This window comes from Ktedonospora formicarum (assembly GCF_016587355.1).
Lineage (GTDB): Bacteria > Chloroflexota > Ktedonobacteria > Ktedonobacterales > Ktedonobacteraceae > Ktedonobacter > Ktedonobacter formicarum.
The window spans coordinates 1,266,428-1,323,901 of sequence record NZ_BNJF01000001.1 but is presented as its reverse complement, the minus strand read 5'-3'; the positions used below and the strand labels follow the sequence as shown (position 1 = coordinate 1,323,901).

The window sequence follows — 57,474 nt, the reverse complement described above, 5'->3', positions numbered from 1 at the left end:
GTCGCGAGAGCTAGGCGCCAGAATGATAATGATAGAGCATTGGTTGTGCTATATCCATAGAGCAGTTGGTTCGCGATACCGACTGTGCCCCAGGAGATGGAGGCACAGATGATAAAAAAGAAATCACGGCGGGTTGTATGCTTGGAGGACATAAATTATCCTTTCCTCAAAAGACAAATTTGGTGAAGTTCTCAACATTGTCATGAGGGCAGGAAAATGGCATAAATGTCCGGCACAGGCACCAATAAGATATCTGTGTTAGAGTGATGTTGCTACCGTTCTACCTGCCCTAGTGGGAGGTGACGGGAGGAGGAGAACAAAGGAGATGTGAATAGGGAAACACGGGATGGATCACAGTGTGTTTTTCCTTACTGCTGAAATATGAGAAATTTCTCTCCCCAATTGTATCAAAAACTGTCAATGATAAGATGGCGAGTTGTACTACGCGTCAGCAGACACTTTCAGATTAAGGGAAGGCATAAAGCTTTTTATCTACTGAAGAGTAGCGTCCACAGATGGGGTACGAAGAGGCAGACCCCTACCAGCACAGCCAGAATGGCACTGACCAGGACCGCGCCTGCTGCAACATCCTTCGCGACCTTGGCAAGTGGGTGATATTGGGGCGAGGCTAGATCAACACACAATTCAAATACCGTATTGAACATCTCGGCGGTGAAAACACAGATCATTGTCACAAAGAGTAGAGCGAACTCAAGCGGAGAGAGTCCCAGAAGCAGTCCAGCCAGGACCGCAATGAGACCAATGGCGATATGGACGCGCATATTTCTCTGCGTGCGTATGACATGACTGATGCCGCTGAAGGCGTATCTAAATCCGACGAGAAACGCGCCCCACGCGTTTTTCTCAGGCGTGGGGCGATATGGTGGTGGTGTAGAAGGCTGCATATGTATTAACTCTTACGCTGCGTCAGGGTGTTGAGGACGCGTTGCTGAATACTAACCATTGCCTGGTAGCCTGCTTCGGTATGGTCGTCATAGCCAACCAGATGCAGGACACCATGTGAGAGTAGGTAGAGGCATTCATGTAGTGTGCTATGCCCTGCTTCGCGCGCCTGCCGCTCCAGTGTGGGCCAGGACATGACGATATCGCCCAGGTTGGTCACATTACCAGGGGGGGTGATGAAGTCTGGCGTGCTCGCCTGGGTCTCACCCTCCACTGGACGTGGTGGCCATAGTTGATCCTCGGGAGCATTTACCAGTGGCTCATTGAGCAATGGGAACGAAAGCACATCAGTTGGCTTGTCGATCTCGCGATACTGTTTGTTCATGTCACGGATACCATTATCGTCTGTGACAAGAAGGGTGAGCATAATTTCCTCTGTGATGCCCACCTCGCGCAATGTGCGTTCGGCAACCTCGTCAAGATTGACATGTTCAAGGGCCTGCTCAATCTCCGCGCTGAGCTGAGCATCTTCAATTGTTACATAAAGCTCAATGAGAGGATGTTCGTGCATAATCTCTTTCCTAAAAATAGTTGACCTTTGTTCTGTTGCTGCTGTTTCGGTGAGCTGGGCAGAAAGCGACCTCCATCTCCACGAAGTTATGTATGGCGGAAATGGAGGTCAGGGTTCGAGCACGGTCTATGCCACGGGACATTAAACAAGCTTCCGCTGAAGCTTGCGACGGCGCGCGGCCTCTTTTCGCTTGCGCTTCATGCTGGGCTTCTCGAAATGTGCCCTGCGGCGAGCCTCTGCGAGAACACCTTCCTGCTGGATTTTGCGATTGAAGCGCTTGAGTGCGGTCTCGAACGAATCAGTGCTGCTGATCCTGACTTCCGTCACCAGGAATCCCCCCTCTCATGGTCTGTTTCGGAGGGGAAGAGCGCCAGCAGTTGGCAAATCCGTCTTTTATCTTCACCCTCGCGGACCTGCGGTCAAAATTATACTACCTTAGACCCTTTACATGCAAGATGTTATCGCACGATTCCGGGATCGTTCACAATGAGATGGTCGCACACGATTCCGGGATCGTTCACATTGCTTATCACTCGCTGTCCGGTTTGTTGTCAGTTGTTTTGAGCAGTGTCGCCTTTTTCTGCATAGTCGTCTTGCGTCCAAATGCGAACAGAAAGACAATTAGCCCAAATACAAGGACGCTAAAGAGGCTGATGGTACGATCCAGTAGGATCGTCGCCGTCGAGCGATTGACGGTATCTAGCCCATGGTAGAAGAGACCCAGGATGGGGATCATGCCGATTTCAACGACCCCCAATCCGCCGCCAGTCGCGGGGACCGCAGTTAATAGAGCCTCAGCTAGCCCGGCGACTATCGCTGCCGCGAGAAGGTATGTCAGATTGCCACTTAGGAGATTGAGAGAGAGGGCTACAAAGAAAAAGCGTAATCCTTCGCAGACCCAGACCCCTACTGTCAGCCCTCCCAGAGCTGGAAGGCGTCGAAATGAACCAAGTGTCCCCTCCTGAAAGTGATAGTAATGCCCACGCCAGCGTGTAGGGACGAGGCGCGCAATTGGCTCTCGCGCCAAGCGAAGTACTATGAGAGCCGCAATCCCCAACACAACCGCTGCCAGCACAATTTCTAGGCTGAGCTGAAGTTGGGGTGGAAGATGCTCTTGCAGGCTAATGAGGAGCGCAGGAATAAAGAGTAGCAGTAGCACTGTCAGGTCAAGCAGGCGTTCCGCCAATACCGTACCATAGCTGCGTGTTCCTGAGACTGGCACTTCTTGTCCTAGCAGATAGGCGCGATAGAGATCGCCAAGCTTTGCTGGTACGACGACATTGGCGAAGAAGGAGATGAAGAGGATCTCGGCCAGTTTCCAGAAGCCTGGAAGCTTAATACCTTTCTTGGGCGTATAGCCTACATTCTCAAGTAGCAGACGCCAGCGCCAGACACGTATGCCCATAGCGAGATAGTAGATACCAAAGGCTAGTAGAAAGAGAAAAAGGTTTGCACGCCGTATAGCCTCCCAGATGGCTTGGGGATTAATGTTGGCTTTTTGGGCGAAGAAGATGAGCGCCACAAGTACAACCACTAAAGGGACAAGTGTGCGCCAGTTCAACAGACGTTTAGAGAGGGAAAGTTGGTCTCGTGTAATCTCGGGCGCTGTGGTCTCAGCTACGGGCAAAACTGTCTGGGCGTCGTCGGTCGTCTCTACTTCTTTAGAAGAGGTTCCCCTGGCGGAATGCTCTGGATGAGTTGACACGGCTACCTCCGTTTTCCTACTGTTTGAGCGTTATATCAGGCAAACGAGTCAGGAGAATGATAAGTAACGCAAAGAGGTTTGTCATATTATGGACATATAGATCATCGAAGAGATTGTGCAAACAGATTGCGAGTAACGACGCGATCAGCCCAATTGCCAGTGCTCGATCATTGCTGAGTAAGCTTGCCAGATATAGTGTACGCCTCTGTTCAAAACTTTCTGCCCCCGTGCGTACCTGGGTTGGATAGACCTCTTTTTTCGCTATTCGAATTCGCTTATTCAGTATATGTAGCACGCGCTTTCCGGTCAAAAAGATGCTGAATAAGAAGGTAAACAGGCCCGCAAAACCAAAGATACCGGCCTCGGCTGCGATATTGATATAGTAGTTATGTGCGTGTCCAAGCGGGTTGGCGAAGATAGTAATAAAATAGCGTGGATATGCATTTGGATAATTGCCGATGCCAACGCCAAGGAGGGGATGATCTAGAAACATGTTGATGCCAGCGATCCAGTGCGCTAGGCGTTCAGCAGTTGAGAAGTCTTCGTCATGGGGATTGACAAAGGATATACCTGCCAGCCCCAGTTTATGTAGGATGGGAGTGACGTAGTGTTCGGGGATAAGGTTCGCGCAATAGGCTGCGAAGAGGAGCAGCAGTACGATTACGCCCAGGCGAACGAGTACATTCAGGCGAGGAAAGCCCACGATACATAGGAAGACCAGCGCGAGAGCCAAGGCGATATTCGCGCCGCGTGACTGCGAGAGGACGAAGGCAGCGCCCAGCAAGATGGTTGCCCCTCCTGCCAGGATGCGAGTTGCCCAATTGCGACCTAGAAGTGTAAGTGAGATAGTAATCAGCAGGGCCATATCAATAAAGCCCGCGTAGGGATTGGGCTGGTTGAACGTGCCGTAGATACGCAGACCACTGCCACGCACAAAAGATTGCGGTCCTAGATCAAACATATACTGCGCGTAGCCCATAAATGCCTGAGAGATACCTGCCAGGATACACATTATTACCAGGGTCCATACCTGCTGCCGTGTCCGTAAATATTGTGAGCCGAGGCAGAGGAGGATTGCCACCTCAAGCCATTTGGCAATCTCCTTAAGGCTTGTTTTGAAGCTGAGGGCCGTTGGTATTGAGACTAGCATCGCCAACAAGAGCGCTAGCAAGCCAATACTCAAGATGCGCGGTAGATTATAGCCTGTTCGGTCAAAAGGACCTGCCTGGGGGCGGTTAGAACCCATTCTGGGGCGAATGACATGGCTGCAAAGCCAGCTTGCAAAGAGCAAGAGTACCAGAATATCAGCGCTGGTCAGGCTAATGCCAGCAACAGTGAGTGCATCAAGGGACCCCCATGCGACCGCGAAAGGTGTCAGGTATAGAGCCATACGCGGGCGCAGGAAAGTCCAGATATAGACGATGGCATAGAGAAGAACACGAATGCTGACCGCCGGAGGAAAATAGAAGAGGCACGCCAGGGCAAGCAGCGCTCCTAGCACGCCAAAGGTATTGGCTAGTGTCAGATGTTCCTGTACCTTGTCCAGTATGCGCCAAGACTTTGGTGCGCCAGGCACAAGACTCACTCTCTCTCTGGAGATTGACATACGAATATGATCCGCTCTTTCTCTATGCGCTACGGTGACGATGGATATCCATCAGAGCTGTGATTAGGAAACGGTGGAGAGATTTGGAAGCTGAGTGCGGAACCAGGCAATAGTCTGGCGTAGTCCCTCTTCCATTCCAATCTTTGGCTCCCACCCAAGCACTGCTTTCGCCTTGCTGATATTGGGCTGGCGGCGCTCGGGATCATCCACTCGATCAGGTTCAAAGATCAGTGTTGAGCTGGATTGACAGAGCTTGATGATGGTATGTGCATATTCGAGAACGGTATGCTCATCGGGATTTCCCAGGTTGAAGACCTCGCCCCGTGTGTTCTCGCGGAACATCGCGCGCATCAGACCATCGACGAGATCGCTAACATAGCAAATGCTGCGTGTCTTCTGTCCATCCCCATAGACGACTAGTGTCTCGTTTTTCAATGCGCCGGTAATGAAGTTAGGAATCATGCGCCCATCTTTAATCTGGCTATTGGGGCCATAGGTATTGAAGATGCGTACGATTCGTGCGTTTAGCCCATACTGGCGTACATACTCCATTGTCAGCGTCTCGCCCAGGCGCTTGCTTTCATCGTAGCAAGCTCGCGGTCCAATGGGGTTCACATTACCCCAATAGCTTTCGACCTGGGGATGTACCAGGGGATCGCCGTAGATCTCCGATGTTGAGGAGACCAGGAAGAGTGCGTTCTGCTTGCGCGCAGCTTCGAGCATATTGTGAGTGCCCTGTGTGTTAGCCAGGATCGTCTCAATGGGATGTTCCATATAGCCAATTGGACTGGCAGGGCTTGCCATGTGGAAGATGGCATCGGCTTCATAATGGAATGGTTGGGTCACATCATGTTGAATAACATGGAAGTTTGGATGCGCGCGTAGAGCTACAATGTTGCGTGTGGAACCTGTAATATAGTTATCGACACATAGTACAGTGTGCCCTTCGTCAAGCAAACGCCTACATAAGTGGGAGCCTACAAAGCCCGCGCCACCAGTAACTACGACTTTCAAAGAAGTAAACCTCCAGAGTAGGGATAAAAACTCATAATAATTGCTTTCCAGTTCGTATCTCTATTGTACCTGAAAGGGTAGACGAACTGAGCAATATATGGGTAACAGCACCCATTGATCGGTAATGCTGTACTATATGCTGAATGCCACAGAGAGATTTCGGATGTTCGTCATGAATCCGAGCATCCTATGCGTGCAGCCATATGTCTCGCCCCTATCTTAGCGGTTTTGGCGCCTAGACTCAAGCTCTTACGCAAAAACTAGCCATTCAGTTCAAGCGGAACCCGGCGGCGTTTCCATACCTGATACAGGGCTTCATCTCCCCAACTGAGAAAGCCGCTTGTCGTGAAGCCGTGTACAATCGTAACCGCCAGCAATGATTGTTGTCCAGGCAGTAGTAAATAGACTAGGCTGAAAACAACTCCAGCCAGCCCCACTCCGCCAATGCTACGCCAGTTCCATTTGCCCAGGCGGTGATACAGGGTATAGATTGCCGTACTCACCAGCCAACCCCATCCGATCCAGCCTGTCCACTGTGTGACCGCTGCTAGGATGAAGCCGCGAAAGAAGAGTTCTTCAACTGGCCCGTTGATGAAGAGGTAAAAGAATGTCTGAAAGCTCTGATCGCTCAGTGTCGGTCTGCGGAATGCGCGCCCTACGACGAACATGCGATATCCAATGGCGAAAGTTGCCATAAACCCTCCCACCAGCAGCCCTACAATAATATGCAAGGGCGCATTGGTGAGGGTCAGGCCCAAAAATGAGAGAGGGAGGTGGAGAAGAGTGATATAGAGAAAGGGAACAAGAGCCATCGGGATCACGCGCATAAGCATATCAGGCCACATCCAACGCCAACTCATACGCACGGTTGAACGAACTAATTGTTTTGACTTGAGGGTTGACACGTGTGAACCTCTTCTGGGCAGAAAGACTTCTTTGCTCGGCTGTACAGCTTCCATGTAAATGATCCTTACTCCTTAGCACATGTGTTAAGTGATTGTTAACAAGTGTTAAGTTAGTGTAATCAAAACATGCAAATCTGTCCAGCGAAAAGGCTGAGAGGGGTATGAACTCCTACTTTATTCAAAGCGTTGTAGTTGTTCGCGTCCTTCTTGTACCTCTTCGCGTGAGAAGTTGCCAGCCGCCAAGTCCGCATCGCTTTTCAAGTCTAGCCGCCTGTAGAACTCGCGCCCTTGTTGCAGCAGTGTAGCGTCTCTCGGGGTGGATTCCAGAAGTTCGAAGAGTGTATCCTCGGCTGTAGCATAGAATCCGCGATGCTCCTGGTAGGCGAAGAGTAGTTGGCGAGTGGGGCGTGGCAGATCAAAGGCGTCGAGATTGCGGATCAGGGCATTCATTTCTTCACGTATATCTTCGGCATCTTCGATAGGAGCATGCAGGTGTAGATGAAGTAGCAAATGGAGTGCTTTTACATAGCGGTAATAGCTCTCATGGGTGTTGCCTTTAGCCTCGTAAATCTCTCCCTCTGCCTTGAGCAGCAGCGCTGTTCCAAGTGTAGCCTCGATGTTTGGCCTACCAAGTGGTGAGAGTGCCTCGACGACTGTCTGCTCGTCAAGTGTGTTGAGGAAACTGGAGGTCAGGCCCGTAGTGCGAAATAGTTCCTCGTCAATGAAAATCAATGCTTCTTCATGTTTATCATATGCGCGTAGGCGCAAGACAATCGCCAGCGTTCGCCCGAATTTCTCGGCTAATCTCAGAATATAGTCTTTATTGACCATTGCCCACTCTCCATCCAGGCCAACACCTGGAGCATGGTATTTCTGTAAGGATAAGGGGAGGTATCGCAGGTCTGACCCGTGACACCTCCCCTACTTTTTGTTTCAGCACTTATGCCAGCTTGGCGATTGCTTCCTGTAAGCGCTTCAGGCTGACTTCACGCCCAAGGACTGAGAGCATATGGAACAGGGGTGGTGTGGCATTGCTTGCGCTTACTGCTACACGAACGGCTCCAAAGAGTTGCCCCGGTTTTAGCTCTAGCTTCTGAGCTAATTCACGCATTGGAGGCTCCAATGTCTCATGAGTCCACTCCTCGATGCTGGCGAGCAGATCATGTGCCTGCTGGAGCGCGTTGTGTGTTCCCTCAGCGTCCATCTTCTTCTGAATGAGCATACTCGCGTCATACTCTAGATCCTTCAGATAGAAGAAGGAGACCGCGCGCGCGGCATCACCCAGAGTCTTCAGGCGCTCCTGCTCCAGTTCGAGCACGCGCTTTGTATATTCGCGATCCAGCGGGCGCTGAATGCTATCAGGCAGTCCGCCCTCCGCCTCTGGACGCTCCATATAAGGAAGTGTGCGCTCTGCCAACTCTTCCAGTGAGAGCTTGCGGATATAGACGCCGTTCATCCAGAGCATCTTCTCGGGATCATAGATGCCCGACGAGACGCTAACACGATCCAGCGTGAAGACACGAATCAGCTCTTCGGCTGTGAAGAACTCAGTCTTATCATCGTAGGCCCAACCGAGTAAAGCCATGAAGTTAAAGACTGCCTCAGGCAGATAGCCTTCGCGTTTGAAGTCACCCCATGCGGGCGCATTGCGCCGCTTGCTCAATTTGCGTTTGTCCTTGCCCAGCACGTTTGGTACATGATAGAACAAAGGCATCTCCCAGCCCAGATTTTTATAGAGCTGGACGTGATACGGTGCTGTGGAGATCCAGTTCTCGTCACGTAGGACGTGTGTAATCTCCATCAAATGATCATCGACTAAATGCGCCAGGTGATATGGGGCCAGGCCATTCGATTTGAGAATGATCATATCGTCAAGGTCGGTGTTCTTGAAGACCATCTCGCCGTGAAGTTGATCTGGCACAATTGTCTCACCCTCAGTTGGCATAGCCAGACGCACTGTGTAGGAGAGCCCTGCCGCGTCGTTAGTTGCGCGCTCCTCGGCGCTTAGATAGCGGCAATGGCGATCGTAGCGTGGTGGCAACTTCTGTGCCGCGCGCTCCTGGCGCATGGCATCGATGCGCTCGGGTGTACAGTAGCACTTGTAGGCATGTCCCTGCTCAATTAACTGGCTGGCATAGTGCTGGTAGAGAGCCTTGCGCTGCAGCTGGAAGTAGGGACCGTAGGGACCACCTACAACTGGACCTTCATCGTAGTCCATGCCGAGCCAGTGGAACCCTTGGATGATGTCTTCAACCGAACCTTCTACCGTGCGCGCTGTATCGGTATCTTCGATGCGCAAGATAAATTGCCCGCCGCCGTGGCGCGCGAATAGCCAGCTAAAGAGAGCTGTGCGAAAGCCGCCGATGTGCTGAAAGCCGGTGGGACTGGGAGCGAAGCGTAGGCGTGGCGGGCGATGTGCTGGCACCTGTGCCTGCTCCTGGGTCCGGTTGTCGATCTGTGTCATGAGAAACTGTCTCCTATTCAACTGTCAACGTTACCGCGTTATTGTAGCATAGACTACCATCTGCTGTGTAGCATGTATCTCGATCTTGTGACCTGTTTGTTGGGGACTCCACATCTTGCCCATTCCTTGTATGTACTGCTATCATACTGTCGAGCCTGACAGGAGGTTTCCGATCCTGCAAGAGAGCAGGATGATAGCTATTAGTCTCGAGGCCTTCTCTTGTCTTGCTTCGTTGTATAGATATATCTATCGGCAATTATTGTCTCAAGAGAGGAATAAAACTCGATGTCCTCATCCCTGGTGTCTCTGACAACCCTCCTTCCAGATACGGTTGCTGTCTCGATTGAAGATGTTCTGCACATTGCGGGCCACTCACTCCCTGCTCTCGCGCAAGAGTATGGCACGCCGCTCTATATCTTTGACCGCGCCACCATTGTCAATGCCTGCCAGCGCTATTTCCAGACTTTTGAGCGCCACTATCAGGCTTCATCAGTACGCATTCTCTATGCCTCTAAGGCATACCTCTCACCTCTGCTTGCACGTTTGCTCTCTGAGCAGGGAATGGGACTGGATGTTGTCTCTGGTGGCGAATTGACCGTTGCTCAGCGCGCTGGCTTTCCGATGGAACGTGTCTCCTTTCATGGAAACAACAAATCCGCCGGTGAACTCAAGCTAGCCTTGCAACTGGGTGTAGGGCGCATTATTCTGGATAACTGGAACGAAATTGAGCGCCTGACACGGATTGCCACCGAGCTAGGAGTCACTCCGAGCGTACTGCTTCGGGTTGCGCCTGCTGTGGAGACGGATACACATCGCTACTTGCAGACCGGGCATGCTTCATCTAAGTTTGGTTTTCCTCTGCATAATGGCGAGGCGCGTATGGCAATCTTGCGTATCCTGGGTGAGGGTAAATTACGTCTTGCAGGATTGCACGCGCATACAGGCACCATGCTCCGCGAGACGCGTCCCTATGAAGAGAGTTTGCAGCGTTTGATGGCTCTTGCGACTGAAATATATGCTGATACGCAATGGTGGCCGGAGGAGGTTTGCCCTGGTGGTGGTTGGGCCATCGACACGCCAGATCAGATCGATATTCCTAGCCTGGATTTGCTTGCCCGGGCACTTCAGGCGCGTATGCAGGAAGCGATGGCATCCGTGACTCAAATTGCCCTCCCGACACCAACATTGGTTCTGGAGCCTGGTCGCTCAATTATCGCCCGCGCTGGAGTCGCGGTTTACAGCGTTGGTGCGTTGAAGGCTACCCCGGCTGGAGTGAACTATCTTTTCGTCGATGGCGGTATGGCGGACAACATTCGGCCCGCACTCTATGACGCGCTCTATACTGCCTTGCCTGTCGAAAGGGTAACCACGCAAGGAGCGGTGGATTACTGCGTCTCTGGACGTTATTGTGAGTCGGGTGATATGCTAATCAATAATGTACGTCTGCCCGATATGCGCGAAGGGGAACTTTTACTTCTCCCATTAACTGGCGCGTACTGCCTCCCGATGGCCAGTAACTACAACCTTGTACCACGACCAGCCGTAATTTTGGTGGATGAGCAAGGGGTGCAGGTAATGGAGAGGCGTGAGACATATGATGATATTCTGTCGCGTTATCAGGGCCTCTAAGTAAGCATACAATGTTGTTTGGGAGTTGCGTAGCATTAATGAGGAGGACATGAATGAAGTATTGGCGACGGTTATCAGGTCAACAACGTCCTAGTGTTGACGAGCACGACATGCCAACTGAACCTGTTCCTTACCCTAATCCTGCGCAAGAGCCCGGATACGCACAGGACTTATATGATCCAAGCCCATATGATGAGCGTACCACAGCGGCCCCTCCTCCCATCTCACCACCTCAAGGGGGAGGCGCCAGATTGTACCGCCTCCCCAGTGGCCTGTCTGGGGCCAGCCTTCTTATGCGCCGCCAGATCCTCGACCACAGCCAAAGCGCTATAAAGAGCCTGAACCTACGTTTGGGGGAGATAGAAGAGGGGGCGTACCAACTTTCATCAGACTCTTACCAGGGTTGATCGCGATCTTTTTTGTCATCGTTCAATTATCGCTGTTTGCCCGCCTGGTGATGAAATTTGTCTTACATACACCCGACGATCAGCAGTGGGTGACTGCATTGTACTCTTTTAGTACAGTGTTTCTTGTTCCCATGCAGTGGCTAGCACTTCAGATCCATCTGCCCTTTACTTTGGACCCTGAATTCTATGTGTTGCCTGCCATTTTGCTCTATGGCCTTCTTGCACGGATTCTGGTGGGGATGGCGCGTTTTATTGTGCGCTCGTTTTGAGTGCTTGTCTGAGAGATGTTATGATTCCAGGCAGTCTGAGCAGCATACAGAAAGCCAGGGATATAACTCTCTAGTCTTTGCCAAACTCGTCCAGTACATCCAGGCTATTAATGAAGTCGCGATAGGCATCAAGATTGCCATCATCTTCAGAAGCCTGTGCATCTTTGTCAGTGGAGGGCTGAGGCTCCTCGCCTGATTCAAGCGTCACGCCTCCCCGTTCGAGCACACTTTCCTCAACAAAAATGGGCGTCTTTGTGCGCACCGCCAGGGCTATCGCGTCGCTTGGGCGTGAATCGATTTCCACATGTCTTCCCGCGACATCAAGAACCAGGCGCGCATAAAAGATCTCATCGACGAGGTCGGAAATCACAATACTCTCCATGTGAGCGCCAAGTTCGCTGATGACATTTTTGAGCAGGTCATGTGTCAGTGGGCGTTGTGAAGTGGCTCCTTGAAGTTCGACGGCGATAGCATATGCCTCAGCGTAGGCTATCCATATAAAGAGATAGCGCTCTTGCTGTGAAGCTTTCAAGATGACCACTCGCTGCTGCGTAGCCAGGTTGATTCGCACGCTCTCAACTGTCATCTCTACCATAGTATTTTTGACTCTCTCTTTCGTGGCGAAGTCCGTCGAATATCTTACGCCTCTATTGTACACCTATCCTGATCCCAGACGCAAATCAAAAAGCGCTTCGTGTATAGCTTCATGAGGCTTTAGACCACCTAGCAATGGTCTCTAAGGCAGTATAGCAGAACCCATATCTAGCGCCAAACTCCACATCAAGTAATTGGCCTGCTTACGCCATTGATCCGGCTTGTAAGATGTTCAATCAAGTAAGCAATCTATCTGAAAGCAAGCGGCTGAGTAAGAAAATATATTCGAAAATTCCGTTCAAAAAAACTTGTATTGACCATAGTGTTATGGTATCATGTGTTTGAATAGCCGTTCTAGTGCTCGGTGGCATGGAAGATTATGCGTTCATGTGTTCAGAAAGGCAGGGCCGGGTTCTATGTCAATAGAACAAACCAGTGAAATACAGCGAAGAATGTATGAGTTCATCGTCAGTTATATGAAGCAGGAGGGGATGCCTCCTACGAATCGTGAGATTGGTCGCGAGCTCAATGTTGCCAGTACAGGACACGTTGATTACCATTTGACGATGCTCGAAAAGAAGAACCTGATAGTTCGTCAGCCGAAGAAAAGTCGAGGCATCAAGCTGGTAAAGCAAGAAGTGGCAGGTATTCCCTTGGTAGGAACGATTGCCGCTGGTCAGCCTCTTGATATCTATGCGACCCCTTCTGAGCACCTCGATATGGGGCGTGATCTTGTTGAGCGAGAGAACTGCTATGCCCTTCTTGTGAAGGGACAATCGATGATCGAAGAGCACATTTGTGATGGTGACTATGTCGTTATTAAGCCCCAGCAGACTTGCAAGAATGGCGATATCGTGGTTGCAGTTCACAGATTTGAAGGTGAAAGCGGGAGCGCGACTCTCAAACGCTTCTTCCAAGAGAAAGAGCATGATCGCGTACGCCTGCAACCCGCCAATTCTGAACTAGACCCCATCCTGATTCCGAAGAGTATCTGGGATCGCGAATGGGAAATTCAAGGAAAAGTGGTCGCGATCTTCCGCCAATGCGATTCTGCCGCCTAACAAAGAGACGCCTTTCTTCGCGTCGATGTCTTTAGCTGCCTTGCCTCCACTCTCGATCGGAGAAAATGTTGATCGAGAGTGGTACTTTGTTGTATATGATAGGGTGTGACTGAAAAGTGGCTGTATCTGCCCCTATTCTGCCTTATCGTTCTACAAAGCCTTCCCCTCCTCTTGTACTCTTCTCGTAAATTTGCTATACTTTAGCAGTATATTCTCCTGGAGTGGGTCGCCATTCATAGTAGTGCTGAAGTGTGTAGGGTGTCGCTAGCTCGGAAAGGATTTCAATATTATGAAGGCGGTTGCCGTCGCGTTAGTTTTGATCGCAGGTGCCGCGGTTGTTCTCTGGTTTGGTAATACGTTGAATTCCTGGGTATTGGGTGGGCTCATTGGTGGTCTAGCTGCACTTCTCCTAAGCATTCCCATCTCTCTAACTCTCTTTTCCTACCTCTCGCGTCGCCAGGAGGAGAAAGAGCGTGTGCTTGCCGAGATCTACGAAGAAGATGAGTTCTTTGAAGATGATGGATATGATCCTCCGCGCCTTCAGGCTCGCGTGGCCCACCGTACATACGAGATTGAAAGCTATACCGTTCCAGCAACTCCTACACTGCACGAAGGTGAGGATTTTCAGCGTGCGCGCCCTTCGCGTCAACTATCATCCCCAACCGTTCAGCGTCTTCCTGCTCCGAAGACACCGCGTACCACCACGACATCCCTTCAGCGCGCTGCTTCTCAGGAGATGATTTCGCGTCGTGGTGATCCACCGACGCGAGGTTCCGAGGAACATACACAAACCAATCACACGACGCGCCGTCTCAATTATCCTGGTTTCCCTGGCTATGAACCAGGCTCCGCGCAGAGTCGTCAGCGCTCAGCTGCCTTGCGTGCGGCTCGCATTGAAGCATTTCAGCAGTTTGATGATGAAGAGGATGAGGGGCTTGATTTCTCACCCACGCAGCCCTCACGCCGCCTTGCGTCACCACGTCCCAGTCAGTCCCTTTCTGCCAGGCATGAGCGTAGCCTTGAATCTTCGCGCCGGCTCTCGCAACAAATGGCGAGCCAGCGCCCAGCGCGTCCCAATCATCACGTTGTGGACTCGCATCCATCCCAAGGTGGCAATGAGCGAGCCTTGCCAGCGGCAGGTGAATCCTCCGCTACTACGCGTCGCCCCTCTTCCCAGTTGCGTAAGCGTCGAACAGACTTCCTAGAACAGGTAGGAGAGCAGGAACGTACAACTGAGCAATCTATTCAGCATCCCTACCCCGAGAGTGGTACGCTTACGAGCGAATCCTCAGAGGAGAATTTGAACCGCCCCCTCGTTCGTCGCGCTCCTTATATGTATAAAGATGATCCCTTACGTAAAGAATTGACGCGTCAGCTTGAACGTCCCACGACACGGCGTTCATCACTTCATGATCCGGACAATGGTGACGAGGAAGAAGATGAGTTTTAGCCATTCTGGTATGGGCTGCTAGCCGTAGGTACCAGATATTATGGTCTCCTGATCCAAAGTATGCTAGTATTGGTCAAAATATCCTTAGCTTTGTGTCCTTAGCTTTGTGAAGGAGGCCTTTTCCTTGTTAGGCAGTATCACCGATGTATTGATGACACTGATTACTAATCTCTATGTATCGACTGGCTTGTTAGGTATCGCGCTGGCTATGGCGATAGAGAGTTGTTGTATTCCTCTTCCTAGCGAGATTGTTATGCCGATAGCGGGCATTATGATTGCGCAGGGGAAATTGCTCCCTGGTATGAACCCGTTCGTCTCTATCTTTCTCGTAGGGCTCGCCGGAGCAATTGGTTGCTTGCTTGGATCTATGCTTGCTTATGCTATTGGCTATAAGGGTGGGCGACCCCTTATGCTCAAGTATGGGCGCTATGTCTTGATCTCGCAGCATGATGCGGATAAGGCTGATGCTTTCTTTAAGCGTTGGGGAAGCCCAACGGCGTTCTTCTCGCGTCTTCTTCCCGTTGTGCGTACCTACATTTCCTTGCCCGCTGGTATCGCTAAGATGCCCTTTGTTCGTTTCTGTATTTACTCATTTTTAGGTTCCTTGCCCTGGTGCCTTATACTTGCGTACCTTGGGTATATCCTTGGGGACCATATCGAAGAGCTAAGCCCCATCTTCCATAGCCTGGATGTCGTTATCCTGGTCGTCTTGATTGTTCTGATTGTTCTCTATGTCTGGCGTCACGTCAAAAATGATCGCAAGGCGCGTGCTGAACATGCCGCTCTGGCCGCTCAGAATGGTCACGCACCTGAGTTCGCTCAGCCCGTCGCACCCGCTGCTGGCATGCCAATGCAGCAAAGTTGGAATCAGCCACAACCACAGCAGTTCCAGCCCTCGCAGCGACCACCACAGTTCCCACAGCAGCCCCCCCAAAGCCGCCCATAACGAAGCAAAGAACACACGCCAACTTCACAAGCTCCAGGCACAGGGTCATCTAACGATCCTGTGCCTGGAATGTGAACCTCTTCTTTATCTTCTGTCTTCTGCTACAGACGTTCGCGAGAAACCTCTTGTCTTAACTACTGTCTCTTAAATGCTATCGCGAAGGCGCGAAATTAGGATAAATTGGTCGTAATGCGTGGCTAAGCTGGTTGACAATCGTTACAATAAATACGCAGAGAATACTACAAGGAAGGGTTACAATCATCTTGACGCTCATAGCAAAAATTTGGCAGAAACGCGTGGTAAAGTTTGCTCTTATAGGTGCACTGGGTATTCCAATCAACTGGGCAGCGCTGGCGTTTTTTCTCTATATCTTTAAATTGATTGGTTTGCAGGGAGATCTTCTTAATTCGGTCGCGACTGTCTTCTCCTTTGAAGTTGGTACCATTATCAACTTTGTATTGAATCAGTTTATTACGTATCGTGACCAGATGCCAGATTCACTCAAGGCATGGATCTCCAAAAGTATCAAGGCTCAGATCGCCAATATCTCTGCCTTTCTGGTCGCAACCTTACTTAGCCTCTTCTTCTCCGTTGTGATCCACCTGAATCCCTTTGTGGCTAATACACTGGGTATCATTGTCAACTTCGTCTATAAATTCCTGGTCTCCGACCGCTTTGTCTTCCGTGTCAAACCTGTCGAAGCCGCCGAGGATGCTGTTGCCGTCGTGCCCAACGAAGAACTTCCCTCTCACATTCCCGCTAATTCTAATCAATAAAACATTGAACCGTGTGAATTGCCTTTTTATGAGATAACAGGCTAGAAGCGCGTGTCAGTGCTTCTAGCCTGCTTCGTTTTATTACTTATCAATGTTTCCTGGATACCCTTTCATATTCCACTTAGGGGTACAGCTTGGCAATAAGTATGGTAGAGAGCGTAAAAGCTTGACAGGCGACGCCTGTCAGAGACATAAGCGGTCTCGGCGACCTTGATCGCCGCCTTCTTGTCCTTCTCGTCCCTCTTGAGAGATGCGAAAAGGTCGCTGAAGAATCTGGTGAGCTCTCCGAAGCGCTTCCGCCAGGCGAGCTCCAGCTTCTCCGAGGTGAGACCGTTGTCGTCGATGCCGTTGTTGCTGACCTCCTGTTGGAGACGTGCTCTACTAGAGGATTCTAATAGTAGAGCAAAACACAAGAAATCACACCTCTTGCGCGTGTGGCTTTTGTGTTCCTTTCTGATCAGAGATCTCATTGAGAATCGAGAGGAAAACGCATGGGGGGCGCACCTTAACCCTATGAGTTTGAGCCCCAACAACCCAACCAAAGCTGAGGTGGTACAGAGGAACTTGTACATTCTGTATATCTTATTCTATAAATAAACAGAATGCCGTCCCTATTAGGCATTGCTTGCCATTTTGATTATATTGGGAGACCTGTTGGTGTCAATTCAGGAGTGACAGCTTATGCAACAAAACAAAGCCGCCTGTGAAGCTAGTTCACAAGCGGCTTTGGTGGTGGAGATGAGGGAGAGTTGAACTCCCTGTCCAACCGATCTTACCGGAGAATATGCTACAGGCTTAGTCGATGTTTTTGCTATCCGTAAAAATCTCCCATCGACCGGATATCTTTACGGTGGCCCTCTGGTCTTAAGTGGTAGTTAGAAGACGGTGGCTACCACAGCAGCCTATGTGTTATGGCGCCCTTTACTGACCCCGTAGGCAAAAGTCAGGAGGACGACGCATCACTGGTTATTAAGCAGCGAGAGCGTAGGAAGCAGTTGCTGGTTTGGCAACTATTTTTTGCCGGTTGTTTAACGAGATGTGCATACCGGCACCTCGGCCTGCAAATCTTCAGTCTGACCGCCTGTCGAAACCCGACATCCCCAGATGAAGAAATGTGCGCAAAAAGATTTGATATTTCTCCTTGTAAGAAGCAATTATAGCATATTTGCTGAGAGGTGGCAAGCGAGGTTTCTCGTTTTTTTCTCGTTTTGGAGAGCCTGTATGTTTGAGGCAAAATCACTCTTCCAGGCGCTTCATGAAGCGCTCAAGGCCGACGATGACGCGCTCATGCATCCCTTCCCCGATCTTCTGGTGCTCGTCGTGGGCTTCGACGTGGAAGACTAGGCGGCGCTCATCGATCTCTTGTAGGGTGGCGCTGGCGCGTACTGTCTGTCCTACCGGGGTCGCGGCCAAGTGCCTGACGTTGACGAGCGTTCCTACTGTGATATTGCCCTTATCGAGCCCTGCTGCGACCGCTCTCCAGGCGGCGTTTTCCATCAGTGCGATCATCATGGGGGTCGCAAAGACTTCAACTCCACCTGCGCCAATCGCAGCAGCCGTATTCTCGGGTGTCACAAGGGTGGACAGGTCAGCAGTCAAACCAGGTTCGATATGCATATGCAAGCAATCCTTTCTGTATAGTGTATCCCTTAACTATACACTATTTTTGCGGCACATGCGTGAGAATGGTTTGCATCTCCTGGCTTGTCAGGCTTGGTGCGGTTGAGGTCTCAAGCATTACCGAAGATAAGGGCTGCGATGAAGACCAGCACTCCACCTCCAACTACCTGAAGCATTGAGAGGAGCCAACTTGTTCCGAAGTAGCGATGACGGATGCCTGCGATCAATACTAGTTCGAAGGCAACGACGATATAGGCTGTTACCAAGGCTAGGTGCAGGTTGGTAATCAGGAAGGGAAGGGTATGTAGCGTGCCACCAAAGAAGGTCATAATTCCAGTAATACTACCACGCACAACGGGGCTACCACGACCGGTCAACTCGCCATCATCCGACAATCCCTCGGAGAGGGCCATGCTAATTCCGGCTCCTGTCGCGGTTGCCATTCCTATTAGAAAGGCAATGTAGGGTTGGTGGGTGGTGAAGGCGGCTGTGAAGATAGGGGCTAGTGTGGAAACTGAGCCGTCCATTAGCCCTGCCAGCCCTGGTTGAACAACACGAAGCAGAAAATTATGAGATGAATCGTCGTTCTGGCGTATGGCGCGAATGATATCGGCTATTTCTTCCTTCACAGTCATTTTAGCAGGAAGCTCTGTTTCTGGTTCTAAAGTCTGGGCCTGAGTATCTTCTGTCATATCTCTTTCCTTGCTATTGTGACTCCGCTAGTGTGACGAGTCTCTTATCTTTTACATGCTGTACATGTGTAGAGTGTGCGTCAGTATGAGACTAGCTGTCTCTTATGGTATGGGCTAGCAGATGTGATAATCTTTTAGTCGTTGGTTGTTGTGCAGCGTAGGCAAGTGCCATAGAGTCGCAGTTCATGGAAGTGTAATGTGAGCCCCGTAGCATGTGCTGCGGCTTGCAAGGCTTCTTGTGGAAGTTGAATCTCAACAGGGATGTCAAAAAGAGCCCCGCACGTGGTGCAGATTGCATGATCATGCCGTTCAGTATGACTGTCGTAGCGGCTTCCCTCTTCTGTTCTCCCTAATTCTTTGATATATCCGCGCTCCGCGAGCTGATGCAGGATACGATAAACACTGGCAAGACCGATTCGTGGGCGCGCACTTTTTACTGAGTCGTAGATGTCCAGTGCTGTCGGGTGGTCAGCCATGCGTACAATATCGAGCACTGCTTGCGCGTTCGCATTGAGTTTCTCTCGCATCTTTACTCCTTAGCATAGCCAAACAAAGCGTATTAGGCATACCTAAAAGTGATAATCATTATCATTTTTATATTGATATAATAGAACATTGCGTAGGTAATGTCAAGTAAAAGACAAAACCAAAAGATATATTGTGATGGATAATAACGATATAAGGGAATGACCATTCCTTGTTGCAGTGCTCAAGCGCTTCGTGGTATTGAAGGAAGATATGGAGATAGTCGTTATATCTGGTATGGAGGCTTGCCCTAAGGATAGGGGGGTATAGGTAATTTGGCTGTGTGAATGGAGCGCTGTCAGAATTGAACCATATAATGGAGCCAGGTAAAGGCCTATGGAGCGGTCTTATGTTAGGGGACTTCGCTATTATCGATGAGAGAAAGGGTAAGATCTTTATGAGTACTCCCTGGCAGATACAGAGTATTGCGCATCGTGGAGGTGCACGTCTGGCACCGGAGAATACATTAGTGGCATTCCAAAATGCCTTGACGCTGGGTGTCGATGCTGTCGAGCTGGATGTACATATGAGCAGCGATGGACATTTGATTGTCTTCCACGATAATACTCTCGAACGTCTGACGGATGGTAGTGGGAACATTTTGGATCGAGATTTTGCTTATTTGCGTTCGCTTAATGCTGCCGCTCATTTTCACGGCGGCTGGCCCAAGCAAGAACAGATCCCCACATTGCATGAAGTGTTGAGCCTCGTCAAGGGGCGCGCTCGCGTGCTTGTGGAGCTTAAGGCGAGTAGCCGAGGAGAGGGAGCGTATGGGCGTTATTCTGGTCTTGTGTCAGCTGTCCTTGAAGATATACGAGCCCTGGATATGTTGGATGATATCCTGCTGATTTCGTTTGATTGGGATTTACTAGGCACCGTCAAAGAGCTTGAGCCAGCCATGCAGACCGGGATTATTGTCGCGAAGGAGAACTGGAATGCTGAGGAGCCTGGGGCGATAGCGGGCTTATGTGAGCGTGCTAAGGATCTTCGCTGCGAATGGATTGATATTCATCACCAGATGATAACGCCGGAACTGGTTCGAGGTGTACAACAGGTGGGACTACGCCTAGCGACCTGGACGCCAAATACACGCGAGGATCTTCAGCGATGTAAAGAACTTGGCGTTGAGGCGTTGACTACCGATTGTCCTGACCTATTCCCCCTTTTGTAAGGCCGATTTGCGTTTTACATCGGAAAAAGTTATCAATTTGTTAGTACGTATAAGCCCTCGCAAGGAAAGGTGAATAGGCACCTCTTTTTGCTCTAATAACATTTCTTGTGCCTGAGGAGCGCAAAGGTCCCATATTTTATGAGCTTGTGAGAGCGTATGTTATAATGGGTCCCGATTGAGAGAGCTTTTTGGATGGGGACGTGGGGTAATTAGGGAAAACGTTTTATTCATTTGACTAATAACGGTTAATAGTGGAGTACATGAGGCATGCAACAAACACAAGTACCCATCAATGCTCAGAATGAGACTGTATCTGAGGGGACGACACCGATTTTCGATCTGACAATTGTCGTACCTGTCAAAGATGAGCAGCAAAGTGTGCGTATCTTATTTGAGAAGTTAGAAGCGCAAATTGGTCAGCTTGGGAAGTCATTTGAAGTCATCTTCATTGAGGATGGGAGCGTAGATAACACGTTTGAGGAACTCAAGCAGTTGCGTGTTGAGCATCCTGGCATTGTGCGCATTGTGCAGTTTCGGCGCAATTTTGGAAAGACTCCTGCCCTGGTTGCTGGCTTTAGCCGTAGCCGTGGTCAGGTAATCTTTACCATGGATGGCGATTTGCAGGATGATCCCGAAGAGATTCCACGTTATCTGGAGAAACTGGATGAAGGGTATGATCTGGTTACGGGCTGGAAGTTCCCTCGCCTTGATCCCCTATCTAAGACTTTCCCTTCGCGTATTTTTAACTGGCTGGTGAGCACGATGACAGGCGTGCATCTGCATGATATCAACTGTGGTTTCAAGGCCTATCGCCGTGAACTTGTTGAAGATCCTCACCTCAAGTTGTATGGCGAATTCCATCGTTTCGTGCCGGTTATGGCTCATTGGCGTGGCTTTAAAGTCGCTGAGATTAAGGTTCACCACCATCCTCGTAAGTTCGGCTCCTCCAAATATGGCTTCAGGCGCTTTGCACGTGGCCTAATTGATCTGCTGAACGTGCTGTTCCTGACCTCGTATTTACGCACACCGCTGCGCTTGTTTGGCCCTCTGGGCTTCTTTACCTTCATGCTGGGTATCCTGGTTGATATCTTCGTCGTTATCCGTCGCTTTGTCTTTAATCAGCCTATTCATGAGCAGCCACTGCTCTTTGTTGGTATTCTGCTTATGATTTTCGGTGTGCAGTTTATCCTGACTGGCTTGCAGAGTGAGATGATTCGCTACTATGCCTTCCAAGCAGGGGAAGAGTATAGCATCAAGCAGGAATTGGATTAATGCGGCGGTTGATTGTCAAGAACATAGGCACAGGAGGGTGGTGTCCCTCTGTGCCTGTGCTTGTTTCTGGCGCATGGAATGTTCTACATGCCCAAGAATATGCTATACGTAACTGGCATAATCTGCCGACTTTGCAACCGCTCTGGGCTAGACGACAAGGTGGTGTCACATGGTAAATACGCCCTGGAGTAAGCGTTTGGCGAAGAGCTTTTCAATCTGGCAGAATCGTTTATATCTCTATCCACGTCCAGAGCCGTTGCCACGTACGCGCCTCTTCTGGGTTGCGCTGGGTCTGGTAACGATGGCAGTCGCTGCCTTCTCTGTGTATTTTATAATCCTGCTTACTACGCGCCATAGTGTTTTCTTGAGCAATGCCGAGGATCTGGGCATTATGGATCAGGCACTCTGGAGCCTGGCATATCATGGCGATTTGCATCAGACAATCTGCAATATTGTGAATGACACCAACTGTTATTCTCCAGAGGGAATCAGTCGCTTCTCCATTCACTTTGAGCCTATTTTGTGGCCGATTTCATGGCTCTATTATCTTTGGGCTGATCCACGCCTGTTGCTGATCCTACAGACTCTCATTGTTGCTAGTGGCGCGTATCCGGCCTTCTTGCTTGCTAGACTCCGCCTGCGTAGCGATATCGCGGGTGTGATGATCGCGCTGCTCTATCTGCTCTATCCCGCACAACAGCAGGCTACTATATATGATTTCCATGCCGTTACATTGACTACAAGTCTGCTTCTCTTTACACTCTATTTTATGTACACGAGGCGTACAGCGCCTATGTTTATTTTCGCGCTTCTCTCTATGGCGTGTAAAGAGGAGATCCCGCTGGTTATCGCCATGTTCTGTCTGTGGTCAATGGTGTTTCAGCGGCGCTGGCGTAGCAGTGCTATTCTCCTGGTTATTGCTATCGGCTGGTTTTGCCTGACTTATTACTATATCTTCCCGCATTTTAGCCCAACTGGGAAACCGCTGCTCTCGGAACGTTATGGTAGCCTTGGTAATGGACCAGGGCAAGTGGCCTCCTCTGTCCTGTTCCATCCGGTAGATTTTGTGCACCGCTATCTACTTGAACCGGCGCATTTCACTTATCTGAAGACGCTGTGGCAACCAGCACTTTTTCTGCCTCTGCTCGCTCCCTGGGTGCTGATACTCTCGGCACCAACACTTGCGCTTAACCTTCTCTCATCGCATGAGGGTCAGTACAGTGGACTGTTCCAGTATAATGCTGAGATTGTGCCAGTTCTGATCTTCGCGACCATTGAGGCGGTGGTTTTGCTACTCTGGTTGTCCCAGATATTGCTGGACAGGTTGGCTGTGCGTTGGCGAAAGCCTGCGCCAGTTGAGGAAGATGGGCATAAGATTGTGATCGAGCATGAGCGTAATGGCATAGGACGAGTGTGGCAACTCGGTTTGATGCTGGCTTTGCTGGGTCTGACCCTTTTCAGTTCCTTGCGCACTGATTATTACTTTCATGGCGCCTTGCCATTCTCGGTAGATTTTCAGTGGCCGCAGGAGACCCATCATACGCAGGTGATGCAGCAGTTTGTGGCTATGGTGCCTCCCAATGCTTCTATCTCTGCGCAGACACGTTTGGTTCCACATCTGAGCCATCGTCAGAAGGTGTATCTATTTCCCTATGCGAGCGACCAGGCAGATTACGTTTTGCTGGATTTGACAGGAGATATCTATCCTTTCTTTACGAGTACGGATTATACAAAGGTTGCCAAAGATCTGCTACTGAGTGGTCAGTATGGTATTGTGAAAGCTGAGGATGGGGTGATCTTATTGAAGCGGGGCTTGCCTGCTCCTGGCGTTTCTCCGCTCTCTCCAGTTCAGCCCGGTAGCGCGCCAAATTCGACAAATGTGTTACCCAATTTGCCAGCGGCTACCTGCGACAATACCGTCGCCACTGCTCAAGAGATTCAATCTATTCAGCACCCCATACGAGGTACTTTCAGTGATGGCAGTGGAAGTATGCAATTGGTGGGTTATGATGCTACAGTGAGCAGTAAACATATCGACGCGGAGAAGAATCAGTATGATGGCACCGATGTACATATGATACTTACTACTTACTGGCAGGTTGTCAAACCTATCACAACCTCGCAGCAGATTCTTTTTGTGACGGAAACAAGTGATGGCAAGGAGCGCTTAGCAAGTACCGATGTGCCTTTGATGAATTGGTGCCAGAGTGTTACCTGGAAACCTGGCAGCGTAATCAAGATGCAGTCAAATGATTTTTTCCTGGCTCCCCAGGGAAGTGCCGCCCTGCCAAAAGGGCTAGCTCATATTTCCGTGGCACTTGTTCCTTTGACACAGCCATCGAGTACAATACTGGATATGCAAGCACGGCTTCGTGTCGCGGCGGTGAAGGGACAGGGCAGTGCTGATGTGAATGAAAACGCGCGGCTCTTGCGTTTGTTTGAATTGGATCTGACCTGACTTAGGGCAAGCTTTTGAGAGCGATTGAACGAAAGAGGATGTTGAGATGGGAGTATATATAGGTCAATTACCGCCTGCTGAGATTGCGAGATTGAAGGCTGAGCTGGCTGAAACCTTGATCACCAATTTCTGTTATCCACGGTTTTTTGATCATCGTAAGCAGGCATTGTGTATGCGACCGGTTGATCGTGCCAAGCGTCAGGAGGTCTGGCTCTATTTAAGCTCCTTCGATTTTACGACCTGGGGGCGGCTAGATCTGATGTCGGTTGATCTTCAGCATCAGGTTGAGCGTCTCTTTATCCAGTTTGTACAGCGCAATCGAAGCTTCTTTGGTGAGCAGGGACGGCGGCGCATGACGGATATTCGTATGCTCATCAATTCGTGCGCATCCTCTGTAGTACAGAACTTGCGGGGGCATGTCGCGGGCCAAAAGCAGCAGAACCCACCTTTTGGTAGTCCGCGTCCTGTTATCTCCTGGGCAACGCCAGCCTTGACTGGTAAGGTTGATCTTGAGTGGGAGCAGGTAGCGTCGGCGACAATGACGTTGCAGCAGCAGTTGCAGGAGGTGCGTGGTGAGCCGGTTAGACCCGCCGCCCAGAATAGTCGAGCTGCGAGTGCCATGCCTTCTATTCCCGATACATTGCCGCCGACTCCACATGTGCGCCCGCGTCCATCATCGAATGTGGCTGGGCATCAGGCTGATCCAGCTGCAGTTGTGCAGTCGCAGGAGCGCAAGTTGTCACAGCCATTGCCTAGACCTGTTCAGCCCGAGCCTCCCAGACCGGAGATAACGCCCCGCCGCTCAGGTCCCCTAGTGCCCCGTCCATCGTCTCGCCCTGAGGTTCCAGGACCTGGAGAGCGTAGGGAGGATGTTGCATCTCCCCATGGGCGGCGTGCCAGTACGAATTTGCCTGACCCTCGTTTGCGTGGCGACTCCACCCCATTGCGCGAGGAGGCCCGACGTCCGGAAAGTGTGGTGCGGGAAGAGACGCACTTTGAGTCTTCGGCGCGGGTGAACTCCCGGGCTCCTGAGGGATATGTTGCGAATGGGCACCATGGTAGCCGCTCTCAGGGCGTTTATGGTGAAGCGGCCGCGCCATATGATGCACCAATTGAATCGATGCAGACCTCGGCGATGTCCCCGGTGCGCCCAGAAGACTTCAATGGCTTCCGCAATCCACCTGATACTCCTGCGCAGGAGAAACATGAGATGAAGTCTCAGTCTTCTCCGATGAAGGTTGCTCCTACCCGCCCAGAGCCGCAACCGACTGCTCTCGCCTCTTCATTACCAGTGGATGCGGCTGCGTCAGCGCGTGAGTCATCTGCGATGACGGTTGGCGAGGATGATATCGCTATCTTTGAGCAAATGCGTCATCAGTTGATTGTCTGGCTCCGCGTTGAGGTCATTACTTCAGGCATGGAGACCGATGGTCAGGGACCACTCCAATTAATTGAGCTCTTGCGACAGCAGGGAAGAATTGATGAGACGCGTTTGCAGGTTGTCTCTACGTTGTTGAATCTGGCGAATCAGGTGATAAAGACAGGCGAGGTCACGCTGATGGATTATAAGCAGGCGTTGATGTTCCATTTGATGCATACGCGTCGCTAAGTTTTCTTTATGTGGTCGCTGTAAATGGCTTGATAAAAGCCAGAGGGGATGCAAGGTCAAATGCTTGACTTGCATCCCCTCTGGCTTTTATTGTTACGCTATGCTGTCGGTGTTGCGGCGGCTGTGATCGATGGTAGAAGTTCATGGAGCTGCTCCAACCAGTTTGTGCCTAGCAAGCGGCGTGGAATACGAATAACACCCTGCTGGACCTGAGCATCATTGCGGAAGCGCCGATACAGGTTGATGCGATTGGGAATGATATTGCGCTTAACCGACATAATAAAGGAGTTATCTTTGAGCGCGATGGATTCGTAGCCAAGTTGCGCGGCGTAGACCTTGAGCCGAACCAGGGCCAGTAGGTTGAGTACTGGTTGGGGAAGCGTGCCGAAGCGGTCCGTGAGTTCAGCCTCCATCGCCTCGATTTGTTCAGCCTGAGCCAAATTCGCCAAGCGTTGATAGAAGTTGACTTTGAGCGTGCGGTCGCCAATGAAGTCATCCGGAAGGTAGGCATCTAGTGGGAGATCGACCGTCGTACTGAGTGCCGCAATCTCCACAGGTTTACCCTGAAGCTCCTGAATGGTCTCCGCCAGCAGTTTGCAGTAGAGATCGAAACCAACGGTATTCATAAAGCCAGACTGCTCGGCTCCTAGCAGGCTTCCAGCGCCTCGTATCTCCAGGTCTTTCATTGCGATGCGGAAGCCTGCACCCAGTTCTGTTGCCTCAAAGATGGCGCGTAAACGCTTCTCTTGAATAGGAGTCAGGCGCGCGTCCTTTCCATAGAAGAAGTAGGCGTAAGCCTGGTGAGTGCCACGTCCAACGCGCCCACGAAGCTGATAAAGCTGTGATAGGCCAAAGAAGGCTGCATTGTTCACAATGATGGTATTGGCATTGGGAATGTCCAGGCCATTCTCAATAATCGTGGTGGAGATGAGTATGTCATATTCGCCATTGGTGAAGCTAAACATGACCTTCTCAAGTTGGTCCTCATGCATCTGTCCATGTCCAATAGTGATACGTGCCTCGGGAACAAGCTTTTTGAGCTTTTGGGCGATAGTTTGGATGCCCTGAACACGATTATGTACGAAGAAGACCTGCCCTCCTCGATCAATCTCGCGCATAATGGCCTCACGTATGAGTTGATCGTCGTATTCGCGGATGGTCGTGCGAATGGGCAGGCGCTCCTGCGGCGGAGTCTCGATGACGCTCATATCGCGTAGATTGACTAGAGACATGTGGAGTGTGCGCGGGATTGGAGTCGCGGTCATGGTTAACACATCGACCTCGCTACGCATCTGTTTAAGGCGCTCTTTGTGCATCACGCCGAAGCGTTGTTCTTCGTCAACGACGAGCAAACCCAGGTTAAAGAAGACAACATCCTTTTGTAGCAGGCGATGCGTGCCAATGATAATGTCGACCTTGCCAAATGCTAGCTCCTCGAGCGTTTGCTTCTGCTCCTTATCTGAGCGGAAGCGGCTAAGTAGCTCCACACGTACGGGATAGGCTTTAAGGCGTTCACGGAAGGTATTGTAGTGTTGAAGGGCCAGGACCGTGGTTGGAACAAGAATAGCTACCTGGCGCTGGTCAAGAACAGCCTTGAATGCCGCGCGCAAGGCAACCTCTGTCTTACCATAACCAACGTCACCGCATACAAGGCGATCCATGGCCTTTGGACGCTCCATGTCTGTCTTGACCTCTTCAATAGCGCGAGCCTGGTCTGGTGTCTCCTCGTAAGGGAAGGCATCTTCGAGTTCTTGGAGCCAGGGTAGTTCCGAATCTGGTGGGAAGGCGTGTCCCGGCGCTGATTCGCGTTCGCTATAGAGCTTGAGGAGTTCGCGTGCCACATCTTGCACGCTCTCTTTGACGCGTGATTTGGCGCGCGTCCACTCGGTAGTACCAAGCTTGCTAAGAGCGGGAACTGAGTCGCCCATGCCAATATAGCGTGTCACCCGGTCAAGCTGGTCTGTTGGGATATAGAGTTTGTCCGTACCAGCATAGTGAATGAGCAGGTATTCACGCTCGACACCTGTCAGGCTCATCTTGGTCAGCCCTTCGAAGCGTCCGATGCCGTGTTCCTGGTGTACCACGTAGTCGCCAGGATTGACCTCTGCCAGGAAGGAGGCAGGGGTGATTGGCTTGCGACGCTGTTGGTTGCGGCGCTTGGACCAGCCAAAGATCTCTGTATCGGTATAGATGTAGAGCGCTAGTGAGCGGCATTGCCACCCTTCGCTCATCTGCCCCTGGATCAAGGTCAATGTGCCCGCTTCCGGTAACTGGTTGATGTTGGTACCGGGGCTAACATGTATGGCGTTCTCATGCAAGATGCTTTCGTCACTGAGAACCTCGGCCATGCGGCGGGCCTGAGCTGTAACGATAACAATACGGTCCCGGTTCTCTAGTGCTTTATGGCAATCCTGCACGAAGGCGCGCAGGCGGCCACCATAGGAATTGGCGCTGCTGAAAGGAGGCATGAGATGCTCGGACCCACCGTGCTGACGCACCTCAAACTCGCCCTCTGCCGCCGAGAGAATATCCGCGAAGCGGACCTGGCGGCGTTGCTGGATGGTTAGCTCTATTTGGGACCAGTTGATGTATGCCTCCTGGAGATGTGCGGGGTTTTCGCGCTCACGTTCCATGCGTTCTTTGATTTCCTGCACTTGAGCATCCAGATCAATAATGTGATTCTGGATCAGGCCTGGATTATCAAGGATAAGCAGGCCAGGGCGTGGGAGATAATCAAGTATGGTTGCCTGGGTATGTAGATAGGGAAGATAGAAGGCAATATCCTCAAAAGAGCGTCGCTGTCGTAGGATATCCAGGTCGTGATTCCAGCGCTCCTCTGCGTCGCGATGCAGAATTTTGCTATCAAGTTTCTCAAGCTCCTGGGCTGCCTGGGGACCGCGCACCGGCAACGCTTCACGCGCGGGACCAACGACGCAGTTTACGATAGGATTGAGAGAGCGTTGAGTCGCCTGATCGAATGTGCGGATGGATTCGATCTCGTCACCAAAGAACTCGATGCGCACCGGGCGTGGAAGTGTTGGGGGGAAGAGGTCAACAATACCGCCTCGATGGCTGAATTGTCCTGGCTCTTCGACCTCTGAGACTGGCTCATAGCCCAGGTCGTAAAGCTGATCGAGCATCATCGTCAAATCAGTTTCCTGCCCTTGTTGTAAGGTGAAGAGCGCCATTGCCAGTTCCTTGGGAGGGATAACAGGCTGTGTGAGTGCATGCGCTGAACAGACGACGATGGGGGTGCGCTCGCGCTCGACAAGCGCGATAAAGGTTTGAAGCCGTTTCTGTGTAGTCTCTGCGTCGCCTATCAGCCGCTCGAAGGGCATAGCGTCGCGGTCGGGTAGGAAGAATATATCACTCGGGTTGGCGAGAAATTGTTTAAGTGTTTCCGCTACTTGCGCGGCTTGATTCTCGTCTTGCACCACGATAAGTATTGGTTGTTTGAGCGCCACTGAGAGGGTCGCGATCACATAGGGACGCGCGGCTTCTGTAATACCTGTAAGCAGGGGAACGCCCTCTGATTGGCGAATCTGCTCCAGGAGACGGCGAAATTCAGGGCGCTGGGCCAGTACTGAAAGTAATCCCTGTAGAGTCAACTTTATCCTCCAGGTTGGCACAATAGGAAATGCCCCTGCACCACATTTGGGTGAGGGTTGCGCCGACTGCTCATGTTTTTGTTTGCTGTAATCATAGCGTACACAACCCATTTGCGCAATGCTTTCACTGGCAGAAATGGACCTTTTGTACTGTTTTGATGCATAATGGTATAGATTGCCATAGGGGACTTTCTATCCTTCATTCTTCCGAAATACTCACCGTGTTAAGCGTTGAGTCGAGTGATCTGCGAATGGTCCATCCTCTCTCCATCATTGCCTTGACAATGGCCCTCTTCCCTGTTAGTATTTCAATATATGTTGAAATGATGAAGTGTTGAAATGCTGATCGTATAGAGAGGGCTGCGCATCACCCTGATCCCTTGGTTTGAGAATGCGCAGAAAGAGACAACTATGTTGCTTGTATCCCCAGGTTGGTTTATCTGTACTGTGATTGCCGCGCTTGGTACGCTACTGGGACCACTTGTGGCTATTATTATTGTCAAGCGCAGATTACGTGTACCATGGCGTTACTTCCTCTTTGGTGCGCTGGTCTTTTTTCTTTTTCAGATAATCAGCCGTGTCCCGATCATTAGCGTGTTGACGCTGGTCCTTGGCAAGACCGTGAACGCTTCTCCTGTGCTTTTTGTGCTCTGGGCGCTCTTCCTGGCGCTGACCGCTAGTCTCTGCGAGGAGTGGGGACGTTACCTTGGTTATCGCTGGTTTCTGAAGCGAGCGCCAAAGACATGGAGTACTGGCGTTGCGTATGGCCTGGGGCATGCCTCGCTGGAATCTATGCTACTCGTTGGGGTTATCCTGCTAGCGCTTCTGATTGAGATTCTCATATTCTCATTTACACCAGCAGCGGCGAGCCAGCAAGCGATAGTAACACAGATTGTGAAAGCGTATGGTACGCAACCGAACTGGTATCCTCTGATTACTCTTTGGGAGCGCCTCTGGACCATGTTCTTTCAGATAGCAATGTCTGTGCTAGTATTGCAAAGCTTGCGTAGGAAAAACTTGAGCTATGTCTGGCTAGCGGTGGCATTCCATACTCTCCTGGATACAACCGCAGTCCTGGTGCCACATTACCTGACAGGCTTACCGGGGATAATTACTATTGAAGTGCTTGTGTGTATCGCTGGCATTCTGGCATTCTGGTGGTTGCGTCATGTGCACCAGCGTATGAGTAAGGAGGATGAAGAGCAAGAGCGAGCATTGCAAACTGACTCATCATCTTCTCTTGCCAGCGAATAGACAAGTCGTGGACTGATGGTTGGCACATACTTTGCATGATAGGCGTGCATAGCTACAAGCTTGTGCACTGATAGCAGATGGGAATGATATGCAAGAGGCGTATAAGGCGATTGCAGATCCAACCAGGAGGCGAATTCTCAAGCATTTGCGTGGTGGGGAGCGAACAGCGGGTGAGCTTGCTGAGTACTCAGGCGTAAAGCCTAATGCTCTTTCACACCATCTAATGGTTTTGAAGTTGGCTGATCTGGTACGTGTTGAGCGGCGAGGCCAGTTCCAGGTCTATAGTCTCAATACAACGGTTTTTCAAGATCTGATGGCGGAAATTATGGATTGGCTTGGTGGGATGGATGAAGATGAAGCGCCTTCAGATAGTCCTGCCTCCGAGGAACCTGACTCAGAGGCTCATCGTAAACACGTGTGAGCGAGTTGGCAATCTCAAGGCTACCTATTGACTCGCACATGTAGGAGCGAATTATGAACCCTTTTGATGGCGAAAGAGAGCCGGATAAAATTACACCACAGTCCAAAAGATGGACGATGCCGACTGTTTTAATGGCTGTCATCCTGACAATACAGGTTCTCCTCTCGGTGGGAGCATATCCTTTCCTGCCAGATCAGGTACCGGTCCATTGGAATATCTCGGGTCAGGCCAATTCGTATGCCCCAAAGGGCGTGGGTCTGACGCTTCTTCCGTTGATTAGTTTTGTGATCTTTGTTGTTTTGCGCCTCATTGTGAAGCTTGGACCGCGCCTGACCAGAGACGGAGAGCAGAACAATAGCCACTTTATTGATGTTACACTCTCTGGCGTCATGCTTCTGATGCTGGTTATTCAACTGGCGACGGTAGCTCTCTCCCTGGGTGTGCATCTGGATATGCGCTTTATTATATCCCTGGTGGTTTCGCTCTTTTTGATTGTGATTGGCAACTACATGGGCAAATTACGTCGCAACTTCTGGGCTGGCATTCGCACGCCATGGACATTGACAAATGATACAGTTTGGGAGCGTACGCATCGCCTGGGTGGTTGGCTCTTTGTGGCTGCGGGACTCATTGGTTTGATTTCTAGCTTTGTACCCCAATTAAGCGTGGCAGGCTTGCTTGTTCCTATATTAGGCGTTTCGATCATCTGCTACGTATATTCTTACTTTGTCTATCAGCGTGTGACCATGTCTGACAGTTCACAGGAAGAGTAACAAGGATATTACGCCTCAGCCAGTGTATCCAGAACAAGCTGGATGCTGGCGTTAGGGTCATAGTTATGTGAGGCCAGATAGTCATATGTGAGTTCATGGTGAGGACGTATGATCTGCTCTTTCCCCTCATCGGGGGGAAAGAGTATCTGGCGTTTAAAGGGGATATTGCCCTTGATGCGTGAGTATTTGAGCGTGAAACTTAAACCGCCGCTGAAACTGTTTCCGTTCTGAGCGGGAGGTGTACCTATTAAGATCGCGCCGTGCCTGAGTAGAGACACAGCGGTAGTGACGCCAGCACTATACGTTTGGGTTGAAGTAAGGACATAGACTTGAGGGGTCCAGGCCGCCTCGTAGGCGCGACTCTGAAATTCTCTGGCAAAAGAGAGCGAGTGCCTGGACAGCAAGCGCAAGTCTGTCAGCGCTTGCAGGCGTGCTCGTGTTGTGTGCTCAAAGATTGGTCCCTGCCGCCATCTCATCTCGTCGCTGTAGTCATAGCCCCCGTTACGTATGGCTTCGGCGTATTGTTCGGAGCTGTCCTGCGTATAGTTTTCAAAGTAAAGTGGTGAATAACGCTTGATCTGGTAACCGTTATTCTCTATTTGCAGGGCTCCGATTCCATATAGGAAGTAATTCAGGATGGTCGTAAAGAATGAGCCGCCGTCGGAACAGAAGCGTAGGTCTACAATGAGGGTAGAGGTATGAGCCAGGCGCATTGCTGAGAAGAGGTCGCGCAACAAGCTTGTCGCCGCCGGAACCATGGCGATGCGCTCTTCTCGCGTCTTGGGGAAGGTTTTCTCAGGTGGTAAGGCATGCCCTACATCTTCCAGCCAGCGGTCGACGTTTTGTGTATGCCCGAGAGTGGTCAAATATTCAAAATGCTCGCGATAATAGAGTAGCGATTCGATGCGTAGGTATGCTACCTGATAATGTGCATCTAGAAAGGTGTGGCACATGCGTGCCGCATTGAGGGGTGGTAGCACGAAGGCGCTATCTGCTTCTAGCGGAATACCAGGCTGCTCTGCGGTAAGTGGCACGTTGAGCGTCTTCTGGCTGGAATCCGCGAGCTTGAGTGTCAGACGAATCTCGGCAGGTGGCTCATCCTGTGCGAGTAGGAGAGCCAGCAGAGAGGGACTTTCCAGGCTTTGGGCCAGGTGGTGTAGGTTTTGATAGACGTTGTCATAGCCCTGGTAGGTTCCCATGCGTTGCAACAGCGTCTCCAGAGCCAGATCATTAATGGCGAGCAGGCGTGCTCCAATTAGCACTTCAAGCTCAGCATAGCAGGTAATTGCCAGATAGAATTCCTGCTCAATGATTTCCCAGTGTAGCCAGAGACGGCGTGTAGGCTGCGTAGTAGTCTCTTGGGGGTTCTCCGGCTCGAAAAGTTGGGTATGCCCATCACCGGGAGCAGCGATCAGGGGGTGGACGTAATGAGAGAATTGATGTTGGCTCATGCCATCTTCTGGTATGCCCGCAAGCAACTTCTGAACCCGATGATGAAAGGCGATAGGTCCACCTCTTGTTGTATAAGGGTCGGGATGCGCTTCGGCGAGGGTACGCGCAAGTTGATGAATATCTTCCTGCAATGCCTGCCGGGAAATGCGCTGCATGTTGGCTGTTGCTCCTCTCATGATCTGGTGGCTCGATTCACTGTGGGCTGATGGGAAGCTGATGGCTGGCTAGGGGGAAGAGGCTCCCTCGGTATTGTTCGTGCTTTCGCGTTGTTTGCGAGCCTGCTCGCGCTCTAACTTTAAGCGCCGTTTTTCTTCTGCCTTACGCTCTGCATCTGGATCAACGTTGAGGATATTCATCGCCGTATCAACGCCCTCGCGGAGAATGAGTGGGATGGCCTCGACGGACCGATCTTCGGCCTGAAGCAGCGTAATATAGTCATCCTTGGAAGGAATACCAAGCACATAATTGATTGTGTCTGGTCTTCGGTTGGCTGGTCGTCCAATACCTACACGCAGGCGGGGGAACTGGTCGGTATGGAGATGTTGGATAAGGCTTTTCATACCATTGTGCCCGCCCGCGCTGCCCTTCGCCCGGAGGCGAATCTGTCCATTGGGAAGGTCTAATTCATCATAGATGACCAGAATGTCTTCTGATGCCAGCTTATACCAGCGCTGAAGCTCACCTACAGCCTCGCCGCTATTGTTCATAAACGTTAGCGGCTTGACCAGAACTGTTTTCTCATTTTCGATTGTCGTGTTACTAATCATGGAGCGTCCATGTCGCTCCCAACGTAGACCTAGCTTATCCGCTAGCGTGTCTAAAACCCGGAAACCGACATTGTGGCGTGTTCGCTCATATTGTGAGCCCGGATTGCCCAATCCAACAAGTAATTTCATAGAATAGATGTGTTAGCGACCGTAAGATAGACGTGTTGCCAGGTAGGGAGGCAGGCCCGCCTTCTCGATCTTCTCCTGTGTTTTCTCGATAGGGTATTCGACGCGATAGAAAGTAAAGCCGCGTTCAGTATCATAGATCATAAAGGCGGCACGTGGATCACCATCGCGTGGCTGACCAACACCACCAGGGTTGATGATGGCGCGATAGCCTGATGCAGCCTGCCAGTTTCCTTCAGGGGGAACGATCATTTCATTGGTTACCTGTACCATACTCTGGCTCAGACCGAGTAGGGCCAATAGTTCTTCAATCTCCTGATTCAGGCTATCCTCAGCGCTCTGAATATCCTGCTCAGAAGTCACATGTTCAATATAGATCTCACCGTCTTCGTTGTCTTCCTCTTCCCCAAGACGTTGCGTCTCTTCCTCAGTGATATCTTCTTCCTCTTCCTCCAGAAGTTCCGTCTCCTCATCGCTCTCGCTTATTTCTGGCTCTGAGGGTTCTTCCTCGCTCTCTGAGACATCATGCTTGCTAGATGTGACGTGGGCCTGGTTTTGAGTGGTTTCAGCCTGTGTTGAAAGCTGGGCTGGGCTGACCGCAGCCAACTCTACAGTATCCTCGTCATCTTCCTCCATAAATGAGGTATTCGCGACGAAATCGGCCTGAGCTTCTGCAACCGCCTGAGCCTCTTGCACTTTGATTTGCTCCTCATTACCTGCTAGGGGAGCGGTTGGAGTGGTTGAGTATGTATCAGGCTGCTGGAAAATAATCGGAACGTGAGTATGACCAACTAGACAAAAGCGACTGTCGAAATGTTGAAAGCTGCGTTCCGCGAGAACTTCAGAGGTGAGATATTCCCAGAGGGGGCCGTAGGGGCTACCGTGTACTAGTGTGCAGGAGCCAATCTGTAGCCGCTCGGGGAGGTCTGCGAGGAAGTCGATGTGCTCCTGGGTGAGTTGTTCTTGCGTCCATTCCGCCGAGATGCGTGCGGCCTCGCTAAACTCCTCCAGGTCGATTTTCCCGACCGCCGCCCAGTCATGGTTCCCAGCTATAATGACATTGGTGCGCTCGCGCAGCATCTCAATGCACTCATTGGGGTTGGGACCGTAGCCAACGAGATCGCCTAGAAACCAGATCTGATCAATAGGCTGTTCTCTGGCGAGTTCGTCTATTTTTGCGAGTACGGCCTCTAGCGCTTCTAAATTCGCATGGATATCGGTAAAAATAGCATAACGCATTCAACTACACTCTTTTTTTAACTAAATAGCAGAAGTTGGTGGGACCATTCTATCATGTTTGGTAGGTGCTTGTCAGTACCTACCGCGCAGAACTACTATGCTTAGGACCGTAGCGCGCAACTTTGTCCCATACTTTCTGCTACCAGGAAGATGTAAGGAATGTTCTCAGGTCGCTGGAATTTCCAGAGGCAGGCTAAAGCCCCAGTCTAAGAGCGTTGCCGCGCTTTTATCGCGTGTGGTTTCATCGGGGCTGTTGAGAACCACTCCCAAAAGAGTCTGCCCATTGCGTTTGGCCTCGAATACCAGACAATAGCCTGCTAGATCGGTGTGCCCGGTCTTTACGCCCAGCATGCCATCATAGCTTGCCAGCAGTTTGTTGGTGTTCTCCCAGGTATGGGAGTTATGTTTGTCTGTGGCAGGTAAGGTATATGTCTTTGTCTGGACAATCTCGCGGAAGAGCGGTTGTTGCATCGCATAGTTTGTGAGTTTGACCAGGTCGGCTGCGGACGAATAATGTCCCCCTTCGGTAGTTAGACCATCTACATTGGTGTAGCGAGTCTGGAAGAGATGAAGCCTGAGTGCGAAGAGGTTCATGCGTACCACGAACCGATCCGTTGACCCAGCAAGCGTATCAGCGATGGCATAAGCTGCATCGCCTCCTGAGGGAAGCATCAATCCATAGAGAAGTTCGCGTAGGGTAAATGTCTCCCCTACAGCCAGACCTGCGTTACTGCTCCCCTCTGTAATGACATGCAGATAGGCGTCTTTCTGTACCGTAATCTCTTGGTCCAGATTCCCTGTCTGAATAGCGATGAGTGCCGTCATGATTTTTGTGGTGCTTGCCATCTGGACAGGCTCTTCCCCATGTTGATCAAAGAGCACGTTTCCACTTTGGGTATCAAAGAGGTAGCCAATCTGTGCTGAAATCGTTGGGAACTCTCCTTTGACGGTGAGCACGGGAAGGGGCGTGGGAGAAGGGGTGGGGGTCTCCGGTACAAGCGTAGCAGTAGGTGCTGCCTCAACGCTCATTGGGGCCTGTGACGCATAGAGCAGGAGCGTCCCAAGCAGTACGCAACTAACAGTAAAGACTAAAGTGACTGCGAGAATGAAACGGCGATTCATAAGCTATTTCCTGATTGAAGCAATAGAAACAATTAAGATGCGTTCGCGTATTGTAGATTTGTATTAATAAATACGCGCGAACGCTGCGAGTGATACGCGCTCGTGAGTAGAGTGGGATGAATATATTGAATTGCATTGATGTATAGCTTTGATAAATAGAACCAATGAGTATTAACGTAGCTGACCCCCTACAAGAGACATTGTAGGGGGTCAGGCAGGAATATTAGGCTAGAGATGCGCAGGCCACTGCTTATGATGATCAGTGGCACGCCCGAAGGCGTCGGCAATGTGCAGGATGGTCTCTTCTTTAAAGGTGTCACCCAGTAGCTGGACGCCAACTGGCAGATTCTCGCTGAAACCACCTGGGATGGAGACGCCGCAGATCCCAGCCAGGTTGGCTGGGATGGTGAACATATCTTGCAGATACATCTGGTAGGGGTCGGAGATTTCACCCAGCTTGAATGCTACGGTTGGGCTGGCCGGGCTGACCAGGGCATCGACTTGTGTAAAGACTTCGTCGAAGTCACGCTTGATCAGGGCGCGGACCTTCTCGGCCTGTTTATAGTACGCGTCATAGTAGCCTGCTGAGAGAGCATAGGTGCCCAACATGATGCGGCGCTTAACCTCAGCCCCGAAGCCATACTGGCGGGTCTTCTCCATCGCTTCCCACATATCGCTGGTATCGCGGTAGGAATAACCATACTTGACGCCGTCGTAGCGCGACAGGTTAGCGCTGGCCTCCGCTGGAGCGATGATATAGTATGCGGCGAGGCCGTACTTGGTATGGGGAAGCGAGACATCGACGATCTCCGCGCCCAGTTCGCGTAGAGTCTCGATGGCATCACGAACCACACGCTCAACGCCTGGATCCATGCCATCTACCCAGTATTCTTTCGGAACGCCCAGGCGCATCCCTTTCAAGTTGCCAGTCAGAGCCTTGCTGTAATCTGGCACCTCGTTAGGAGCGCTGGTGGAGTCACGCTTATCATGACCTGCAACTGCTTGAAGCAGGATTGCCGCGTCCTGAGCGTCACGCGCGAAGGGACCAATCTGGTCTAGTGAGGAGGCGAAGGCAATCAGTCCATAGCGTGAGACGCGCCCATAGGTTGGCTTGAGACCCAGCACATTACATAGTGCGCCTGGTTGGCGAATCGAACCACCAGTGTCACTTCCATATGAACCCATCGCCATCCCAGCCGCAACCACCGCCGCCGAACCGCCACTACTGCCTCCTGGCGCGCGATCCAGGCCCCAGGGATTGTGTGTAGGGAAGAAGGCTGAGTGTTCAGTTGATGAGCCCATCGCGAACTCGTCCATGTTGGTCTTTCCCAGCATGACCGCGCCAGCCGCATTGAGTTTTTCCATCACTGCCGCATCGTAGGGAGGTCGGAAATTCTCCAGCATACGCGACCCGCAGGTGGTGGTGATATCTTTGGTACAGATAACATCCTTGATTGCCAGGGGGATGCCAGTCAAGGGCGACAGATTCTCTCCGCTGGCTATGCGCTTATCTGCCTCTTCAGCCTGCTTGAGGGCCAGTTCATCGGTGACAAGAGTGAAGGCTTTTACCTTGTCTTCAACAGCTCGAATGCGCTCAAGATGCGCTTTGGTAAGCTCTACGGAAGAGAGCTTACGCTGACGAAGCAGGTCAGCGGCCTCATGGATGGTCAAAGTATGTAGGTCAGGCATAGTACACTTATTCTCCCTCTAGCACCGCATTGACTTTCAGGCAGTTTTCATCTTGATCGGGGGCGTTTGCCAGGAGCTCTTCGGGTGAATATGAAGGCTGAGGAGCATCAAGGCGCGTGATATTGGTCAGACGGGAAGCATGTGCCGTTGGTGAGACACCACTCACATCGGCTTCCTGAAGAATCTGGATATGTTCGAGAATGGCGGACAGTTGACCACCGAAAAGATTAATCTCTTCCTCGCTGAGCGAGAGTCTAGCGAGCTTTGCGACACTCGTCACCGTTTCGCGATCGATCATAAACATCCCCTCTTTAGACAGCTTGCCATTCATGCGCTTGAGCGCAGCTAGCCGCCAATGAGGCGGCGTTGGCGAGTGTTTTTACAACAGGCTACTGTTTGGCTATAATGTATAGTCCCAGCGAATATGGAAGTCTGTGAAATGCTCTGTGAGTGCTCTCCAGGTCATTTCGACATGGCGTACACTGGCCGATGGGGACCCAGGCGCAGATGCTCAAGGAGCTGTTCTTGCGCTGGACGCGCCCCTTGAGCGACAACTTCGACATCTCCGCTGTTTGTGTTTCGCGTATAGCCACGTAAACGCAAGCGGCGCGCCTGCTCGACAACGAATTGTCGAAAGCCGACACCCTGGACCCGTCCATGCACCAGGGCATGGAGCTCCTCAGCCTGCGTTTGACTGTGCTTATCTTCGCTCTGATTCATGGCCCCATTCTAACATACTCTTATCCTACAGCATAGTCTTGCCCTCACCATCGTCAGTATTTTTCAGCTTCAAAGGCACACCTCTTGCTATACTCACGTTCATATAGTAGACCGAAAGATGAGCAGGGGAGCATTAGGATATTTCGCTGCTCTTATGGAGGTATACCAGGTGTGCGAGTGGTACTCTTTTCCGAAGACGTAACAGACATGATTGCCATACGATAATATCAGTGTAGTTCTCAGGCGGCTTTATCTATGTGCGAAATCGTACTGTGAGATATGAGTATTCTGAATGGTTGGATGTGTATCCTAAAGAGTGTCGAAATTGTGAGATGATACCTTTCCTTGCCGTATACTATGTGGTACATCTAATAGAGTTGACTCACCAATTTATAATTAGGGACCAGTAGAGATGATTGTGTCAGGACCGCAACGTTATCAACTGTTTTATTCTAGTTAGCCAGAACGCGCGTATCATTTCTGAATTGTCAGGGCTTGCACATATGCATGATGAAATATATAAGTGGGGCCCTCTAGCTAAGAGGTAATAGCATGTTGCGCGGGCGACGTCCGCGCAACATGCTATTACCTCTTAGCCCTGAACATTAAAGAACTGCGTGCCCTCCAGCGAGGCTGATTTGGGAGTGATCTTGCCAGCTTATTAAAGGAAGGGGGCATTTTGGCGCGAATCATGGTAAAATCTGTCTAGAATCGACCTCTCTATAGTCCCTCACAGAGGTAAAAAACATATGCAGTCTGTACAGGATCTGGCAACGGCGGTGCAGCGCGTGGTTGCCAACGTCGAGCGTGTTATCGTAGGTAAAGCTGAATCAGTCGCGTTTAGCCTGATCGCGGTTATCTGCCACGGTCATGTCTTGATTGAGGATGTTCCCGGCGTGGGGAAAACTGTGCTGACCAAAGCTATCGCTCGTTCTATTGGTTGCACATTTAAGCGTATTCAATTTACTCCAGATCTTCTTCCCAGCGATGTGACAGGTGTTTCAATTTATAACCAGAAAACGGGCAACTTCGAGTTTCGCCCTGGCCCTATTATGGCTCAAATTGTGCTCGCAGATGAAATAAACCGGGCTACCCCTAAGACTCAATCAGCGCTGTTGGAGGCTATGGAAGAGGGTCAGGTGACTATGGATGGCGTATCTTATCGCCTTCCCGAGCCTTTTATGGTGATGGCTACGCAAAACCCTATCGAGTATGAGGGGACATTCCCACTTCCCGAGGCCCAGTTGGATCGTTTTATGATGAATATCAAATTGGGTTATCCGCAACCTGGTGATGAGGTAAATATTCTGGATAGCCAACAACATCATCACCCTTTGGAAGATCTGGCGCAGATTATGACTGCTGAGGAGTTGGTCACGATTCAGCAGCAGGTGAAATCTATCCATGTTGACCAATCTATACGTGAGTATATTGTGTCCTTGGCAAACGCAACACGCAACCACCCCAATATCTACCTGGGGGTTAGCCCACGTGGCTCGCTGGCACTCTTCCGGGCCTCGCAGGCGTTGGCTGCTATGCGTGGTCGTGGCTATGTTATTCCTGATGATATCAAACTCTTGACGAAGCCCACGCTCGCTCATCGCATCATAGTGACACCGGCGGCTCGCGTTCGCTCCATTACATCCACAATGGTGCTTGATGAGATCCTTCAGAGTGTGCCTGTGCCGAATGCGTGGGTCGGTGGTGGAAGGGGGCGCTAGCATATGCTACGTCCCTGGCAAGCTCTATTACTCCTGGCAGTACTGGCCTTCTTCGCGGTTAGTAGCGGTTGGCATGATTTGTATGTGCTTACCTATGTTCTACTGGTGCTCTTTACCTTATCGTGGCTCTGGGCACGCTATAGCGTTCGCAAGCTGATCTTTCGCCGCTCAAGTACTGGCGGACGGGTCCAGGTAGGTGAGGTTTTTGAAGAGCGACTGATGTTGGATAATCTCGGAGTGCTTCCTAAGCTCTGGGTCCAAATTGTTGATGGCTCTACCCTGCCGGGTCATCGCGCGGGCTATGTTGCTAGCATGGGAGGGCGGAAGCGGGCTATGTGGCGTGTGCGCACTCCATGTCGCCAGCGTGGTCGCTTTCAACTAGGACCGGTCAGTGCTATCAGCGGTGATCCCTTTGGTCTCTTCAGAAGGCGCCTTACGCTCTCAGCGTCAAATGAATTGTTAGTCTTGCCACGGGTGTTGCCTATTACGCAATTTGCTCTCTTCTCTGGCGGCTTGCCAGGGCGAGGTAAGACTTCTCGACGCGCTTTGCAAACGACGACAAATGCAACATCCATTCGTGAATATATTGCGGGTGATGCTCTGAGCCGTATTCACTGGCGTTCAAGCGCACGTCATAACAAATTGATGGTCAAAGAGTTTGATCTTGATCCGGCTGTGGATGTCTGGATCTTTGTCGATCTGAATGAGAGTGTTCAGGCTGGCGAAGATGAAGATTCCACTGAAGAATATGCCGTCACTATTGCTGCAACCATCGCTGTGCATCTGTTGCGCCAGGACCTCTCGGTGGGAATGATTGTGAATGGCGAGCGGCGCGAGATACTTACTATGGATCGAGGCGATAGGCAGATCGAGCGTGTGCTAGAGTTGTTAGCGGTTGTGCGTTCAGGTCCAGGACCTGACTTAAAAGAGGCGCTGGCCCTGGATGCATTTCATCTTGGGCGCAACATGGCGGCGATTGTCATTACACCCTCTAATTCTCGCGATTGGCACGCGGGAGCGCAACAGTTACAGCGACGCGGCGTGCAGGTTGCCGTGATTGGCCTGGATGCCGCCTCTTTTGAAGAAGGGCTGCTTTCAGACGAAGATAGTCTGGCCTTACTTGAAGGCGCTGGAATCCCTGTATTGCATGTACGTAGTCAAGATCCTCTAACTCCTATTCTGGAAAGTGGCCCTGAAGCGCGCTACGCACAACGGAGGTAAGTGTCATGCAAGATGCTGCGGTTGATAGATTGCTCAAGGTCATCTCTCGCTCGCCCAATGAGGGGCGAGGCCGCAAGAAAAAGGATAAACCCGAAGGACCTATTGCGCTACGCTTAGGACTTGAGGAGGGGTGGCTTTCACTCTTGCTGGTCGCGGCAGTAGTCTATAGCACAATCTGGTGTGTGCAGGCTGTTGGTTGGGTGGAGCATCTAAATATTCTTTCACTGACGACCCTGTTGGGGTTGGTCGGAGGTGTGCTTTCTGCCAAGCAACGACGCTTTCCAAGTGTATTGTTACATGTAGGGATTATCGCTTTTGGCGTCTTGATTTCTTTCTGGCAGACCGCAGGAGCCTTCTATCAGGGGAATGTGCAGACGTTAGCTCAAGGGGTCTCCGACTGGCTATATACTATCCAGCATGGCGGATTTGGCAACGATGACGCGATCTTCCTGCTCTTCATCGTGATGCTTGGTTTTGTGCTGGCATATACAAGTGCCTGGCTAGTATATCGTACACGTAGCCCCTGGTTGATGATTATTGCCAATGCCGTAGTGTTGCTTATCAATCTCAGTAATGCCGCTAATGGATATATTATCTTTCTCATTGTCTTTCTTCTGGCATCACTACTGTTGGTATTGCGCTTTAATCTCACTGAATCGATCAAGCGCTGGAATCGGCAGGGGCTACGCTACTCGGAGGACTTGAGCTGGGATATTATGCAGGCAGGTTCTCTGATCTCAATTGGTATTCTGATACTTTCCTGGGTGCTTCCCTATGGGTACACAGATGCCACGGCTGCACAGGTCTGGAGCACTGATAATAATCCGTGGGTCCAATTGCAGAACACATGGAACCGTATCATTTCTGTCAATGGCGGTGTGAATGCCGCCAATCGAGGTAGCTTCCGCGATACTCTCTCTCTCGGCGGCAATCCTAATCTGAACAATGAGCTCGTCTTTATGGTCCAGAGTGACGATGGAAGTCAGTATATTCAATCGGTGAGCTTCGATACTTATTCGGTGAGCGGGTGGTCAGTAAGCCCAACTTCGAACCGAACCGTACGTGTTGGTGAGACACAGCCGACGCCTGCGCTCAAGACCAAGCAAGTGAAGCAGAAGATCACGGTCGTGAACCAGCCTGCGCTCCAATATCCATATCTTTTTGGGGCGTCAGAAATTACCTCAGTGAGTTTGCCTTCCTCGATCTTGCAGAGCCAGCAAACCAGCGAGCCAACAGCGTGGCTGGCACAAAATGGATTCCAGACCAGTGGCAGTTCTTATACAGTTACTTCGAGTGTCTCGAATGCTGATGAAGATTCGTTGCGTCGGGTACCTATGCCTGTCGATGCAACTCACTATGTCAACTCAAAGGGAACGATCTCTCCAGATGCTTTTGATCCCGATATTCTGAACGCTTATACTCAACTGCCGCGCGGCCTTGATTCAGATATTGCCAGCCTGGCGAAGAATATAACCAAAGATAAGAAGACGATGTACGATAAAGTCGTCGCGCTTGAGACCTATCTACGCGTACACTATTCGTACGATCTTGATATCCAGAAGCCTCCACATGAGGAAGGGGTGTCCTGGTTTCTCTTCCGTAGTGGTAATCGAGGCTTCTGTAACTACTTTGCCTCAGCGATGGCAATTATGGCTCGAACGCAAGGTATCCCAGCGCGCGTTGTAACCGGGTATACGAATGGGCAGTACGACAATAAGACGCATCAGCGTGCTGTGCATGGCGTCGATGCGCATGCCTGGACACAGGTGTACTTTGCGGGCTACGGTTGGATCAACTTTGAACCCTCGCAATCATTCTCTGTCTTCTCTCGCCCTTTGCCTACAACAACTGGTAATGGAAACGATCCCTCAACTACGCCAACGGGAGGACCGAATAATCCAAACAATACCAATGGAGAGAATCATCAGAACAGGCTAGGCTCTAATGATCCGCTTGACAATAGTTCGGCTGGTGATAACACGACTGGTCCTAACCTGGGGCGCTCCGTAAGTATTGCCATGGGAAGCCTGATTTTATGCTTGATCTTTGGCGCGGTTGTCTTTAGCCTATGGTGGCGTAAGCTCTTCAGAAATCTAAGCGTAACCAGCCAGGTTTATGGCCGCATCTGTCTGCTAGCTGGTTGGGCTGGTATTCAGCTTCGACCTGCCTTAACTCCCAATGAGTATATGGCGACGTTGGCCGAGGCTGCGTCAGTTGAGTCTGAAACGCTGAAGCGTCTGGGGGATATCTATACTCGTGAGCGCTGGGCTAGCCCGGAGGATAAAGAGCATCCTGGGTGCAATGGGGATCTTGAAGATGTGCCGGGTCTGTGGCGCAAGCTTCAACCCAGGCTCTTCCTCTACCTCGCACGTCATCCCTACTTCCTGCGTTGGGGACCACGTCGCCTTGCGTACCTCTGGCAGAGCTATAAACAGCAACGTAAACAACAAAAGATGCTTTACGAGGATCTATAAACCTGTAGCACTTTCTGAGTTGCTTGTTCTTGTCTCTTTGCTGGCTAGATGGGACCATCTGTACAGAAAGCTTGACCTGATGGAGTAGTTTGCATACACTAGAGGATGCGGTCTGTTAGTAACGACGAGAGACGCTAGCGACAGGCCGCATCGCTATGGGTTTTTGATGCAGGAGGGTTCGCAATGTCCTTAGAAACAGCGGAGAATAGCGAGCAGACGCTTATCCCAATCGTGGAAGAAGCGTCGCGTGAGCTTGTTATACCAGGGGCCTCACCAGTGCGTTTGCAAACGCTAGATGTGGCGCGTCATAGCGCGCCCGCTCCTAATGGTAAGCGCTATGTGGTTGCCACCTTTAACGATCAGCGGATGGGGCGTGGCTACATAACGGCTATTTATCCCCAGCAAGGTGGCTACCTCACCTTGATCCGTTTGGTGCTCGCGGAAGCTAGCAGCAAAACTGTAGATGAGGCGGTCCAGAAGCACACAGATTTTATTCAAAAGATACAGCAGGGCAAGTTGGCGCAATTGTTGCAATCCCTGTTAGGTGAGGGCGAATAGCCTGTAATAGCTAGTATCCCGAGCTTCTCCTGTTCGCATCTGTGGCGCTCAGGAAATAAAGAGAGGATTCAGGTTTATGGGCCTGAATCCTCTTTTCGTGCAATTCAATACGTTATTGTAATGGCCTGAGAGGGCCAACTTGCTTGATGGTAGATTGCAGTTGCTGCTGAAGTTGATCAAGTGTCGCTGGCACCGGTTTGTTGCTGGCGAAGGCTGCGGATGTAATGGTCCCAATCGCGCTATCATACTGTCCATAGCTGATAGCTAGATGATTGATAGATTCCTGCCCATGTGCTAATGACCCCTGAGCAAGTTCAATTAACTGCTGTTCACTCAGTGATGGCATAATCTTATGTGTCTTGGCTGCCCATGCTGGTATCAACTGGCTCCAGGGGGGAATCGCACCAGATGATTCCATATACGATTTAGCGCCATGTTCTGGACTACATAACCACTGAATGAACTCCCAGGATTCCTGGGGATGATGAGTGTTCTTTGACATCATCCAGGGATCAGTAAAGAGAACATTTGTGTTCGTCTTGATCGTTGGCAGGGGAGCCGCTGCCCATTGGAACTTGACGGATTGGTAGGACCAGAAGCCCCAGACACCGTTCATTGTCATGCCTACTTTGCCGCTGAGAAAGCCGTTGAGCACAGATGCATCCGCGGGGTTGGGCATGTATTTGTACTTGTAAATCAGATCTTGCTTGAACTGCTCGGCCTGTATAACCTCTGGACTGTTCGCGGTCACAGAATCGATGACACCTGTTTTATAGGCTGATTGCGGGAAGATGTCCCCTCCAAAGAGGAGCGAAGTCGCGTTCTCCGGCCACAAATCATCGCTCAAGCCGTATTCGCGTTGGGTAAGTGGAGCGTCGGGTGTCGAAAGAGCTTTGGCATATTTTAGTGCGGTATCCAGGTTCCAGTTGGGGTCATCCCAGTTAGTAGGAGGCGTAGGTAAATTCGCCTTCTTCAACATGTCTACATTGTAGAAGATATAGCTGCCGCCAGTCGCAAAGGGGATGGCATAGACATGACCCTTGACGCTGTACTGGTCCAATAGCTTTTTATCCATGCCCTCAAAAGAGAAATGAGAAGCATTGATAAATGGCGTCAGGTCTGCGGCAAATCCTCTGTACACATTATCCGCCCAGCTATTATTGCCCCAGGTTGAGTAGACATCGGCAGGCACAAAACCCACAGACATCGTTTCATTCTTTTGATCGTAATTGGCGCTTCCTGGCGAGATGACTATTTGGACGTGAATATTGGGATGGCTAGCCTCAAATTCTTTGACCACCTGATATTCCCAGGGATTGTTCTGAGGGTCCGCTCGAACCAGCCAGTTGATAGTTGTCTTCCCCGAGAAACTTTCTGCACCTATGCCCAGCACGCTGCAACTGCTAAAAATCAGTGCAAGGGCCGATAGTAGCATCGCCAATACGAGCGTTTCCCTTAACGCTTTGCTCATATGCCTACCTTGTTTTGTTGTACTGGAGATATGCTTCTCAGGTCTGTACATAAGCTGCTGACGCATGTTCCTCATCCTCTCTCATCTGTCTTGACACGCGCTACGACAATACCCTGCACCATATAGCGCTGGGAGAAGAAGAAGACAACGATACAGGGAATAATCGCGACAAGAGATGCCGCCATGAGCATGTTCCACTGGGTTTGTCCCAGGCTGGCCGTATACTGGGTCAGTCCGAGGCTGATTGGATACTTTTCATTTGTATTGAGGTAGATCAATGGGCCAGTCAGGTCGTTCCAATGGAATATGAAGGAAAAGATGGCGACAGCCGCTAGCGCAGGCTTCGAGAGCGGCAGGACGATGCGCCACCAGATAGTGAGATGATTCGCGCCATCCAGTTTGGCGGCCTCAATCAGTTCACGCGGGAGAGAACGGAATGCTTGCCGTAGCAAGAAAATCAGGTAGGGGCTCCCAAAGAATGTAGGCACAATCAAGGGGAGGTAGGTGTCAATCCAGCCTAACGATCTAAATGTGAGGAACTGAGGGATAATCAATATTTCATAGGGAACCATCATGGTTGCCAGCACACACACAAAGACGATCTCCCGATAGCGGAAGCGTACATGTGCAAAGGCATAAGCTACCAGCGACGATGAAAGGAGATCGCCTATCAGGGCCAGGATGCAGTAGGCAACTGAGTTGCCCATGAATTGAAACACAGGAACTTGCGTCAAAGCGGTCACAAAGTTTGACCACAAAGGCGGATTCGGGAAAATAATAGGAGGAAAGACGCTAACATCTGCCAGCGACTTAAGGGATGTTGAGAGCATCCATAGGAGTGGTCCCGCGAAGATAATACTCAGTAGGACCAGTAAAATGTAAACAACTGTTTTTCCTATCCGCCGATTCCAGGCCTGGATTGCCCTGGCTGGATGTTCCGCTCGTTGTGTATTGATGTTTGTCTGGATCGCCATAGCTCTATTGCTTTCTCCTTCGTTACTACCTCTTGAAAAACTAGATGCGCATTACACTGGCTGCATAGGTTTTCGCACATCTAGCTTATATGCTGTCTATTACTGCTTGCCTATGATTCGTAGTACACGAAACGGCGACTGCCCCACAGCAACAAAATGGTTAGGAGCAGGATGATAATAAACAGGATCAATGCCTGCGCGGCTGCATAGCCAAACTTGAAGTATTGGAATGCGTTATTAAAGAGGTAAAGGACATAGAACTGGGCCGAGTAGTTTGGTCCAACCCCGCTGCCGCTATTGCTGACAACGTAGGCTGGAACGAAGATTTGGAAGGCCGCGATCACACTGGTTATCAAATTCAAGAGGATCGCGGGGCTCAGCATGGGGACGGTGATCGAGATAAATTTATGCCAACCGTTTGAGCCATCGAGTGCGGCGGCTTCATACAATTCAGATGGGATGCCTTGTAAGGATGCAAGGAAGACGACCATTGGACCGCCAATAGACCATAGCGCCATCAGAACGAATGATGGAATGACGGTGTTCTCATCCTGTAACCAGAGCGAAGAGGGAAGATGCAAAAGATTAAGGATGTAGTTCGCGAGACCAAAGTTTGGACTCAAGATCCAGACCCATAGCAGCGATACCGCTACTCCAGGTAAGAAACTGGGCATGTAAAATATAGTTCGAAAAATGCCCTGAAAGCGGACTCGCTGATTGAGCAGGAGTGCAAGGAGCAAGGAGCAGACCACTGAAAGCGGTACCAGGAGAATCGTGTAGTAAGTCGAAACGCCAATCGATTTCAAATAGACTGGATCTTCAAATAAGGCTTGATAGTTTGCCAGACCAGTAAAGGTTGGTGCTAATGCCGTCCCTGTATAATCTGTAAAACTCAGGAACAGGGAGGCAATGATGGGGAGTCCAGTAAAGGCAATAAAGCCTATAATCCAGGGGGAGATCAGTAACCAGAAGCTACGCGCTTCCCGTGCTTCTAGCTGTTTTACACGTCCCGTTCGTCCCCTTTTCTTGTGCTCAGATTCGATCTTTGATGACGTTTCCTTCGCTTGAATGCTTGACACATCCATTGTGTTACCCTCCTTCTACGCCAGGTAAAAAACAACATAGTTTCTTGTAGAAAGGGCTTCCCTGCTTTTCTGCTTACGCGAAAGCATTTTTAAAGAACGTGGGTATCAAGCGCTAATGAGTAGATTGATATATGTGCTTTTGTGTGTAGCAAGCATTTCGTTTATTGTATATATCAAATCTTCTCTGAGTCTTCTCATTGGAAACGCTTGATTTTGAAAAGATTACCCAAGATTTACGTAAAAGTCAATATTTACTTTATTGATGAGATAAATCGCGCACAAAAAAATTTATATCTATAAGCATGGTCACCTGATTTTTAACTTGTTTAAAAGCGCCTTGAGAGAGATTTCTGGTTGTATAGTATGGCATAGTGTTCAAGATAAATTGTCTGTGATATTTATTAAAGATGGCCACTATTGACTTATAAATAGAAAAATGTTATGAAAAACCTTGTAAATTTTCTGTTCTTTTTACATTATGAGCTAGCAGTGAGGTGAGGTGAAATGGCTCGCTTGGTCACAGTGAAGGATATCGCCAAAGAGGCTGAGGTTTCTATCGCCACAGTTTCTCGCGTGCTAAACAATCATAGCAACATCAAAGACGAGTTGCGTCAACGTGTGCTCCAGGTTGCGGTTGACCTGGGCTATTTTAAGTCTAGCCCTTCTTCGTCGCGCCAGAAAAAACGAGCGCTCAAAGAAATTGGCTTTCTTCTGACCTATAGTGATCTGGATGAGCCCCCGCTTGATATCTTCTGGTTACACATTCTTCATGGAGCGGAGATTGAGGCACGCAAGTCAGATATACGTGTGACCTATTGTGGCGTTAGCCTGAATATGCCACAATATGAATTGCTCAGTAAGTTGCATGCGATGCACCTTGATGGGATTCTGCTCGTTGGACCTGCCAACTCCACTATGGTTCATACAATTCAAGCAACAAATGTTCCTCTTGTGCTCGTCGATAACTATGTTCGTATCCCGGGACAACATATCGATTCTGTACTTTCCGCTAACTTTGAAGGTACGAAAGAAGCCGTGGGATATTTGATTGAAGAGGGGCATTGCCAGATTGCCTTCCTGGGTGGCTATGTATCGCAGCGTCAAAACATCATTTATACGTTTGAGCGTCGAAAAGAAGGCTATCTATCGGCGCTTAGTGATGCTCATTTACCAATCCACAATGAGCTCCAACAATTTTGCAATATTAGCAATGCCGATGATGTATATGCGGCCTGTAAGCGCCTTATTGACTCTCGCCTTCCCTTTAGCGCTCTTTTCTGTGTGAATGATGGAACGGCTAATTATGCTATGCAATCGTTGAGGGAACTCGGGCGTAGAGTTCCTGAAGATATATCGATTGTTGGTTTTGATGACGTTGATATTGCATCTCATCTCTCTCCTCCTCTGACAACAGTTCGTGTGCATAAAGAGGTTATGGGAGCCACTGCGATTAAAAGCTTAATGGCTCGCATTGCCAGTCCTGAGGCTGTTGGCTTAACACATACTATTGATGTCGATCTGGTGAAACGAGCAAGCGTGCTCCCATACAACATTTGATTGCTCAGAGTATCCAGTTTAAACAACCTTATTGTGAGCTCCAAAATTGTTTGTCAGGCCCTTCTCTCTCTCTTTCTTTGCCCCTTGACAAAGCCCAGGAGCGTCTCGTATACTTACCAACGGTAGGGATTACGTTATCTAATCACTACCATTGCATCCAATATATAAGGGTGCGGCGTATTGAGCGTAATAAACATACTCAGCGCTCGTATGGCATATTATATTTACTTCTTATCCGGAAACTTGAGCGCGTCAGCGCTAGACACGACCAGCGGCGCCGTGCCCTCGAATGAGGGTTGGTTTTCGGATAAGACCTTAGGACACATTCTTTGAAAGGAGCAGGCAATCATGATTAAGCACACTATCATGAAGTGGCAATATACTATTATGCCCTTTACGTCCCGTGATGCGCATGTATTGCTTGCTGCCTCCGCATTCCCGACCTTTGGTGGCGGGATGTTGGCGCTGCGTGGTGAAGTTTTCCGCGTGGCTCAGGGGTGCAGTGTGCCCATTTCAGGTGGAGGACCACCTGTCGAGAGAGACAGGTGAATTACTGAGAAAACCTCCAACCGTGGGCAACTGGCGCAGATATGAAATCCAGTTCCCACGGTTTTTTGTTGTATTTTTCTTATTTCCTCAATGTGGTTTTGTTAATGGATACATAAGGAGGCGGTATGTACGATTGATATGTGGTTGCTGTAGTGGTGGACGTCTGTTTGTATATTTTGTCCTGTAGTATGGTTCGCATGGTTTGTGCATGTGTATCTGGAAGGAGTAGAGGCAAGTGGTCGCTACGATGAAAAATCCCTTATTGGATGAGATCACGATAGATGTGACACGTGATGCTGTTGTTATTGATGGCGTGTCTAAGATCTTTAAGAAACCACGCCCCATGTTTGGCTGGTTACGCAAGAAGGCTGATGCTGAGAAGCCAGAGAAGCAGGAGATACGAGCCGTTGATCGGGTGAGCCTGACCATTAAGCGGCGTGAGATTGTTGGTATTCTAGGTGCCAATGGTTCGGGAAAATCCACGCTCATTCGTATGATCTCAACACTACTTATTCCCGACGAGGGCAGTGTGAGCGTTTTTGGCTACGACGTCATTAAAGACGAGCGCATGATCCAGCGTCTGATCAACCGGGTGAGCGTAGAAGCATCCTTCTTCAAGAAGCTCTCACCAATGGAGAATCTCTTGTATGCCGCCCGCCTCTATAACATGCCGGGCGCTGAGGCGCGAGAGCGTATCAATATGATTCTGGGTCGCCTGGGCATCAAGCCTGACCGTATTAATGCACCCCTGGAGAATATGTCGCGTGGTATGCAGCAGAAGGTCGCTATCGCCCGCGCTTTCCTGACCTCTCCCATTGTGCTTTTGCTTGACGAGCCAACCACGGGCCTTGATCCACGCTCTAAGATCGACGTGCAAAACTTTGTGAACGAGTTGCGTGATGTGCATGACGCTACCATCTTGATTACCACACACGATATGGATGAGGCCGAGGCTCTCTGTGATCGTGTGTCGATCATTGATCAAGGGCGCCTGATGGCTCTGGGCACGACTGAGGACCTGAAGCGTCAGGTGGGTTTGCTCATGGGACGCGAAGAACCAGCCACTATGAACGAAGTGTTTATGCACTATACGGCGACTCGCCAGATTACAGAAGAGGATATCAAGCGCTATGGAAGCTGGGAGAGAGCCTTTGAGGCCCTCGAAGCCGAGCGCGAAGAGGAAGAGTAGTTCATCACTTGCAATTTACGAAAGGGAATAAACCTGTTATGTCGACTTTGATGCATCAAGGCCGGGCTGCTTATGCCTTCTTCGAGCGCAACTGGAACTTGACCAAGCGCTACTGGGCCTGGGAGATTGTCTGGCTAATCTATAATATCGCCAACGCGCTGACTGTGACCTTTATTGCCAAGTTGGCTGGCGAGACCGATCCGGTGAAGGAGAACTACTACATTCTGGTGCTCCTGATTGGTACATCGGTCTGGTCCTACCTGAGTGTGACCTTTGAAGGCGTCACGGATGTGATCAATATTGAGCGGTGGGAGGGGACCATTGAGCATACCTTTATGGCTCCTATCTCGCGTTTTACCCACCTCATCGGAAGCTGCTGGTATGCTATTGCTCACGGCCTGCTCTTCTCCGTCCTGCAATTGCTGATTGTGGGAGCCTTCTTCCACCTGGACCTGGGCCATGCGAACTACCTATCAGCGCTCTTTATCCTGTTGGTAGGCAGCATCTCCTTTATTGGCTTTGGGATTGCGTCCTCAGTTCTACCTCTGCTCTTTACTGAGAAGGGGTCACAGATGTCCTTTATCATTCGCGCGGTTCTGCTGCTCTTCTCAGGAGTCTACTATCCGATTGATGTTCTGCCCGTGTGGATGCAAAAGGTCGCGATCTTCTCACCAGCTACCTATGTATTAGAGGGGCTGCGGAACGCGATTATTAATGGCTCGCCCATCTGGTCACCACAAATTCTTAATAATACCTGGCCTTTGATCCTGGCTGGCGCTATCAGCATTCCGCTGGGTATCTATATCTTCGGTGTTGCTGAACGCTATTCCAAGCGAACCGGGCGCTTGAAGCGCAACGGGTAAAGTGCGGTAGCATCGCTGGTCGTGTATCTACGACACGACCAGCGAGCTCCTGAGAGAAAGTGAGGAGAAAATGCTAATAGAGGGCCTGAGCATCCGCCCAGCGACACTAGATGATGCGGCGCAGATCGCGCATATTATGAATGTCTGCTCGCTTGAATTTAGTGGAGTACCGGGAATATCCTCTGCGTATTTGCTATTCATCTGGACGCGGCCAACTTATAAGCTCGCAGAGAGCGTGCGTGTGTTGGTGACAGCTGAAGATGAGATTGTCGGTTGGGTTGGGCTTCGCCATCAGCAGCATATAGAAGTCGACTTTAATATGGATGTGTTGCCTGCCTATCGTGGGCGTGTGGAGCAAAAACTCCTGTGCTGGGCAAGGTCACGCGCAAATGAGCATATCACCCTGGCTCCGGAAGATATGCAGGTTGTGTTGAGCACCAGGGCAAATGCCAAAGATAGTGCTCATCGGGTCTTTCTGGAGCATGAAGGCTTCCAGCATATTCGTTCTTTCTGGACCATGAAACGGACTCTTGAGGGGCAACCTGAGCAGCCACAATGGGCACCCAGCTTCCAGCTACGAACCTTTAAAGAACTCATAGAAGATCCATCTCAGGACGATGAACGTATATCACACGCGATCTTTGAAGCGCACGAAGAAGCTTTTGCCGACCATTGGGGCCATGTTCCCTCCACCTTCGAGGCATGGCGTGAGCGTGCTCTCAATTCTAGGCAAGATCTTGGTTGCTTCTACCTTGCTATGGATGGTGAGCAGGTTGCCGCCTACGCTCGTTGTGCCGAGGAGAGGGGAGATGGTTGGGTGTATACCTTGGGCGTGCGGCGTGCATGGCGGCGTAAGGGTCTGGGACTGGCGCTGCTATATCACGCTTTTGGTGAGTTCTATAGAGAAGGAATTCGAGATATCTACCTGGGTGTGGATGCTCAGAGCCTGACAGGCGCTACCCATCTCTATAAGCGTGCTGGAATGCATGTCGCGTGTGAGTATACCATTTATGAGCAGATTCTACGCCCTGGACGCGATATCCGTACTCAGATGCTTGAGCAAGCTTGAACTCCGTTGATTGATGTATTGCGGAAAAATGATGGTTCGATCCTGAACGAGGAAGGCAATGCTTGAAACACAAATACCACAGGGCATGAAGCTACGCCCCGCTACCTTTGATGACATTACTGCTATAGGGATGCTATATGTGGAGCGTGATAAAGCGCTTGGCATTGAACCTGTCGAGCCCTTGTCCAGTCGCGAAGATGAGTTGCGGCACGACTTTGCTGCGCCTAGCTTTGACCTCCAAATAGATACGCGAGTGGCCCTCAATGAGCATGGCGAACTCATCGGCTATGCTACTACTGATCATCAGCAGCATGTTCACACTTGGTTGAATATGGTGATGCGCATGGATTACCAGGATAGCGCTATCGAACAGGTATTGCTCAATTGGGGCGAGGTACGCGCGAGAGAGCATATCGCGTTGGCTGCTGATGGATTACGTGTCATACAGCGCACCTGGGTTGACGCACGCTATACAGCCCGTCAGAGACTATTGGAGCGGCATGGTTTCCAGTTGACGCGGCGCTTCTATCGGATGAAGATTGAGCTGGAGGAGCCACTCACTCAGCCTATCTGGCCTTCTGATATCCATGTGCAGACCTTCCAACCAGGCATGGAGCGTGCAGTCTTTGAAGCTGATGAAGACATCTTCCGCGATCACTGGGGCTTTGTAGGAGATGACTACGATGAGTGGGCGCATCACGCTCTTAACCCTCAGACCTTTGATCCATCGCTCTGGTTTCTGGCAATGGATGGCGAGCAGATTGCTGGTATCGCGCTCTGCGCCAAAGAAACTGCTCAGGAAGGTGAGTACGAGGGCTGGGTGCATTCCCTGGGAGTGCGCCGAGCATGGCGGCGCAAGGGCCTGGCTCAGGCCCTATTGCATGAAGCATTCAATGCCTTCTATCAACGTGGCCTGCCTGATGTCTTGTTGGGAGTAGATGCAACAAGCCTGACAGGTGCGACGCGTCTGTACGAGAAAGTTGGGATGCATGCCATTAAGGAGTTCCTGAACTACGAGAAAGAGCTGCGCCCTGGTGTTGAGCGTGGAACTGAAACACTCGTCGAGGAGTAAGCATCACCGCATATCGCTGGGGAGCAAGACATAAGTAGTGGCTCGCTTTCTGGCGGAAGGAGTATTTTATAGAAATGTCTGAATATCAATTGCCTCATGGCTATAGCACGCGCCCGGCGACAACGGGCGACGCACTCGCCATTGCTCGGCTGATGAATCTTGATGAGATCGCCCTGGAGGGCAAGGCTGAATATACAGAGGAACGTGCGAAGACCTCCCTGTCAGCACCAGGCCTGGACCTGGAACAGGATAGCCTGCTGATCTTCACCAGCGAAGGGGCGCTTGTCGGTATCGGGATGCTCTTTCACTTTCAACCCATCAGGCAGGATATCCGCATCAATGTTTCTCCTGTATATCGCGAAAAGGGTCTGGATGATTACTTGCTTGCCAGGCTTGAGGAGCGTGCCCGCACCCTGACGACATGGGTAGAATCGGATCTTCGTGTTGTGCTGGCGGCAGGTACAGATGTCAGGAGCCAGGCGAATATACGCCTGTTTGAGCGACATGGCCTTCAACGTATACGCCAGACATGGCGTATGGCTATCGAATTGAACGGGGAGCCAGTCGAAGCCATATTGCCTGAAGGTGTCAGAATGGAAACCTTTCAGCCAGGCATGGAGCGGATCGTCTTTGACGCGGAGATGGACTTTTTTCAGGATCATTGGGGGTTTCTGCCACGCGACTATCAGGAATGGTTGCACTTCAATGTGGGATACAAGGGCTTTGATCCGACCCTCTGCTTTCTCGCAATGGTTGGAGATGAGGTGGTCGCGATGGCCCTCTGCCGGAGAGAGGCAGAAGATGTAGGCTATGTTAGCACGCTTGGAGTGCGGCGTGATTGGCGGCGTCATGGTTTAGGGATGGCGATCTTGCGTCATGCCTTTGGTGTGTTCTATCATCGCGATGTTCATAATGTGCATCTCCACGTTGACGCACAGAGTTTGACTGGGGCTACACGCCTCTACGAGCGAGCTGGTATGCATGTCGCGCAGCAAGCTGTGGATTATGAGAAGGAATTACGGGCGGGGAAGGAGTTAAGGATACAGACGCTAGCGGTCTAAGTGCCTTGAGAGCAGAAGATGTAAGCCAAATCGGAAGGCACTCGTACCGAACCGCTACCTGTTTATCTCTTTCTCCAGGCATGTTGTAGGGATGCACGGGAGATGATTCTCCCGAATGGAGAAATGTATGATTGTACGTCTACATAACCTAGCGGCGAGACGTCCTGTACTAGCGGATCTCGCAGGGATACAAAGGTTGTTTCATATAGAGTGTGATTGTAAGGATACGGACGGATATCAGAGAGTGGAGGATGACGTACAGACGCGTTGGCGAACTCAAGGGTTGCGGCTGGAGCGCGATGCCTGGGTGATTGTTTGTAAGTCTCAAGAGATTGTGGCCTATACTGATGTGATGTTATATGAGAGTGCGAGCTATCTTACGCTGACTCTCATCGTTCATCCCGCCTATCGAGGTCGTGGTATTGGCACTCTGCTGATACGTCTGGCGGAGCAGCGCGCGCGTGATATCGTGGATGAGCTTGCTATAGAGAGGCCGTTCGCGTTGCAGTATGTTGCCCATAATCAGGACCTTGCGGCGAAGAATCTACTTGAGCGCGAAGGCTACGAGTTGCGTGATGCAGCTTATGTGAAGATGCTATACTCGGCGACTTCTGATGCTCTTCTCTATGCTGAAGCTGCCTGCTAACAGTTTATACAGACAGGCCTTGCGAGCGCCATTATGGGCTGGTTGCAAGGTCCTGTCTCTTTCCCTATGTGCTGCGATTCTGCTACTATGTTTGCAGTATCCTCAGCCGGATCGAGATACTGGTTCAGCATCTTAGTCATCATTCGCTGCTTGCAGCGTGCTCCGTCAAGTTGCTCATAATAATGGACTCTACGTCCAGAGAACGAAAGTGAGATGATACGCATGGGAACTTCCGCAATGCTTGCGATGGAAACGGTGAGCAGTGATAATGGAGCACGAACCTGGCTTATGCTTATGCTCGTCGTTGGTGTCCTGCTCATTCTTATAGGTTGCGGGATTGCCGTCTACACTCTCTATACATACCGAAGAGCACGCTAATCACTATCCCTTTATGGTTGCTCCTGAATAAATTCGACACGATTGCCGAAGGGATCGCGGAATTCAAAGCGCTCAAACCCTGGAATTGGCACCGAGTCTAGCGCTTTGATGCCATGTGCTGTTAGTCGGTCCCGCCATACTATTACATCTTCGACCTGATAGGCGATGTGGGCTTTGGTTGCCGAGCGCTCAACTCCTTCTTCCGTTCCTATGTGCACCTGTCTCTCACCAACTTGTATCCAGAAACCGCCGCGCCCCTTGAGCGATTCGGGCTTCTCAATCTCCGGTAGGTTCAGCACAGTGCAATAGAAGGCGCGGGCTTCCTCTTCCGCCCCCTTGGGAATTGTAATTTGAACGTGGTGTATGCCAAGGATACTCATATTCTTACCTTTTCCTAGTTGCTTCTGAACCTTTTATGGGCTCAAGAGGAGATGAAGCTGAATGTCAGGTCTCTTCTTGCAAGGAGGTCCGCGCTTGCTTCTCCCCTCAACCAGGGTATGACTAATAACGCCCACGCATAATGCGTTCGATATCGCGCTTTACGTCACGTTCGGCGAGAGCCTGGCGTTTGTCATAGAGTTTCTTACCTTTGCAGAGCCCTAGCTCAACCTTGGCGCGTCCACCCTTCAGATACATCTTGAGCGGGATGAGTGTGAGACCTTTAGTCGCGACGCGTTGCATAAGCTGATTAATCTCACGCTTATGCAATAGTAGCTTGCGTTTACGAAGTGGTTCATGATTGTAGCGATTACCATGCTCATAGACCGC

The 57,474-nt window shown here is 50.7% G+C and carries 54 protein-coding genes and 1 other RNA gene (2 of these 55 only partly in view); 27 read left to right on the top strand and 28 right to left on the bottom strand.

Features of this window, described 5'->3' with window-relative positions; genetic code table 11:
- The 10 genes from K3T82_RS05715 to gltX form a co-directional block, all read right to left on the bottom strand.
- On the bottom strand, positions 1 to 152 hold the beginning of the coding sequence (locus tag K3T82_RS05715) for a DMT family transporter (protein WP_220192522.1). It extends 751 nt beyond the left edge of the window; only the first 152 of its 903 coding nucleotides appear in the window; it begins with the start codon at positions 150 to 152; the stop codon falls past the left edge of the window.
- A 336-nt stretch (positions 153 to 488) separates the two neighbouring features.
- Entirely contained in the window at positions 489 to 905 is a 417-nt protein-coding gene (locus K3T82_RS05710; protein WP_220192521.1) for a diacylglycerol kinase family protein, read from the bottom strand.
- A 5-nt stretch (positions 906 to 910) separates the two neighbouring features.
- Positions 911 to 1,474 carry an rRNA maturation RNase YbeY gene (ybeY, locus tag K3T82_RS05705; protein WP_220192520.1) on the bottom strand — a complete coding sequence of 188 codons (564 nt, stop codon included), beginning with the start codon at positions 1,472 to 1,474 and terminating at the stop codon, positions 911 to 913.
- Positions 1,475 to 1,615: 141 nt separating this feature from the next.
- Positions 1,616 to 1,801: a 30S ribosomal protein S21 gene (rpsU, locus tag K3T82_RS05700; protein ID WP_220192519.1), complete on the bottom strand. Its 186-nt coding sequence runs from the start codon at positions 1,799 to 1,801 to the stop codon at positions 1,616 to 1,618.
- A gap of 202 nt (positions 1,802 to 2,003) precedes the next feature.
- Positions 2,004 to 3,179: a lysylphosphatidylglycerol synthase transmembrane domain-containing protein gene (locus K3T82_RS05695; protein WP_220192518.1), complete on the bottom strand. Its 1,176-nt coding sequence runs from the start codon at positions 3,177 to 3,179 to the stop codon at positions 2,004 to 2,006.
- A 16-nt stretch (positions 3,180 to 3,195) separates the two neighbouring features.
- Positions 3,196 to 4,785, bottom strand: coding sequence for an O-antigen ligase family protein (locus K3T82_RS05690; protein ID WP_220192517.1), 1,590 nt, complete (start codon positions 4,783 to 4,785; stop codon positions 3,196 to 3,198).
- A gap of 63 nt (positions 4,786 to 4,848) precedes the next feature.
- Positions 4,849 to 5,799, bottom strand: coding sequence for a UDP-glucuronic acid decarboxylase family protein (locus K3T82_RS05685; RefSeq protein ID WP_220192516.1), 951 nt, complete (start codon positions 5,797 to 5,799; stop codon positions 4,849 to 4,851).
- 260 nt (positions 5,800 to 6,059) lie between these two features.
- Positions 6,060 to 6,758, bottom strand: coding sequence for a CPBP family intramembrane glutamic endopeptidase (locus tag K3T82_RS05680; RefSeq protein WP_220192515.1), 699 nt, complete (start codon positions 6,756 to 6,758; stop codon positions 6,060 to 6,062).
- A 120-nt stretch (positions 6,759 to 6,878) separates the two neighbouring features.
- Complete coding sequence (locus K3T82_RS05675; RefSeq protein ID WP_220192514.1) at positions 6,879 to 7,535, bottom strand: DUF6483 family protein; 657 nt, start codon at positions 7,533 to 7,535, stop codon at positions 6,879 to 6,881.
- Positions 7,536 to 7,644: 109 nt separating this feature from the next.
- Positions 7,645 to 9,168 carry a glutamate--tRNA ligase gene (gene gltX / locus K3T82_RS05670; RefSeq protein ID WP_220192513.1) on the bottom strand — a complete coding sequence of 508 codons (1,524 nt, stop codon included), beginning with the start codon at positions 9,166 to 9,168 and terminating at the stop codon, positions 7,645 to 7,647.
- A gap of 285 nt (positions 9,169 to 9,453) precedes the next feature.
- Here gltX and lysA point away from each other — a divergent pair, with 285 nt between their 5' ends.
- Genes lysA through K3T82_RS05655 form a run of 3 tightly spaced genes read left to right on the top strand, consistent with a single transcriptional unit; the run spans position 9,454 to position 11,473 of the window.
- Complete coding sequence (lysA, locus tag K3T82_RS05665; protein WP_220192512.1) at positions 9,454 to 10,797, top strand: diaminopimelate decarboxylase; 1,344 nt, start codon at positions 9,454 to 9,456, stop codon at positions 10,795 to 10,797.
- Positions 10,798 to 10,850: 53 nt separating this feature from the next.
- On the top strand, positions 10,851 to 11,204 hold the full coding sequence (locus K3T82_RS05660) for a hypothetical protein (RefSeq protein WP_220192511.1): 354 nt from the start codon (positions 10,851 to 10,853) through the stop codon (positions 11,202 to 11,204).
- Entirely contained in the window at positions 11,201 to 11,473 is a 273-nt protein-coding gene (locus K3T82_RS05655) for a hypothetical protein (RefSeq protein ID WP_220192510.1), read from the top strand. The genes K3T82_RS05660 and K3T82_RS05655 overlap by 4 nt, the downstream gene beginning before the upstream one ends.
- A gap of 70 nt (positions 11,474 to 11,543) precedes the next feature.
- Here K3T82_RS05655 and K3T82_RS05650 read toward each other — a convergent pair whose 3' ends face one another.
- Positions 11,544 to 12,068, bottom strand: a complete 525-nt coding sequence (locus K3T82_RS05650) for a bifunctional nuclease family protein (protein WP_220192509.1) — start codon at positions 12,066 to 12,068, stop codon at positions 11,544 to 11,546.
- Between the two features lie 415 nt (positions 12,069 to 12,483).
- On the opposite strand from K3T82_RS05650, the gene lexA reads away from it, so the two are divergent.
- The 4 genes from lexA (at position 12,484) to K3T82_RS05630 (ending at position 16,300) form a co-directional block, all read left to right on the top strand.
- The gene (gene lexA, locus K3T82_RS05645) at positions 12,484 to 13,128 is read left to right on the top strand and encodes a transcriptional repressor LexA (RefSeq protein ID WP_220192508.1); all 645 of its coding nucleotides are present in this window, start codon (positions 12,484 to 12,486) and stop codon (positions 13,126 to 13,128) included.
- Positions 13,129 to 13,417: 289 nt separating this feature from the next.
- Entirely contained in the window at positions 13,418 to 14,578 is a 1,161-nt protein-coding gene (locus tag K3T82_RS05640) for a hypothetical protein (protein ID WP_220192507.1), read from the top strand.
- Between the two features lie 124 nt (positions 14,579 to 14,702).
- A complete protein-coding gene (locus K3T82_RS05635) occupies positions 14,703 to 15,524 on the top strand; it encodes a DedA family protein (RefSeq protein WP_236031020.1) in 822 nt (273 codons plus the stop codon).
- A gap of 263 nt (positions 15,525 to 15,787) precedes the next feature.
- Positions 15,788 to 16,300 carry a GtrA family protein gene (locus K3T82_RS05630; RefSeq protein WP_220192506.1) on the top strand — a complete coding sequence of 171 codons (513 nt, stop codon included), beginning with the start codon at positions 15,788 to 15,790 and terminating at the stop codon, positions 16,298 to 16,300.
- A gap of 730 nt (positions 16,301 to 17,030) precedes the next feature.
- Here K3T82_RS05630 and ssrA read toward each other — a convergent pair.
- From ssrA to K3T82_RS05610, 4 genes are all read right to left on the bottom strand, one after another.
- Positions 17,031 to 17,402: a transfer-messenger RNA gene (ssrA, locus tag K3T82_RS05625) on the bottom strand.
- Positions 17,403 to 17,536: 134 nt separating this feature from the next.
- A complete protein-coding gene (locus K3T82_RS05620) occupies positions 17,537 to 17,917 on the bottom strand; it encodes a thioesterase family protein (RefSeq protein ID WP_220192505.1) in 381 nt (126 codons plus the stop codon).
- 113 nt (positions 17,918 to 18,030) lie between these two features.
- Positions 18,031 to 18,612 (bottom strand): VIT1/CCC1 transporter family protein, encoded by a 582-nt coding sequence (locus tag K3T82_RS05615; protein ID WP_220192504.1) that lies wholly within the window; start codon positions 18,610 to 18,612, stop codon positions 18,031 to 18,033.
- A gap of 134 nt (positions 18,613 to 18,746) precedes the next feature.
- A complete protein-coding gene (locus tag K3T82_RS05610; protein WP_220192503.1) occupies positions 18,747 to 19,139 on the bottom strand; it encodes a Fur family transcriptional regulator in 393 nt (130 codons plus the stop codon).
- Between the two features lie 347 nt (positions 19,140 to 19,486).
- Between K3T82_RS05610 and K3T82_RS05605 the strand changes: the two genes are divergently transcribed.
- From K3T82_RS05605 to K3T82_RS05590, 4 genes are all read left to right on the top strand, one after another.
- Positions 19,487 to 20,308, top strand: a complete 822-nt coding sequence (locus K3T82_RS05605) for a glycerophosphodiester phosphodiesterase (RefSeq protein WP_220192502.1) — start codon at positions 19,487 to 19,489, stop codon at positions 20,306 to 20,308.
- A gap of 267 nt (positions 20,309 to 20,575) precedes the next feature.
- Positions 20,576 to 21,580, top strand: a complete 1,005-nt coding sequence (locus tag K3T82_RS05600; protein WP_220192501.1) for a glycosyltransferase family 2 protein — start codon at positions 20,576 to 20,578, stop codon at positions 21,578 to 21,580.
- A 169-nt stretch (positions 21,581 to 21,749) separates the two neighbouring features.
- Complete coding sequence (locus K3T82_RS05595; RefSeq protein WP_220192500.1) at positions 21,750 to 24,038, top strand: DUF2079 domain-containing protein; 2,289 nt, start codon at positions 21,750 to 21,752, stop codon at positions 24,036 to 24,038.
- Positions 24,039 to 24,084: 46 nt separating this feature from the next.
- The gene (locus tag K3T82_RS05590; RefSeq protein WP_220192499.1) at positions 24,085 to 25,647 is read left to right on the top strand and encodes a hypothetical protein; all 1,563 of its coding nucleotides are present in this window, start codon (positions 24,085 to 24,087) and stop codon (positions 25,645 to 25,647) included.
- 98 nt (positions 25,648 to 25,745) lie between these two features.
- Here K3T82_RS05590 and mfd read toward each other — a convergent pair whose 3' ends face one another.
- On the bottom strand, positions 25,746 to 29,366 hold the full coding sequence (mfd, locus tag K3T82_RS05585) for a transcription-repair coupling factor (protein WP_220192498.1): 3,621 nt from the start codon (positions 29,364 to 29,366) through the stop codon (positions 25,746 to 25,748).
- Positions 29,367 to 29,666: 300 nt separating this feature from the next.
- Between mfd and K3T82_RS05580 the strand changes: the two genes are divergently transcribed.
- From K3T82_RS05580 to K3T82_RS05570, 3 genes are all read left to right on the top strand, one after another.
- Positions 29,667 to 30,509, top strand: a complete 843-nt coding sequence (locus tag K3T82_RS05580; RefSeq protein WP_220192497.1) for a YhfC family intramembrane metalloprotease — start codon at positions 29,667 to 29,669, stop codon at positions 30,507 to 30,509.
- Between the two features lie 88 nt (positions 30,510 to 30,597).
- A complete protein-coding gene (locus tag K3T82_RS05575) occupies positions 30,598 to 30,930 on the top strand; it encodes a metalloregulator ArsR/SmtB family transcription factor (RefSeq protein WP_220192496.1) in 333 nt (110 codons plus the stop codon).
- 116 nt (positions 30,931 to 31,046) lie between these two features.
- The gene (locus tag K3T82_RS05570; RefSeq protein WP_220192495.1) at positions 31,047 to 31,703 is read left to right on the top strand and encodes an SdpI family protein; all 657 of its coding nucleotides are present in this window, start codon (positions 31,047 to 31,049) and stop codon (positions 31,701 to 31,703) included.
- Positions 31,704 to 31,711: 8 nt separating this feature from the next.
- Here K3T82_RS05570 and K3T82_RS05565 read toward each other — a convergent pair whose 3' ends face one another.
- The 7 genes from K3T82_RS05565 to K3T82_RS05535 form a co-directional block, all read right to left on the bottom strand.
- On the bottom strand, positions 31,712 to 33,310 hold the full coding sequence (locus K3T82_RS05565) for a S41 family peptidase (protein WP_220192494.1): 1,599 nt from the start codon (positions 33,308 to 33,310) through the stop codon (positions 31,712 to 31,714).
- 69 nt (positions 33,311 to 33,379) lie between these two features.
- On the bottom strand, positions 33,380 to 34,051 hold the full coding sequence (pth, locus tag K3T82_RS05560; protein ID WP_220192493.1) for an aminoacyl-tRNA hydrolase: 672 nt from the start codon (positions 34,049 to 34,051) through the stop codon (positions 33,380 to 33,382).
- A 12-nt stretch (positions 34,052 to 34,063) separates the two neighbouring features.
- Complete coding sequence (locus K3T82_RS05555; RefSeq protein WP_220192492.1) at positions 34,064 to 35,287, bottom strand: metallophosphoesterase family protein; 1,224 nt, start codon at positions 35,285 to 35,287, stop codon at positions 34,064 to 34,066.
- Positions 35,288 to 35,452: 165 nt separating this feature from the next.
- On the bottom strand, positions 35,453 to 36,409 hold the full coding sequence (locus K3T82_RS05550) for a D-alanyl-D-alanine carboxypeptidase family protein (RefSeq protein ID WP_236031018.1): 957 nt from the start codon (positions 36,407 to 36,409) through the stop codon (positions 35,453 to 35,455).
- 228 nt (positions 36,410 to 36,637) lie between these two features.
- Entirely contained in the window at positions 36,638 to 38,098 is a 1,461-nt protein-coding gene (gatA, locus tag K3T82_RS05545) for an Asp-tRNA(Asn)/Glu-tRNA(Gln) amidotransferase subunit GatA (protein ID WP_220192491.1), read from the bottom strand.
- Between the two features lie 7 nt (positions 38,099 to 38,105).
- Positions 38,106 to 38,396 (bottom strand): Asp-tRNA(Asn)/Glu-tRNA(Gln) amidotransferase subunit GatC, encoded by a 291-nt coding sequence (gene gatC / locus K3T82_RS05540; protein ID WP_220192490.1) that lies wholly within the window; start codon positions 38,394 to 38,396, stop codon positions 38,106 to 38,108.
- Positions 38,397 to 38,560: 164 nt separating this feature from the next.
- A complete protein-coding gene (locus tag K3T82_RS05535; protein ID WP_220192489.1) occupies positions 38,561 to 38,818 on the bottom strand; it encodes an acylphosphatase in 258 nt (85 codons plus the stop codon).
- 749 nt (positions 38,819 to 39,567) lie between these two features.
- Here K3T82_RS05535 and K3T82_RS05530 point away from each other — a divergent pair.
- From K3T82_RS05530 to K3T82_RS05515, 4 genes are all read left to right on the top strand, one after another.
- Complete coding sequence (locus K3T82_RS05530) at positions 39,568 to 40,539, top strand: AAA family ATPase (RefSeq protein ID WP_220192488.1); 972 nt, start codon at positions 39,568 to 39,570, stop codon at positions 40,537 to 40,539.
- A gap of 3 nt (positions 40,540 to 40,542) precedes the next feature.
- Positions 40,543 to 41,760 carry a DUF58 domain-containing protein gene (locus K3T82_RS05525; protein WP_220192487.1) on the top strand — a complete coding sequence of 406 codons (1,218 nt, stop codon included), beginning with the start codon at positions 40,543 to 40,545 and terminating at the stop codon, positions 41,758 to 41,760.
- 5 nt (positions 41,761 to 41,765) lie between these two features.
- Positions 41,766 to 44,234: a transglutaminase domain-containing protein gene (locus K3T82_RS05520; protein ID WP_220192486.1), complete on the top strand. Its 2,469-nt coding sequence runs from the start codon at positions 41,766 to 41,768 to the stop codon at positions 44,232 to 44,234.
- 183 nt (positions 44,235 to 44,417) lie between these two features.
- On the top strand, positions 44,418 to 44,792 hold the full coding sequence (locus K3T82_RS05515; protein ID WP_220192485.1) for a hypothetical protein: 375 nt from the start codon (positions 44,418 to 44,420) through the stop codon (positions 44,790 to 44,792).
- Positions 44,793 to 44,904: 112 nt separating this feature from the next.
- On the opposite strand, the gene K3T82_RS05510 is transcribed toward K3T82_RS05515, so the two are convergent.
- From K3T82_RS05510 to K3T82_RS05500, 3 genes are all read right to left on the bottom strand, one after another.
- Positions 44,905 to 46,263 carry an ABC transporter substrate-binding protein gene (locus tag K3T82_RS05510; protein WP_220192484.1) on the bottom strand — a complete coding sequence of 453 codons (1,359 nt, stop codon included), beginning with the start codon at positions 46,261 to 46,263 and terminating at the stop codon, positions 44,905 to 44,907.
- A gap of 71 nt (positions 46,264 to 46,334) precedes the next feature.
- Entirely contained in the window at positions 46,335 to 47,237 is a 903-nt protein-coding gene (locus K3T82_RS05505; RefSeq protein WP_220192483.1) for a carbohydrate ABC transporter permease, read from the bottom strand.
- 110 nt (positions 47,238 to 47,347) lie between these two features.
- The gene (locus tag K3T82_RS05500; protein ID WP_220192482.1) at positions 47,348 to 48,322 is read right to left on the bottom strand and encodes a carbohydrate ABC transporter permease; all 975 of its coding nucleotides are present in this window, start codon (positions 48,320 to 48,322) and stop codon (positions 47,348 to 47,350) included.
- A gap of 504 nt (positions 48,323 to 48,826) precedes the next feature.
- Between K3T82_RS05500 and K3T82_RS05495 the strand changes: the two genes are divergently transcribed.
- From K3T82_RS05495 to K3T82_RS05455, 9 genes are all read left to right on the top strand, one after another.
- Entirely contained in the window at positions 48,827 to 49,879 is a 1,053-nt protein-coding gene (locus K3T82_RS05495) for a LacI family DNA-binding transcriptional regulator (protein ID WP_220192481.1), read from the top strand.
- Positions 49,880 to 50,227: 348 nt separating this feature from the next.
- A complete protein-coding gene (locus K3T82_RS05490; RefSeq protein WP_220192480.1) occupies positions 50,228 to 50,428 on the top strand; it encodes a hypothetical protein in 201 nt (66 codons plus the stop codon).
- Between the two features lie 235 nt (positions 50,429 to 50,663).
- Complete coding sequence (locus tag K3T82_RS05485) at positions 50,664 to 51,617, top strand: ABC transporter ATP-binding protein (RefSeq protein WP_220192479.1); 954 nt, start codon at positions 50,664 to 50,666, stop codon at positions 51,615 to 51,617.
- Positions 51,618 to 51,655: 38 nt separating this feature from the next.
- Positions 51,656 to 52,480: an ABC transporter permease gene (locus tag K3T82_RS05480; RefSeq protein WP_220192478.1), complete on the top strand. Its 825-nt coding sequence runs from the start codon at positions 51,656 to 51,658 to the stop codon at positions 52,478 to 52,480.
- Between the two features lie 70 nt (positions 52,481 to 52,550).
- Complete coding sequence (locus K3T82_RS05475; RefSeq protein ID WP_220192477.1) at positions 52,551 to 53,549, top strand: GNAT family N-acetyltransferase; 999 nt, start codon at positions 52,551 to 52,553, stop codon at positions 53,547 to 53,549.
- Between the two features lie 58 nt (positions 53,550 to 53,607).
- A complete protein-coding gene (locus tag K3T82_RS05470) occupies positions 53,608 to 54,621 on the top strand; it encodes a GNAT family N-acetyltransferase (RefSeq protein ID WP_220192476.1) in 1,014 nt (337 codons plus the stop codon).
- Between the two features lie 74 nt (positions 54,622 to 54,695).
- Positions 54,696 to 55,682: a GNAT family N-acetyltransferase gene (locus K3T82_RS05465; protein WP_220192475.1), complete on the top strand. Its 987-nt coding sequence runs from the start codon at positions 54,696 to 54,698 to the stop codon at positions 55,680 to 55,682.
- Between the two features lie 127 nt (positions 55,683 to 55,809).
- Entirely contained in the window at positions 55,810 to 56,328 is a 519-nt protein-coding gene (locus K3T82_RS05460; RefSeq protein WP_220192474.1) for a GNAT family N-acetyltransferase, read from the top strand.
- Positions 56,329 to 56,550: 222 nt separating this feature from the next.
- Complete coding sequence (locus K3T82_RS05455; protein WP_220192473.1) at positions 56,551 to 56,706, top strand: hypothetical protein; 156 nt, start codon at positions 56,551 to 56,553, stop codon at positions 56,704 to 56,706.
- A gap of 11 nt (positions 56,707 to 56,717) precedes the next feature.
- Here K3T82_RS05455 and K3T82_RS05450 read toward each other — a convergent pair whose 3' ends face one another.
- A complete protein-coding gene (locus K3T82_RS05450) occupies positions 56,718 to 57,086 on the bottom strand; it encodes a VOC family protein (protein WP_220192472.1) in 369 nt (122 codons plus the stop codon).
- 121 nt (positions 57,087 to 57,207) lie between these two features.
- Positions 57,208 to 57,474, bottom strand: the 3' portion of a protein-coding gene (gene smpB / locus K3T82_RS05445) for an SsrA-binding protein SmpB (protein ID WP_220192471.1). It continues 231 nt past the right edge of the window; the window shows 267 of its 498 coding nt (coding positions 232-498); the start codon falls outside the window, past its right edge; the stop codon is at positions 57,208 to 57,210.

What these genes read in the sequence shown, in the direction of transcription:
- K3T82_RS05710 (WP_220192521.1), bottom strand. Translation starts at nt 905, where the DNA reads ATGCAGCCTTCTACACCACCACCATATCGCCCCACGCCTGAGAAAAAC.
- ybeY (WP_220192520.1), bottom strand. Translation starts at nt 1,474, where the DNA reads ATGCACGAACATCCTCTCATTGAGCTTTATGTAACAATTGAAGATGCT.
- K3T82_RS05690 (WP_220192517.1), bottom strand. Translation starts at nt 4,785, where the DNA reads ATGTCAATCTCCAGAGAGAGAGTGAGTCTTGTGCCTGGCGCACCAAAG.
- K3T82_RS05680 (WP_220192515.1), bottom strand. Translation starts at nt 6,758, where the DNA reads ATGGAAGCTGTACAGCCGAGCAAAGAAGTCTTTCTGCCCAGAAGAGGT.
- K3T82_RS05675 (WP_220192514.1), bottom strand. Translation starts at nt 7,535, where the DNA reads ATGGTCAATAAAGACTATATTCTGAGATTAGCCGAGAAATTCGGGCGA.
- gltX (WP_220192513.1), bottom strand. Translation starts at nt 9,168, where the DNA reads ATGACACAGATCGACAACCGGACCCAGGAGCAGGCACAGGTGCCAGCA.
- lysA (WP_220192512.1), top strand. Translation starts at nt 9,454, where the DNA reads ATGTCCTCATCCCTGGTGTCTCTGACAACCCTCCTTCCAGATACGGTT.
- K3T82_RS05660 (WP_220192511.1), top strand. Translation starts at nt 10,851, where the DNA reads ATGAAGTATTGGCGACGGTTATCAGGTCAACAACGTCCTAGTGTTGAC.
- K3T82_RS05650 (WP_220192509.1), bottom strand. Translation starts at nt 12,068, where the DNA reads ATGGTAGAGATGACAGTTGAGAGCGTGCGAATCAACCTGGCTACGCAG.
- lexA (WP_220192508.1), top strand. Translation starts at nt 12,484, where the DNA reads ATGTCAATAGAACAAACCAGTGAAATACAGCGAAGAATGTATGAGTTC.
- K3T82_RS05640 (WP_220192507.1), top strand. Translation starts at nt 13,418, where the DNA reads ATGAAGGCGGTTGCCGTCGCGTTAGTTTTGATCGCAGGTGCCGCGGTT.
- K3T82_RS05620 (WP_220192505.1), bottom strand. Translation starts at nt 17,917, where the DNA reads ATGCATATCGAACCTGGTTTGACTGCTGACCTGTCCACCCTTGTGACA.
- K3T82_RS05615 (WP_220192504.1), bottom strand. Translation starts at nt 18,612, where the DNA reads ATGACAGAAGATACTCAGGCCCAGACTTTAGAACCAGAAACAGAGCTT.
- K3T82_RS05610 (WP_220192503.1), bottom strand. Translation starts at nt 19,139, where the DNA reads ATGCGAGAGAAACTCAATGCGAACGCGCAAGCAGTGCTCGATATTGTA.
- K3T82_RS05605 (WP_220192502.1), top strand. Translation starts at nt 19,487, where the DNA reads ATGTTAGGGGACTTCGCTATTATCGATGAGAGAAAGGGTAAGATCTTT.
- K3T82_RS05600 (WP_220192501.1), top strand. Translation starts at nt 20,576, where the DNA reads ATGCAACAAACACAAGTACCCATCAATGCTCAGAATGAGACTGTATCT.
- K3T82_RS05595 (WP_220192500.1), top strand. Translation starts at nt 21,750, where the DNA reads ATGGTAAATACGCCCTGGAGTAAGCGTTTGGCGAAGAGCTTTTCAATC.
- K3T82_RS05590 (WP_220192499.1), top strand. Translation starts at nt 24,085, where the DNA reads ATGGGAGTATATATAGGTCAATTACCGCCTGCTGAGATTGCGAGATTG.
- mfd (WP_220192498.1), bottom strand. Translation starts at nt 29,366, where the DNA reads ATGGGTTGTGTACGCTATGATTACAGCAAACAAAAACATGAGCAGTCG.
- K3T82_RS05580 (WP_220192497.1), top strand. Translation starts at nt 29,667, where the DNA reads ATGTTGCTTGTATCCCCAGGTTGGTTTATCTGTACTGTGATTGCCGCG.
- K3T82_RS05575 (WP_220192496.1), top strand. Translation starts at nt 30,598, where the DNA reads ATGCAAGAGGCGTATAAGGCGATTGCAGATCCAACCAGGAGGCGAATT.
- K3T82_RS05570 (WP_220192495.1), top strand. Translation starts at nt 31,047, where the DNA reads ATGCCGACTGTTTTAATGGCTGTCATCCTGACAATACAGGTTCTCCTC.
- K3T82_RS05565 (WP_220192494.1), bottom strand. Translation starts at nt 33,310, where the DNA reads ATGCAGCGCATTTCCCGGCAGGCATTGCAGGAAGATATTCATCAACTT.
- pth (WP_220192493.1), bottom strand. Translation starts at nt 34,051, where the DNA reads ATGAAATTACTTGTTGGATTGGGCAATCCGGGCTCACAATATGAGCGA.
- K3T82_RS05555 (WP_220192492.1), bottom strand. Translation starts at nt 35,287, where the DNA reads ATGCGTTATGCTATTTTTACCGATATCCATGCGAATTTAGAAGCGCTA.
- K3T82_RS05550 (WP_236031018.1), bottom strand. Translation starts at nt 36,409, where the DNA reads ATGAATCGCCGTTTCATTCTCGCAGTCACTTTAGTCTTTACTGTTAGT.
- gatA (WP_220192491.1), bottom strand. Translation starts at nt 38,098, where the DNA reads ATGCCTGACCTACATACTTTGACCATCCATGAGGCCGCTGACCTGCTT.
- gatC (WP_220192490.1), bottom strand. Translation starts at nt 38,396, where the DNA reads ATGATCGATCGCGAAACGGTGACGAGTGTCGCAAAGCTCGCTAGACTC.
- K3T82_RS05535 (WP_220192489.1), bottom strand. Translation starts at nt 38,818, where the DNA reads ATGAATCAGAGCGAAGATAAGCACAGTCAAACGCAGGCTGAGGAGCTC.
- K3T82_RS05530 (WP_220192488.1), top strand. Translation starts at nt 39,568, where the DNA reads ATGCAGTCTGTACAGGATCTGGCAACGGCGGTGCAGCGCGTGGTTGCC.
- K3T82_RS05525 (WP_220192487.1), top strand. Translation starts at nt 40,543, where the DNA reads ATGCTACGTCCCTGGCAAGCTCTATTACTCCTGGCAGTACTGGCCTTC.
- K3T82_RS05520 (WP_220192486.1), top strand. Translation starts at nt 41,766, where the DNA reads ATGCAAGATGCTGCGGTTGATAGATTGCTCAAGGTCATCTCTCGCTCG.
- K3T82_RS05515 (WP_220192485.1), top strand. Translation starts at nt 44,418, where the DNA reads ATGTCCTTAGAAACAGCGGAGAATAGCGAGCAGACGCTTATCCCAATC.
- K3T82_RS05510 (WP_220192484.1), bottom strand. Translation starts at nt 46,263, where the DNA reads ATGAGCAAAGCGTTAAGGGAAACGCTCGTATTGGCGATGCTACTATCG.
- K3T82_RS05505 (WP_220192483.1), bottom strand. Translation starts at nt 47,237, where the DNA reads ATGGCGATCCAGACAAACATCAATACACAACGAGCGGAACATCCAGCC.
- K3T82_RS05500 (WP_220192482.1), bottom strand. Translation starts at nt 48,322, where the DNA reads ATGGATGTGTCAAGCATTCAAGCGAAGGAAACGTCATCAAAGATCGAA.
- K3T82_RS05495 (WP_220192481.1), top strand. Translation starts at nt 48,827, where the DNA reads ATGGCTCGCTTGGTCACAGTGAAGGATATCGCCAAAGAGGCTGAGGTT.
- K3T82_RS05490 (WP_220192480.1), top strand. Translation starts at nt 50,228, where the DNA reads ATGATTAAGCACACTATCATGAAGTGGCAATATACTATTATGCCCTTT.
- K3T82_RS05480 (WP_220192478.1), top strand. Translation starts at nt 51,656, where the DNA reads ATGTCGACTTTGATGCATCAAGGCCGGGCTGCTTATGCCTTCTTCGAG.
- K3T82_RS05475 (WP_220192477.1), top strand. Translation starts at nt 52,551, where the DNA reads ATGCTAATAGAGGGCCTGAGCATCCGCCCAGCGACACTAGATGATGCG.
- K3T82_RS05470 (WP_220192476.1), top strand. Translation starts at nt 53,608, where the DNA reads ATGCTTGAAACACAAATACCACAGGGCATGAAGCTACGCCCCGCTACC.
- K3T82_RS05465 (WP_220192475.1), top strand. Translation starts at nt 54,696, where the DNA reads ATGTCTGAATATCAATTGCCTCATGGCTATAGCACGCGCCCGGCGACA.
- K3T82_RS05460 (WP_220192474.1), top strand. Translation starts at nt 55,810, where the DNA reads ATGATTGTACGTCTACATAACCTAGCGGCGAGACGTCCTGTACTAGCG.
- K3T82_RS05455 (WP_220192473.1), top strand. Translation starts at nt 56,551, where the DNA reads ATGGGAACTTCCGCAATGCTTGCGATGGAAACGGTGAGCAGTGATAAT.
- K3T82_RS05450 (WP_220192472.1), bottom strand. Translation starts at nt 57,086, where the DNA reads ATGAGTATCCTTGGCATACACCACGTTCAAATTACAATTCCCAAGGGG.